49 protein-coding genes (1 of these 49 running past the window's edge) are annotated in these 56,707 nt (G+C 72.9%); 22 read left to right on the top strand and 27 right to left on the bottom strand.

Going from position 1 to position 56,707, the window contains the following annotated elements; genetic code table 11:
- Window positions 1-80 precede the first annotated feature (80 nt).
- A complete protein-coding gene (locus EMA09_RS26830; RefSeq protein WP_168220817.1) occupies window positions 81-1,265 on the top strand; it encodes a serine hydrolase domain-containing protein in 1,185 nt (394 codons plus the stop codon).
- Between the two features lie 38 nt (window positions 1,266-1,303).
- Here EMA09_RS26830 and EMA09_RS26825 read toward each other — a convergent pair whose 3' ends face one another.
- Both EMA09_RS26825 and EMA09_RS26820 read right to left on the bottom strand, forming a co-directional pair.
- Window positions 1,304-1,780: a hypothetical protein gene (locus EMA09_RS26825; RefSeq protein WP_129843538.1), complete on the bottom strand. Its 477-nt coding sequence runs from the start codon at window positions 1,778-1,780 to the stop codon at window positions 1,304-1,306.
- Between the two features lie 48 nt (window positions 1,781-1,828).
- Entirely contained in the window at window positions 1,829-2,539 is a 711-nt protein-coding gene (locus EMA09_RS26820; RefSeq protein ID WP_129843537.1) for a nitroreductase, read from the bottom strand.
- A gap of 94 nt (window positions 2,540-2,633) precedes the next feature.
- On the opposite strand from EMA09_RS26820, the gene EMA09_RS26815 reads away from it, so the two are divergent.
- From EMA09_RS26815 to EMA09_RS26795, 5 genes are all read left to right on the top strand, one after another.
- Entirely contained in the window at window positions 2,634-3,518 is an 885-nt protein-coding gene (locus EMA09_RS26815; protein WP_129843536.1) for a sigma-70 family RNA polymerase sigma factor, read from the top strand.
- Between the two features lie 248 nt (window positions 3,519-3,766).
- Window positions 3,767-5,239 (top strand): Y4yA family PLP-dependent enzyme, encoded by a 1,473-nt coding sequence (locus tag EMA09_RS26810; RefSeq protein ID WP_129843535.1) that lies wholly within the window; start codon window positions 3,767-3,769, stop codon window positions 5,237-5,239.
- Window positions 5,236-6,564: a pyridoxal-phosphate dependent enzyme gene (locus EMA09_RS26805; protein WP_129843534.1), complete on the top strand. Its 1,329-nt coding sequence runs from the start codon at window positions 5,236-5,238 to the stop codon at window positions 6,562-6,564. The genes EMA09_RS26810 and EMA09_RS26805 overlap by 4 nt, the downstream gene beginning before the upstream one ends.
- A 3-nt stretch (window positions 6,565-6,567) precedes the next feature.
- Window positions 6,568-7,761, top strand: coding sequence for an aminotransferase class V-fold PLP-dependent enzyme (locus EMA09_RS26800; RefSeq protein ID WP_129843533.1), 1,194 nt, complete (start codon window positions 6,568-6,570; stop codon window positions 7,759-7,761).
- Between the two features lie 72 nt (window positions 7,762-7,833).
- The gene (locus tag EMA09_RS26795; RefSeq protein WP_129843532.1) at window positions 7,834-8,592 is read left to right on the top strand and encodes a class I SAM-dependent methyltransferase; all 759 of its coding nucleotides are present in this window, start codon (window positions 7,834-7,836) and stop codon (window positions 8,590-8,592) included.
- 9 nt (window positions 8,593-8,601) lie between these two features.
- Here EMA09_RS26795 and EMA09_RS26790 read toward each other — a convergent pair whose 3' ends face one another.
- The gene (locus EMA09_RS26790) at window positions 8,602-9,441 is read right to left on the bottom strand and encodes a phosphotransferase (RefSeq protein ID WP_129843531.1); all 840 of its coding nucleotides are present in this window, start codon (window positions 9,439-9,441) and stop codon (window positions 8,602-8,604) included.
- A gap of 370 nt (window positions 9,442-9,811) precedes the next feature.
- Here EMA09_RS26790 and EMA09_RS26785 point away from each other — a divergent pair, with 370 nt between their 5' ends.
- Window positions 9,812-11,356, top strand: coding sequence for a GDSL-type esterase/lipase family protein (locus EMA09_RS26785; RefSeq protein WP_129843530.1), 1,545 nt, complete (start codon window positions 9,812-9,814; stop codon window positions 11,354-11,356).
- 53 nt (window positions 11,357-11,409) lie between these two features.
- Here the strand turns inward: EMA09_RS26785 and EMA09_RS26780 are convergent, their stop codons facing one another.
- Complete coding sequence (locus tag EMA09_RS26780) at window positions 11,410-12,948, bottom strand: alpha-L-arabinofuranosidase C-terminal domain-containing protein (RefSeq protein ID WP_240796588.1); 1,539 nt, start codon at window positions 12,946-12,948, stop codon at window positions 11,410-11,412.
- Window positions 12,949-13,045: 97 nt separating this feature from the next.
- Window positions 13,046-14,041 (bottom strand): LacI family DNA-binding transcriptional regulator, encoded by a 996-nt coding sequence (locus EMA09_RS26775; RefSeq protein ID WP_129843529.1) that lies wholly within the window; start codon window positions 14,039-14,041, stop codon window positions 13,046-13,048.
- A 195-nt stretch (window positions 14,042-14,236) separates the two neighbouring features.
- On the opposite strand from EMA09_RS26775, the gene EMA09_RS26770 reads away from it, so the two are divergent.
- Entirely contained in the window at window positions 14,237-15,562 is a 1,326-nt protein-coding gene (locus tag EMA09_RS26770; protein ID WP_240796587.1) for a glycoside hydrolase family 27 protein, read from the top strand.
- Between the two features lie 94 nt (window positions 15,563-15,656).
- Window positions 15,657-16,226, top strand: coding sequence for a DUF488 domain-containing protein (locus EMA09_RS26765; protein WP_129843528.1), 570 nt, complete (start codon window positions 15,657-15,659; stop codon window positions 16,224-16,226).
- Window positions 16,227-16,297: 71 nt separating this feature from the next.
- Here EMA09_RS26765 and EMA09_RS26760 read toward each other — a convergent pair whose 3' ends face one another.
- Window positions 16,298-17,320 (bottom strand): zinc-dependent alcohol dehydrogenase family protein, encoded by a 1,023-nt coding sequence (locus EMA09_RS26760; RefSeq protein ID WP_129843527.1) that lies wholly within the window; start codon window positions 17,318-17,320, stop codon window positions 16,298-16,300.
- Between the two features lie 234 nt (window positions 17,321-17,554).
- Between EMA09_RS26760 and EMA09_RS26755 the strand changes: the two genes are divergently transcribed.
- Window positions 17,555-18,481: a helix-turn-helix transcriptional regulator gene (locus tag EMA09_RS26755; protein ID WP_129843526.1), complete on the top strand. Its 927-nt coding sequence runs from the start codon at window positions 17,555-17,557 to the stop codon at window positions 18,479-18,481.
- Here the strand turns inward: EMA09_RS26755 and arsB are convergent.
- Both arsB and EMA09_RS26745 read right to left on the bottom strand, forming a co-directional pair.
- Window positions 18,437-19,489 (bottom strand): ACR3 family arsenite efflux transporter, encoded by a 1,053-nt coding sequence (arsB, locus tag EMA09_RS26750; protein WP_240796732.1) that lies wholly within the window; start codon window positions 19,487-19,489, stop codon window positions 18,437-18,439. The genes EMA09_RS26755 and arsB overlap by 45 nt on opposite strands.
- Before the next feature lie 62 nt (window positions 19,490-19,551).
- The gene (locus tag EMA09_RS26745; RefSeq protein ID WP_129843524.1) at window positions 19,552-19,866 is read right to left on the bottom strand and encodes a metalloregulator ArsR/SmtB family transcription factor; all 315 of its coding nucleotides are present in this window, start codon (window positions 19,864-19,866) and stop codon (window positions 19,552-19,554) included.
- A 68-nt stretch (window positions 19,867-19,934) separates the two neighbouring features.
- Here EMA09_RS26745 and EMA09_RS26740 point away from each other — a divergent pair, with 68 nt between their 5' ends.
- Both EMA09_RS26740 and EMA09_RS26735 read left to right on the top strand, forming a co-directional pair.
- Window positions 19,935-20,354, top strand: coding sequence for an arsenate reductase ArsC (locus EMA09_RS26740; protein ID WP_129843523.1), 420 nt, complete (start codon window positions 19,935-19,937; stop codon window positions 20,352-20,354).
- 286 nt (window positions 20,355-20,640) lie between these two features.
- The gene (locus EMA09_RS26735; protein WP_129843522.1) at window positions 20,641-21,063 is read left to right on the top strand and encodes a hypothetical protein; all 423 of its coding nucleotides are present in this window, start codon (window positions 20,641-20,643) and stop codon (window positions 21,061-21,063) included.
- A 45-nt stretch (window positions 21,064-21,108) separates the two neighbouring features.
- On the opposite strand, the gene EMA09_RS26730 is transcribed toward EMA09_RS26735, so the two are convergent.
- From EMA09_RS26730 to EMA09_RS26720, 3 genes are all read right to left on the bottom strand, one after another.
- Window positions 21,109-21,486: a hypothetical protein gene (locus EMA09_RS26730; RefSeq protein ID WP_129843521.1), complete on the bottom strand. Its 378-nt coding sequence runs from the start codon at window positions 21,484-21,486 to the stop codon at window positions 21,109-21,111.
- Window positions 21,483-25,874, bottom strand: a complete 4,392-nt coding sequence (locus EMA09_RS26725) for an RHS repeat-associated core domain-containing protein (RefSeq protein WP_346655878.1) — start codon at window positions 25,872-25,874, stop codon at window positions 21,483-21,485. Before EMA09_RS26725 ends, EMA09_RS26730 begins: the two co-directional genes overlap by 4 nt.
- Before the next feature lie 144 nt (window positions 25,875-26,018).
- Window positions 26,019-27,263, bottom strand: a complete 1,245-nt coding sequence (locus tag EMA09_RS26720; protein ID WP_129843519.1) for a serine/threonine-protein kinase — start codon at window positions 27,261-27,263, stop codon at window positions 26,019-26,021.
- Window positions 27,264-27,492: 229 nt separating this feature from the next.
- On the opposite strand from EMA09_RS26720, the gene EMA09_RS26715 reads away from it, so the two are divergent.
- Window positions 27,493-32,088 (top strand): DUF6531 domain-containing protein, encoded by a 4,596-nt coding sequence (locus tag EMA09_RS26715; protein WP_129843518.1) that lies wholly within the window; start codon window positions 27,493-27,495, stop codon window positions 32,086-32,088.
- 26 nt (window positions 32,089-32,114) lie between these two features.
- On the opposite strand, the gene EMA09_RS26710 is transcribed toward EMA09_RS26715, so the two are convergent.
- Together EMA09_RS26710 and EMA09_RS26705 are read right to left on the bottom strand one after the other, a co-directional pair.
- Window positions 32,115-32,837, bottom strand: coding sequence for a choice-of-anchor M domain-containing protein (locus EMA09_RS26710; RefSeq protein ID WP_129843517.1), 723 nt, complete (start codon window positions 32,835-32,837; stop codon window positions 32,115-32,117).
- A gap of 67 nt (window positions 32,838-32,904) precedes the next feature.
- Window positions 32,905-34,671, bottom strand: a complete 1,767-nt coding sequence (locus EMA09_RS26705) for a choice-of-anchor M domain-containing protein (RefSeq protein ID WP_129843516.1) — start codon at window positions 34,669-34,671, stop codon at window positions 32,905-32,907.
- A 247-nt stretch (window positions 34,672-34,918) separates the two neighbouring features.
- Between EMA09_RS26705 and EMA09_RS26700 the strand changes: the two genes are divergently transcribed.
- Both EMA09_RS26700 and EMA09_RS26695 read left to right on the top strand, forming a co-directional pair.
- Window positions 34,919-35,575 (top strand): hypothetical protein, encoded by a 657-nt coding sequence (locus EMA09_RS26700; RefSeq protein WP_129843515.1) that lies wholly within the window; start codon window positions 34,919-34,921, stop codon window positions 35,573-35,575.
- A 125-nt stretch (window positions 35,576-35,700) separates the two neighbouring features.
- The gene (locus EMA09_RS26695; protein ID WP_129843514.1) at window positions 35,701-37,233 is read left to right on the top strand and encodes a choice-of-anchor M domain-containing protein; all 1,533 of its coding nucleotides are present in this window, start codon (window positions 35,701-35,703) and stop codon (window positions 37,231-37,233) included.
- Between the two features lie 304 nt (window positions 37,234-37,537).
- On the opposite strand, the gene EMA09_RS29185 is transcribed toward EMA09_RS26695, so the two are convergent.
- The 5 genes from EMA09_RS29185 to EMA09_RS26670 form a co-directional block, all read right to left on the bottom strand.
- Complete coding sequence (locus EMA09_RS29185) at window positions 37,538-39,184, bottom strand: anchored repeat-type ABC transporter permease subunit (protein ID WP_240796586.1); 1,647 nt, start codon at window positions 39,182-39,184, stop codon at window positions 37,538-37,540.
- The gene (locus EMA09_RS26685) at window positions 39,184-39,930 is read right to left on the bottom strand and encodes an anchored repeat-type ABC transporter ATP-binding subunit (protein ID WP_129843513.1); all 747 of its coding nucleotides are present in this window, start codon (window positions 39,928-39,930) and stop codon (window positions 39,184-39,186) included. Before EMA09_RS26685 ends, EMA09_RS29185 begins: the two co-directional genes overlap by 1 nt.
- On the bottom strand, window positions 39,927-40,967 hold the full coding sequence (locus EMA09_RS26680) for a choice-of-anchor M domain-containing protein (RefSeq protein ID WP_129843512.1): 1,041 nt from the start codon (window positions 40,965-40,967) through the stop codon (window positions 39,927-39,929). Before EMA09_RS26680 ends, EMA09_RS26685 begins: the two co-directional genes overlap by 4 nt.
- 56 nt (window positions 40,968-41,023) lie before the next feature.
- Entirely contained in the window at window positions 41,024-42,607 is a 1,584-nt protein-coding gene (locus tag EMA09_RS26675; protein WP_240796585.1) for an anchored repeat ABC transporter, substrate-binding protein, read from the bottom strand.
- A gap of 86 nt (window positions 42,608-42,693) precedes the next feature.
- Entirely contained in the window at window positions 42,694-44,697 is a 2,004-nt protein-coding gene (locus EMA09_RS26670) for a choice-of-anchor M domain-containing protein (RefSeq protein WP_129843510.1), read from the bottom strand.
- Between the two features lie 290 nt (window positions 44,698-44,987).
- On the opposite strand from EMA09_RS26670, the gene EMA09_RS26665 reads away from it, so the two are divergent.
- Complete coding sequence (locus EMA09_RS26665; RefSeq protein ID WP_129843509.1) at window positions 44,988-46,133, top strand: GTP-binding protein; 1,146 nt, start codon at window positions 44,988-44,990, stop codon at window positions 46,131-46,133.
- A gap of 49 nt (window positions 46,134-46,182) precedes the next feature.
- Here EMA09_RS26665 and EMA09_RS28725 read toward each other — a convergent pair whose 3' ends face one another.
- From EMA09_RS28725 to rpmG, 3 genes are read right to left on the bottom strand one after another with little or no spacing between them, the layout of a single operon-like run.
- On the bottom strand, window positions 46,183-46,368 hold the full coding sequence (locus EMA09_RS28725) for a hypothetical protein (RefSeq protein WP_206306012.1): 186 nt from the start codon (window positions 46,366-46,368) through the stop codon (window positions 46,183-46,185).
- Window positions 46,365-46,928, bottom strand: coding sequence for a class I SAM-dependent methyltransferase (locus EMA09_RS26660; RefSeq protein WP_206306011.1), 564 nt, complete (start codon window positions 46,926-46,928; stop codon window positions 46,365-46,367). Before EMA09_RS26660 ends, EMA09_RS28725 begins: the two co-directional genes overlap by 4 nt.
- On the bottom strand, window positions 46,928-47,092 hold the full coding sequence (gene rpmG, locus EMA09_RS26655; protein WP_129843508.1) for a 50S ribosomal protein L33: 165 nt from the start codon (window positions 47,090-47,092) through the stop codon (window positions 46,928-46,930). Before rpmG ends, EMA09_RS26660 begins: the two co-directional genes overlap by 1 nt.
- 94 nt (window positions 47,093-47,186) lie before the next feature.
- Between rpmG and rpsR the strand changes: the two genes are divergently transcribed.
- The gene (gene rpsR / locus EMA09_RS26650) at window positions 47,187-47,423 is read left to right on the top strand and encodes a 30S ribosomal protein S18 (protein ID WP_129843507.1); all 237 of its coding nucleotides are present in this window, start codon (window positions 47,187-47,189) and stop codon (window positions 47,421-47,423) included.
- A gap of 91 nt (window positions 47,424-47,514) precedes the next feature.
- A complete protein-coding gene (locus tag EMA09_RS29370; RefSeq protein ID WP_129843506.1) occupies window positions 47,515-47,763 on the top strand; it encodes an MFS transporter in 249 nt (82 codons plus the stop codon).
- Between the two features lie 2 nt (window positions 47,764-47,765).
- On the opposite strand, the gene EMA09_RS26640 is transcribed toward EMA09_RS29370, so the two are convergent.
- Window positions 47,766-48,830: a ferric reductase-like transmembrane domain-containing protein gene (locus tag EMA09_RS26640; protein ID WP_129844311.1), complete on the bottom strand. Its 1,065-nt coding sequence runs from the start codon at window positions 48,828-48,830 to the stop codon at window positions 47,766-47,768.
- A 179-nt stretch (window positions 48,831-49,009) separates the two neighbouring features.
- A complete protein-coding gene (locus EMA09_RS26635) occupies window positions 49,010-50,572 on the bottom strand; it encodes an MFS transporter (protein WP_129843505.1) in 1,563 nt (520 codons plus the stop codon).
- Window positions 50,573-50,686: 114 nt separating this feature from the next.
- Here EMA09_RS26635 and EMA09_RS26630 point away from each other — a divergent pair, with 114 nt between their 5' ends.
- The 4 genes from EMA09_RS26630 to EMA09_RS26615 all read left to right on the top strand — a co-directional run bounded on the left by EMA09_RS26630 (window position 50,687) and on the right by EMA09_RS26615 (window position 53,484).
- A complete protein-coding gene (locus tag EMA09_RS26630; protein WP_129843504.1) occupies window positions 50,687-51,613 on the top strand; it encodes a TetR/AcrR family transcriptional regulator C-terminal domain-containing protein in 927 nt (308 codons plus the stop codon).
- Between the two features lie 83 nt (window positions 51,614-51,696).
- Window positions 51,697-52,242, top strand: coding sequence for a hypothetical protein (locus EMA09_RS26625; protein WP_129843503.1), 546 nt, complete (start codon window positions 51,697-51,699; stop codon window positions 52,240-52,242).
- Between the two features lie 20 nt (window positions 52,243-52,262).
- Window positions 52,263-52,826, top strand: a complete 564-nt coding sequence (locus EMA09_RS26620) for a SigE family RNA polymerase sigma factor (RefSeq protein ID WP_129843502.1) — start codon at window positions 52,263-52,265, stop codon at window positions 52,824-52,826.
- Entirely contained in the window at window positions 52,795-53,484 is a 690-nt protein-coding gene (locus EMA09_RS26615) for a hypothetical protein (protein WP_129843501.1), read from the top strand. The genes EMA09_RS26620 and EMA09_RS26615 overlap by 32 nt, the downstream gene beginning before the upstream one ends.
- Window positions 53,485-53,576: 92 nt before the next feature.
- On the opposite strand, the gene EMA09_RS26610 is transcribed toward EMA09_RS26615, so the two are convergent.
- From EMA09_RS26610 to EMA09_RS26595, 4 genes are all read right to left on the bottom strand, one after another.
- On the bottom strand, window positions 53,577-53,807 hold the full coding sequence (locus EMA09_RS26610) for a hypothetical protein (protein ID WP_129843500.1): 231 nt from the start codon (window positions 53,805-53,807) through the stop codon (window positions 53,577-53,579).
- Window positions 53,808-53,995: 188 nt separating this feature from the next.
- Entirely contained in the window at window positions 53,996-55,285 is a 1,290-nt protein-coding gene (locus tag EMA09_RS26605) for a TRAP transporter large permease subunit (protein ID WP_129843499.1), read from the bottom strand.
- 7 nt (window positions 55,286-55,292) lie between these two features.
- On the bottom strand, window positions 55,293-55,922 hold the full coding sequence (locus EMA09_RS26600) for a hypothetical protein (RefSeq protein WP_129843498.1): 630 nt from the start codon (window positions 55,920-55,922) through the stop codon (window positions 55,293-55,295).
- Window positions 55,919-56,707, bottom strand: partial view of a hydantoinase/oxoprolinase family protein gene (locus tag EMA09_RS26595; RefSeq protein WP_129843497.1) — the 3' portion only. The gene runs 1,365 nt beyond the window's last position; only the last 789 of its 2,154 coding nucleotides appear in the window; its start codon lies off the right edge, out of view — the gene reads right to left on this strand; it ends in the stop codon at window positions 55,919-55,921. The genes EMA09_RS26600 and EMA09_RS26595 overlap by 4 nt, the downstream gene beginning before the upstream one ends.

Here is a 56,707-nt window from a genome sequence, read left to right as displayed (position 1 = left end):
CCTCCGGCAGACGCGCGGCCCGCCTCCCGCTTCCGAGAATGGTCCGCGTGACGACACGTGAACCCCTGACGCATCGGCAAGTGTCCCGCCGTTCAGCCCTCGGCCTGTTCGGCATCGTGCCCGCCGCGGCGGCCGGCGCCTGGGCACTCGGCTCGGGCCGGCCCGCCGCCGCCACCTCCCGTACCGATACGGCTCCGTCCTCCGACGTCGTCGTCGGCGATGTGCAGAAGGCCATGGAGGACGTGGCCGCGACCGCGGGCGCGGTCAGCGCGATCGGCGAGGTGTACGTCGACGGGAAACGCGTCGGCCACGGGTCGGCGGGCTCACGGCTGCTGGGCGGCAGGGGCGGGACGGTCCCCTCCGATTCCCGTTACCGCCTCGCCTCGCAGACCAAGTTCATGGTGGCCACGGCCGCGCTGCAACTGGTCGACGAGGGCAGGCTCGACGTGGACGCCCCCCTCGCCCGTGTGCTGCCCGAAGCGGGCCGCGACGACCTGGTCGAGCACGCCGACGAGATCACCGTGCGCAAGCTGATCCGGCACACGTCCGGGATCCCGGACTTCGTACCCAGCGGCTGGTTCGACCCCTTCGACTTCGACACGTACCACCCGCCGCTCGAACTGGTCGCGGCCGCACGGACGGTGCCCCGCGAGACGGAGGTGGGCGCGTTCCACTACAGCACCACCAACTACGTCCTTCTCGGTCTGATCATGGAACGGGCCGCCCGGCAGCCGCTGCCCGACGTGCTCGCCGAGCGGATCTTCTCTCCGCTGGGCATGACCCGCACCTATCTGCCCACCCGCCCACCGCACGGCATCAAGGGCTGCCACGCGCACGGCTACTTCCCCGACGAGAACGGCCGGCCGCGGGATGTGGACCGGCTGAACGCCAGTACCTACGGTGTCCAGGGAGCGATCTCCACCGCCCGCGACGTCAGCGCCTTCCAACGCGCGTTCGACCTCGGCACGCTCCTGCCCGCGGAACTTCAGGAAATCCTCATGTCGCTGGGCCGCAGCGACGACACGGGAACCGACACCGGAACCCCGGCCCCACAGAACGGGCAGCCTCCCTTGGGTGTCTGCGGAGGCACGCCCGCACTGCGCCCGGCGGCCGGGGGCTCCCCCGGCCTCGCCGCGACGACGTTCTCCTCGAAGGACGGACGCCTCCAGTTCGCCATCTCCGTCACGCTCAGCGTCGACAACATGCAGTTCCCCGGAACTGCCGTCGACCAGGCGGCGGCGACGGTCTTCTGCCCCGCGGGATGACATCGCCGCGGTGAACACCCGGGAGGTGCGCACCCCGCTCACGCGTCGGGCAGGCGGCGGATCACCTCCAGCACGTACGCCGTCCAGCGTGCGTCGCAGGCGGGGCAGCGCGGGATGTGGCGGTGCCCCGCCAGGCGGCGGGGCATGTCGGGGAAGCCCGGGAAGTCCACCGAGTACAGGACGGCGAACCGGGCGGCGCACGCGCGGCAGCGCCGCGTGACCGTCTGTCCGGTCACGGCGCCGCCGAAGTCCTCGTCGCCCGCCTCCCGGGCCACGACCCGGGCGTCCAGCTCCGGCAGTCCGCCGCCGTCGCTCCAGTGCAGGTACAGCACGACGGGCGGCAGCGCCGGGAAGGGCGTGAAGAGGATGCGGCGGACCCTGGGGTTCCGCTCAAGGAGCCCGTCCTCCACCGGGTCGAGGTACCGGACGTCCTCGGGCGGCTCGAACGCGGCGCCGCCCGGGAAGTACCGGACGGCACGCCCGCCGAGGGTCAGCTCGATGCCGGTGGGGTCCATGGTGTCGCCTCGATTCCGTTGCGGACCAGCACTTCCGATTCCCCGGCGTCACTCCGGGCCGGGCCGGGCCGCCGGGTCCGCGCCCGCTGTCGACCGGCCGTCGATGAACGCGACCGTCTCGGCGAACGGTGCCCGGCCGATGGGGGCGCCATGTGCGGCCGGGTCCTCGAATCCGATGGAGACGCCGCAGAACAGCAGGAGTTCCGGCGGAGGTGCCACGACCGCGGCGACGGTCCGGTGGTACACCGACCACGCCATCTGCGGGCAACTGTGCAGCCCTTCGGCGCGAAGCAGGAGCATGACGGTCTGCAGGTACATACCGACGTCGGCCCATTGGGCCGGTCCCATGGCGCGGTCGATGTAGCAGAACAGGGCGGCGGGCGCACCGAAGCAGTCCCAGTTCGCCGCCACGGCGTCCGCACGCGACCGCCGGTCCTCGCGCGCGATGCCGAGGGCGGCGTAGCGCTGCTCGGCCGCGGCGTCCCGGCGTGCGCGGTACGGGGCCGCCAGCTCCGGCGGGTACATCCGGTACTCCCTCTCGTCCCCCGGGTCACCCGCCGCCACCCGTGCAGCGGTGCGTTCCTTCAGATCCGCCAGCGGCGCTCCGGTCAGCACACGGACGTGCCAGGGCTGGAGATTCGCCCCGGACGGTGAGCGGGTCGCGGCGGACAGCACGCGTCGCAGCGTGCTCCGGGAAACCGGTTCCCCGCTGAACCGGCGCACCGCCCGCCGGCTCGCGACCGCTTCGTAGACGTCCATGACAGCTCCCTCCGTATCGGCTCCGGCCCCGCCGCCCACCTGGGCGTCGGTGCCCTCTACCGTGGTGACGGCCGGCGAAGGGAAAGGGTGACCGGTGGGCACGCATCACGACCTCGTGGAAGGTTTCGAGGCGCACCGGAACCGCCTGCGGGCGATCGCGCAGCGCATGCTCGGTTCGCACAGCGAGGCGGAGGACGCCGTCCAGGAAGCCTGGCTGCGGCTGGCGCGTACCGAGGGCGACGCCGTACGCAATCCGGCCGGTTGGCTCACGACGACGGTCTCCCGCATCTGTCTCGACATGCTGCGTGCGCGGGCGGCGCGGCGGGAGGATCCGGCGGGCCATCCCGTGCCGGACGGGATCGGCGCCCCGGCCGCGGAGAGCGTTCCGGAGGAGCAGGCGGTGCTGGCCGATCAGGTGGGCCGCGCTCTCCTGGTCGTGCTCGACCGGCTGAGTCCCGCCGAGCGTGTCGCGTTCGTGCTGCACGACATGTTCGCCGTGCCGTTCCACGAGATCGCCCCGGTCGTGGAGCGCTCCGTCGCGGCGGCGAAACAGCTCGCGAGCCGTGCCCGGCGCAGGGTGCGGGGGGTGCCCGCCGTCCCCGCCGCGGAACTCGCCCGGCAGCGTGTCGTGGTGGAGGCGTTCCTCTCGGCGGCGCGGGCTGGCGACATCGACGCGATCCTCGCCGTGCTGGCGCCCGATGTCGTGCGGCGGGCGGACCGTTCGGCGATCCCGGCGGACCGGCCGGCCGAGGTGCGCGGCGCGCGGACCGTGGCGGAGGAGATCGCCGTCTTCGGGCGGAACGCGGGTCTCGCGGAGCCGGTGCTCATCGACGGCGTGGTGGGGATCGCGGTCGCACCGTACGGACGGCTCAGGCTCGTCCTCGCCGTCACCGTCGCGCACGGGGCGGTCGCCGTGTACGAACTCATCGCCGATCAGGACCGGCTCCGGCGCCTGGAACTGGCCGTTCTCGGCAGCTGACCGGCGGCCCGGGGGCCGTGCCGGAGTGAGGCGGTGCAGACACCGTCGTGCATCCGGTGTCATCCTCGCCCGGTGGTCCGGTCCGGTTCGGTGGCACGGTGCGTCGCGGTCCTCGGGGGTGGTGGGGCTGGTGGGGCTCGAAAGAGCGTGCGTAAACTCCGCCGGATTGGAAAATGATTATCAGGGCCGCTCAAGGGCGGGTCAGGAGGCCGCGGGACGGAGCGGCCCGCGCCGGGGAGGGAATGATCATGGTGGACGCGCCCCTGTACCTGGAGCCACGGGTGGAGGAACCGCTGCGCGGCTTACTCGCCTCCCCGGCCCTGCTGCACTCGCTCGTGGACGCGCTCGGTTCTCCCCTCAACGTCGTGCTGCCCGACGTGATCGCCGACAACGTCGCCGCGTTCCGCGCGGTCTACCGGCGTCACCACCTCGGCGGCCAGGTCTACTTCGCCCACAAGGCGAACCGTTCCAGCGCCCTCGTACGGCGTCTCGCCGCCACCGACGCCGGGCTCGACGCGGCCTCGCTCGACGAGCTGGGGCACTCGCTCGGCTCGGGGTTCACGCCCGAACGGGTCCTGGCCACCGGTCCGAAGGACCCGGACTTCCTGTGGCTGGCCGCCCGCGCCGGAGTGACGGTCAGCGTCGACTCGCACGCCGAACTGACCGATCTCATACGCCTGGTACGCGCCCACGCGCTCCCCTGCGTCCGGGTGCTGCTGCGCCTGTCCGGCTTCGAGGCCGAAGGCGTCCGGGTGCTGTCGCGCCGCACGAGGTTCGGCACCCCGGTCGGCGCGGTGGGAGCACTGCTCGACCTGGCCGAACGGCACCGGGACGCAGTGGAGCTGTCCGGGGTGGCCTACCACCTCGACACGACCGGCATCGACGAGAAGGCACTCGCCCTGGAGGGCTGCGTCCTCGTCATGGACGAGGCGCGGCGGCGCGGGCTCGATCCGCGCGCCATCGACATCGGCGGCGGCTACGGCGCCCGTTACCTGGCCGACGGCGAGCAGTGGGAGCGCTACACCACCGAACTCACCCGCGCCGTACTGGGCCGCCGCCCCCCGCTGACCTGGCGCGGCCACGGCTACGGCCTCCGGAACGAGGGCGGCACCGTACGGGGGCAGCTCACCCTCTACCCGGCGCACAGGTCCGTCGCCGGGCCCGCCTATCTCGACGAGCTGCTGACCACGCGGGCGCCCACGCTCGATCGCACACTGGCCGATCTGCTGCTCGAACATCTCTACGACCTCCATGTCGAGCCGGGGCGCGCGCTGGTGGACCAGTGCGGCGTCTCCCTCGCCAGGGTGCTGGACGTGCGCCCCCTGGACGACGGCTCGCATCTGGTACGGCTCGGGATGAACGCCGGAGATGTCACCCTGGAGGAACACGGCGTACTGGCGGATCCTGTCATCGTTCCCCGGGACGACCGGCGGGAGGGGGGTGAGGAGGGCCGTGCCCCGGTCGGGGTCTACCTGGTGGGGAATCTGTGCCTCGAAGCGGACCTGGTGACCCGTCGCATGGTCTTCCTCCCCGCCCTGCCGGTCCGTGGAGACGTGCTCGCCTTCCCCAACACCGCCGGTTACTGCATGGACTTCCACGCGCACCGGGCGCAGATGCAGCCCAGGGCGCGCACGGTGGCGGCGGGCCGGCGGGCCGGCTCGTGGTGGTGGTCCCTGGACGAGCGGTACTGGCCGAGCACTTACATGAGCGGAGAGGCATGAGGTACGACGACATCACCGAGGCGATCGGCAACACCCCGCTGGTACGCATCGATCCGGCCGTGCACGGCCTGCGCGGCATCGATCTGTACGCGAAGCTGGAGATGCTGAACCCCTTCGGTTCCGTGAAGGACCGCGCGGCGTGGGGCATGCTGCGGCCGAGGCTCGACGCCGCGACGGCGGCGGGCGAGCAGGTCGTGGAGCTGTCCAGCGGCAACACGGCCAAGGCCCTCGCCGTGCTCGCCGGGATGCACGGGCTGACGTTCAAGAGCGTGACCAACCGGATGCGGGTGCCGGAGATCCGGGAGCTGCTGGTCCTGCTCGGCGCGGAGATCGAGGAACTGCCGGGGCGCAGCGAGTGCCTCGACCCGACGGACACGGACGACCCGCTGACGCAGTTCCACCGCTCCCTGTCGGAGGACGGCACCAGCTACCTCCACACCGATCAGTACTACAACCCGAGGAACATCGAGGCCCATGCGACGGGCACGGGGCCGGAGATCGTGAAGGACCTGGGCGGCCGCTCCCCCGACTGGTTCATCGCGTGCGTGGGGACGGCCGGTTCCTCCACGGGTGTCGCCCGCGTGCTGCGGGAGCACGATCCGGGTGTCGGGGTCGTGGGTCTCGTCGCCGGCAAGTCGGACTTCATCCCGGGCATCAGGACCATCGACGAGGTGAACGAGGTGGGCCTGTTCGACCCGGACACCTACGACACGATCGAGGCGGTGAGCGCGGACGAGGCCATCGACGGCATGGTGGTGCTGAACCGCAGGTGCGGGCTGCTGGCCGGCCCGACGAGCGGCGCGGCGTACCACGGCGCCGTGCGCCACCTGCGGGAGCACGACGCGGAGCCCGGCGAGCACGGGGAGCACAGGACCGCGGTGTTCATCGCCTGCGACCGGGTGGAGAGCTACCTCGGCTATGTGCGGCAGCGGCGTCCCGAACTGCTGGGCAGGGCGCCCCACCGCAACGCGCTCTCCTCCGTGACGGAGGCGGAGCTGGCGGCCGTCCGGAGCGTCGATGTCGCGGGGGCGCGCGAGTGGATCGCGCGGGAACGTCCGCTCGTCATCGATCTGCGGGGGCCGCACGCCTTCGCCGCGCTGCACATCGAGGGGTCGCTCAACATCGTCGACGAGCTGTTCGAGCAGCAGGTGCACGGCGGGCTGCCGTTCGGGCGGGGGCAGTCGGTACTGCTGGTCTGCCCGGTCGGCGAGAAGTCGGCGCGGTTCGCAGCCCTGCTCACGCGCATGGGGCATCCGGACGTGCGCAGCCTCGACGGGGGTGTCGTCGCCTGGCGTGACGCCGGCGCTCCGCTGACCCGGGACTGAGCGATGGAGCCGGACGATCTGACGCTCCTCGGTCCGTGGCAGCGGGCGCTGCGGGCGCAGTTCCCGATCATCGCGGACCATCCGGACCTGGCCTACCTGGACAGCGCGGCGACCTCCCAGAAGCCGCACGCCGTACTGGCGGCCGTCCAGGAGTACCTGGTGACGCGGAACGCCAACGCGGGCCGGGGCACCTACCCCTGGGCGAACGAGACGACCGCCGCGGTGGAGCGCACCCGTGCCCGCGTGAAGGAGTTCCTCGGCGACCCGGCGCCCGACCGGTCGGCGGTGCACTTCGTCAGCGGTACGTCCGAGGGGCTGCGCGCCGTCGCCCTCGACTGGCTGGTCCCGCAGCTCGCCGACGGCGACGAGATCCTCGTCCCCTACGCCGATCACCGGGCCAACCTCGTGCCGTGGCTGGAGGCGCAGCGGTCGGTGGCGCGGGCGGGGATCGACGTCCGCGTCAGAGGGCTGCCGTACCAGGAGTCGTCCGGGGACTACGACCACCGGGCGCTCGCGGACATGGTCGGCCCGCGCACCCGGTTCGTCGCGGCCACGCACGTGCACCACGTCCTCGGTGGCGACATGCGGGTGGACCGGCTGCGGCGGGTGGTGGGGGACGGGGTGCCGATCTGTCTCGACGCGGCGCAGAGCGTGGGCCACCTCCCGCTGTCCGTGGCCGACCTGGACGTGGACTTCGTCGTGTTCTCGGGCCACAAGGCGCTGGCCCTGCCGGGCACCGGAGCGGTGTGGGCGCGCCAGGCGCGCGGCCCCGCGTTCCGGCCCGGCGGGTGGAGCGGAACGCCCAACACGGTCGGTCTCGTCAGCCTCGGCGCGGCGCTCGACTGGCTCACCGCGGCGGACGTGGGCAGGATCGAGCGCTGGACGGTCGCCCTGGCGGCCCGGCTCACCGACGGGCTGCGGCGCCTGCCGCAGTACGAGGTGCTGGGCTGTCAGCTCAGCCTGGCGGCCGACGGGACGGCGGCCCGGCGGCGCGGCATCGTGTCGTTCCGCCACCGCGACATACCACCGCAGGACCTGGGCTTCATCCTCTACACGCACGGCTGCATGGTGCGCGCGGACAGCCTGTGCCGGGCCGGGGCCGACGAGACCGACGGCGCCGTGCGGGTGAGTCTCCACGTCCACAACACTCCCGAGGAGATCGACACGCTGCTGACGGCGCTCCGCGCGCTCGACTGAAAAAGCAACTGAAAATCATGACCATGTAGGATGGCCGCCGGTTCGGCAGACGGCGGAAGGTGACGCGTTCCGATGGGTGTGAGCATGGCGACGGCCGAGTACTGGGTCGATCGCTGGGAACGCCAGCAGCGGCGGTACGCCATCGGCCGCGAAGAGCGTTTCTCGGTGATCGCCGACGTGGTGGAGTACGTGACGCGGGACCGGCCGGCGCCGCTGCTCGTGGACCTCGGCTGCGGCCCCGGCTCGCTGGCCGCCCGCATCGCGCGGCGCGTGCCCCGTGCCGGGATCGTCGCCGTGGACCGGGATCCGCTGCTCCTGGAGCTGGCCCGCACCCACCACGCGGACGCCGCCCGGTACGTCGAGGCGGAGCTCGGCGGCACCGGCTGGATCGACGCGCTCGGCATCGACCGCGCGCCCGACGCCGTGCTCTCGGCGACCGCGCTGCACTGCCTCCCCGTGCACGCGCTCGCCCTGACCTACCGCCAGGCCGCCGCGCTGCTGCGGCCCGGCGGCGTCCTCGTCAACGCCGACCACTTCCCCGACGACGACGCGCGCGGCGCGGACCTGGCCGCGTACGTCGGGAGCCGCCGGATGGCGTCGGCGCTGGCGGGGGACGAACCGGACTGGGAGTCCTGGTGGCGCGAGGCGGCCCGGGACCCGGAGCTGGCCGACGCGTTCGCGGCGCGCGGGCGCTGCACCGGGACGGAGGACGGGCCGGGGAACGACCTGTCCCTCGCCGACCACGTCCGGCTGCTGCGCGAGGCGGGCTTCCGGTCGGTCAGCACGGTGTGGCAGTACGGCGAGAGCCGCGTCCTCGTCGCGTTCGCCTGATCCGGGCGGCTACGCCCCGTCGCCGGCGAGCGCCGCCCGGATCTCGCCGAGCCACTCCTCACCGAGGCGGCGCCCGTCGGGGAACTGGTCGTCCCGGTCCCAGCGCCACACTGTGATGACCGCCAGCACGAGGAGCCTGCACGCACGCAGCAGGTCCGGATCGGTGTCCGGGCAGTACGACCCGACTTCCTCGGGGGCGTGGGCGATGTCGAACTCCACCGGCCCGCGGCAGCAGGTCTCGAAATCGATGAACAGCGGCCCGTGCTCCGTGGGGAGCAGGTTGCCCGGGTGCGGCTCGCCGTGGAGCAGTTGATCATCACCGCCGCGCTCGCGGAAGACCTGCCGCAGGCGGCGCAGCGTGTCGCCCAGCAGCTCCCGGTCCGCGTCGGCGAGCGCGGGTGTGCGGTCCCGATCGGCCACGAGTCGTTGCGCGTACTCGATACGGTCCGTGAAGTGCGGTGCCGGGACATCGAGCCCGCGCATGCCGGCATGCAGCCGCGCCAGCGCGTCGGCGTAGGCGGCCGGTGGGATCCCGTCCGATGTGGCGGGCTCGTAGTAGGTCCACAGCGTGACCGCGAAACCGTCGCGCTCGTGGACGCGCGACTCCACCCGCGGATCGAGGGCCGCCACCGGGCAGCCGGCTGCGGCGAGCCGTTGAGCGAGGTCGATCTCGAACTGCGCGACCTGTTGATCCATGGGGGCCACCCGGGCGAGGATGTCGCAGGGCAGCAGACGCAGCGTCAGCTTGTTCGAGTTGTGGAGGACGACCGCGTCGTCGGCGGCCAGGCCGGACGAGGAGACGATCGCCTTCGCGGCGGCCACCGCACGCCGTACCTCTGACTCCTGCATGGTCGCCCGTACCCCTCTCAGCCGGCTCGCGGACCGCGAGCCCGCGAACCGTACCAATCCGCCGGCGGGGAGTCCCGGCATTTTGTGGGCCGCACCCGCCCGGGGCGTGACGGTGTCCGCGTTCGAGGTCGCGGGCGACCGGATCAGCTCATCCGGTTGATGCGGAACCCCGACAAACCGCGCCGTTGGGCGGCGGCCTGACCGTACGACAGGTGTGTGCACGGATCTTGACGGCACGGCACGGGCGTTGGGAACCTTCCGTCCCGTAACCCCTCGCTGTCTCCGGGCTGCCGCGCCCGCCGTGAATGAATCGTTTCACTCACGGCGGGGGCGGCTCGACCGTCCGGACGCATCACAGAAGGAGCCAGGAATGGGCGCAACCGAACGCCGTACCGGTGGAGGACGCAGACGCGGCCTTCTCGCCGGCACGGTCGCCGTGCTCGCCGGCGCGATCACCGCGGTCTGCGGCATCGCCGCCCCCGGGCAGGCCGCCGCCGCGGACGACGACGGGGTGACGGTGTACCTCGCGGGCGACTCGACGGTGCAGACGTACGACCCCTACTGGGCGCCCCAGGCCGGCTGGGGCCAGATGCTGGACCGCTACTTCTCCGACGAGGTGACCGTCGCCAACCACGCCATCGGCGGCCGCAGTTCGCGCTCCTTCGTGGAGCAGGGCAGGCTCGACGCCATCCTCGATGAGATCCAACCGGGCGACTACCTGTTCGTGCAGTTCGGCCACAACGACGCCTCGGTCGGCATCCCCGAGCGCTACACCTCGCCGGCCGACTACAAGGAGTTCCTCCGCGACGACTACATCGGCGGCGCCCGTGAACGCGGCGCGATCCCCGTGATCGTCACGCCCGTGTCCCGCCGCTCCTTCGACGCCACGACCGGCCTGTTCGACGTCTCCTTCCCCGAGTACGTCCGGGCCGCGACCGAGGTGGCGGCCGAGGAGTACGTCCCGCTCGTCGACCTGTCCGCCGCCAGCCGCGCCTACCTCGACTCGATCGGCCCCGAGGAGGCGGAGTCCGTCTTCCTGCACGTCCCGGCCGGTGTCTACCCGAACCGGCCCACCGGGACCATGGACGACACCCACTTCCAGGAGTACGGCGCCATCCAGATGGCCCGCCTCGTCGCCGGCGAGGTCGCGGGGCTCGACGTCCCGCTGGCCGACCGGGTCGTCGACGTGGAGCCGCCCCGGCACGCCCCGCGCAAGCCCCACGGGCTCGCGGCAGGCGACGTGTCGAACGTCGGCCTGCGGCTGACCTGGCGGCAGGTGCGCGGCGCGGACATCTACCGCGTGCAGAAGCGGCTCGCCGGAGACCCGGCCGCCGAGTGGACCCTCGCCACCACCTCCACCATCCCCCTCGCCGACGTCACGGGACTCACCGAGGGAACGGCGTACGAGCTGCGGGTCGTCGCGGTCAACGCCGCCGGCGACTCCAAGCCGTCGAAGCCGCTCGCCGTCACCACCCGGGTGCCGGACGCCCGGTTCGACTTCGGCCCGGCCGGCGCCCCGGTCGCCGCCGGCTGCACCGAGGTCACACGCGGGACGCTGTACGCGGACGGCGCCGGCTACGGCTTCGTCGACACCACCGGCATGATCGACCGGGACCGCGGCGCGGCGCTCGGCGACCTCGACCGCGACTTCGTCGCCTTCTTCGGCGGCCGGTACGAGTTCCTGGCGGACGTCCCGAACGGCACCTACTCGGTCACCGTCCACGTCGGCGACCTGCTGGGGACGGCCAGGAGCAGCTTCGCCGTCGAGGGTGTGGAGGTCGGCGGCGCCTCGGCAGGCCGGGGCGTGACCACGCAGACGTTCAACGGCATCGAGGTCACGGACGGGCGGCTCGATGTCGCCGTGTACGGCACGACCGCGCACCTCAACGGCCTCGACATCACCCGCGTCGGCTGACGTGCCACCGGCGGCCGGGGCGGGAGTTCCCGCCCCGGCCGCCGGGTCCGGGATCAGGCGATCGGCGCCCGGACGGTCAGGAAGGCGTGCGGCGGGACGGTGAGGGCGATGCCCCGGTCGGTGGCCGTCACACCGTCGAAGGGGCGGGGGGCGATGGTGTCGGGGGCCTCGGCGGTGTTGTGGTCCTGGATGCGGTCGGCGGTCAGAACGCGGGCGGTGGGGGTGCCGATGCTGCCGCCGCGCAGGTCGATGGCGACCTCGGCCGGCCGGTCGGCGTCGAGGTTGGTGAGGGAGACGAGCAGTTGCCCGTCCTTGACGCTGGCGGAGACGGACAGGGTCCGCAGCTCGGTGTCACCGACGGTGCGGTGCAGGTGGTCACCGGTGAGGTGGACCGCGCGGGACGAGGCGTCCTGGTGGTCCTTGTTCATCTCGAAGACGTGGTACGTCGGGGTACGGACCAGGGTGTCGCCGTCGGTGAGGAGCATGGCCTGCAGGACGTTGACGGTCTGGGCGATGTTCGCCATGTGCAGGCGTTCGGCGTGCTTGTGGAAGATGTCGAAGTGCAGGCCGGCGACGAGCGCGTCGCGCAGGGTGTTCTGCTGGAACAGGAAGCCGGGGTTGGTGCCGGGCTCCACGTCCCACCAGGTGCCCCACTCGTCCAGGACCAGCCCGACCGTGCGGTTCGGGTCGTACACGTCCATGACGCGCGAGTGGCCCGCGAGGACACGGTCGATCCGCGCGGCCGACGCCATCGTCCGGTAGTAGTCGTCCGTGTCGAAGACGGTGGCGCTGCCCTTCGCGTCCCAGGGGCCGGAGAGCGTGTAGTAGTGCACGGAGACGCCCTGGAAGAAGTTCTTCGGCGTCGCCTCGCAGCCGAAGCAGCTGATCTGCTTCATCAGCGTCTCGGTCCACGCGTAGTCGTCGTCGGAGGCGCCCGACGCGATGCGGTAGAGCGTGTTGTCGCCGTGGTCGCGGCAGTAGGTGGCGTACTGGCGGGCCAGGTCGGCGGAGTACTCGGCGCGCATGTTGCCGCCGCAGCCCCAGGTCTCGTTGCCGATCCCCCAGTACTTCACGCGCCAGGGCTCCTCGCGCCCGTTCGCCTTGCGCAGCCGCACCATCGGGCTGTCGCCGTCGCGGGTGAGGTACTCGACCCACTCGCTCATCTCGCGCACCGTGCCGCTGCCGACGTTGCCGCTGATGTACGGCTCGGCGCCGAGCAGTTCGCACAGGGCCATGAACTCGTGGGTGCCGAAGTGGTTGTTCTCCTCGACGTTGCCCCAGTGGGTGTTCACCATGCGGGGCCGCTCGGCGCGCGGGCCGACGCCGTCGCGCCAGTGGTACTCGTCGGCGAAACAGCCGCCGGGCCAGCGCAGGTTGGGGATCCGGAGCGCCCGCAGCGCCTCCACCACGTCCAGCCGGATGCCGCCCTCGTTCGGTGTCTCCGAGTCCTCGCCGACCCAGAACCCGCCGTAGACGCAGTGGCCCAGGTGCTCGGCGAAGTGACCGTACAGATGACGGCTGATGACGGGACCCTCGATGTCGAGATTGATGATCGCGGTACCCCGCGCGGGGTTGGACACGGTGACCTCCACAGGCGGATGTGTATCGATACAAAAGCTGACGGGCCTGCTGCGCGTCAAGGGTTCCGCACGTGATCCCGCTCGCGCGGGACGCGCGATCGCCGGCGTCCTACGCGGTGGATTCCCGTTCCACGAGGCGGAAGGGACCGATGATGTCGCGCGGCTGCCCGAGCCCGTCGTCCTTGCGGATGCGCCGGACGAGCAGGCCGACGGCCCGTGCCGCCATCCCGTCGGTGCCGGGATCGATCGTGGACAGCGACGGCAGCGTGTAGGCGCCGACCGTGATGCCGTCGAAGCCGACGACCCTCACGTCCCCCGGCACACGGAGCCCCGCGTCCGCCAGGCCGCGCATGGCGCCGAGCGCCACGGTGTCCGTGACGGCCACGACACCGTCCACACCGGCTTCCGCGCCGGCCAGGCGCCGCGCACCGGCCGCGCCGCACTCCAGCGTGAGTTCGGGCACGGGGACGACAAGGCCCGCGTCGTAGGGCAGGCCCGCCGCGCGCAGCGCCTCCCGGTACCCGGCGTGCCGCAGGGAGGAGACGTTCGTCCCGGTGAGGTCGGGGCCCGTGAGCATGGCGATCCGGCGGCACCCCCGGTCGATCAGGTGCGCCGTCGCGGCACGCGTGCCCTCGGTGTTGGGCATGGCGATGTGGTCGACCGGCCCGTCGAAGATCCGCTCGCCGAGCACGACGACCGGGAAGTCCACCCGCAGCAGTTCGCGGTCGGCGGGGCCGAGCCCGACGGCGCTGAGGATCAGGCCGTCGTACATGCTGTTGCGCGACCAGGCGATGGCCTCCAGCTCGCCCTCGCGGTCGGCGCCGGTCTCCTCGATCACGACCTGGTACCCGGCGGCGCGGGCGTGCCGGATGATGCGGGCGGCGAGCTCGCCGTAGTACGGCCGGTCCACCTCGGGCACGGCCAGCCCGATGACCTGCGTGCGGCCGGCGCGCAGGTTCCGGGCGGCGACGTTCACGCGGTAGCCGAGCCGGTCCATCGCGTCGAGCACCTTGGCCCGCGTGCTCTCGCGCACGTGGGGGCGGTTGTTGATGACGTTGGAGACGGTCATCGGCGAGACGCCGGCCGCCCGGGCGACGTCCTGCATCGTGACGATGGCTCGCCCTCCCGTCCCGTGCGGCCGAGTGCTGTGACGGCCCCATGGTATCGGCGGGCCCGTCGGCGCCGTCCTTGACAGCCGCAGGTGAGCGGCGTCCAATGCCCGGCGTGTGCCCGGTCTCCGGAACGGGCCGCCGCGCGGGCCGACATCCGCGCGAGCGCGCGAGAGTGAGGACGAGCCCCCATGCCCCGACCCGCACGCCCGATACCGGACCGGCACCTGCGTCCGCCGATGGGCTGGAACTCCTGGGACTGCTACGGGACCACCGTGACCGAGGAGGACGTCCTCGCCAACGCCGCCTTCATGCACGACCACCTGCTCGCGCACGGCTGGGACACGGTGGTGGTGGACATCCAGTGGTACGAGCCGACCGCCCGCGCGCACGGTTACAACGCCGACGCGCCGGTCGTCCTGGACGAGTACGGTCGCCAGTCGCCGGCGCCGAACCGTTTCCCCTCGGCGGCCGGCGGGGCGGGCTTCCGGCCGCTCGCCGAGCGCGTGCACGCCCTCGGCCTGCAGTTCGGTCTCCACATCATGCGCGGGATCCCGCGCCGGGCCGTCGCCCTCGGCCTGCCCGTCGCGGGAACGGCGTGGACCGCCGACGAGATCGCCGACACCACGTCCGTCTGCCCCTGGAACTCGGACAACTACGGTCTTGACCACGATCACCCCGGCGCGCAGGCGTACTACGACGCGCAGGTGGCACGGTTCGCCGAGTGGGGCGTGGACTTCGTCAAGGCCGACGACATGCTGTTCCCCTACCACGAACGGGAGATCACCGCCTACGCCCGCGCGATCGAGCGCAGCGGGCGGCCGATCCGGCTCAGCCTGTCACCCGGCACCGACGTGTCTCTCGCCCGTCTGGACCACCTGCGGGAGTGCGCCACCATGTGGCGGGTCTGCGACGACCTGTGGGACCGCTGGGAGGATGTCGAGGCGCAGTTCGCCCGCATGGCCCGGTGGGCACCGTGGCAGGGCCACAACGGGTGGGCGGACGCCGACATGCTGCCCCTCGGGCGTATCGGGATCCGCGCCGAGCGGGGCGACGACCGCCTGTGCCGCCTGACCCCGGCCGAGCAGACGAGCCTGATGACGCTGTGGCTGATCTCCCGCTCCCCGCTGATGATGGGTGGCGACCTGCCCACCAGCCCGCCGGAGACGATCGGGCTGCTCACCAACGACGAGGCGCTCGCCGTGCTGTGGCACAGCAGGGGCAACCGCGAGGTCCTGCGGGAGGGGGACACGGTGCTGTGGACGGCCCGGGAGGAGGACGGGCGGTGCCGCTGGGCTGCCGTGTTCTCGACGGCGGACGTTCCCCGGCGCGTCACCGTCCCCCTCGGCTCGATCGGCGCGCGCCCGGACGACGGCGTACGGGAGCTGTGGTCGCGCACGGAGACCCCGCACGACGGGCGCCACCTGCACATCGACCTCCCGGCCCACGGCGCCGCCCTCTACCGCCTCACGCCCGCGCGGGCCGGGCAGGGCGGAGGAAGCGGATCGGCGGCGTAGCGCGTGCGCGGGGCGTCGGCGGCGCACTCCCCCGGGCGGGCCGCGCGGCGTGCCGCTTCCGGTGTCCTGATGGGGCCGTCGGCAGAATCGGGGCATGGACGACCGTGCCGCGAGGGGTGATGCCGCGTCGGAGCTGGTGACGTTCGGGCACGGCACGGCGGGTCTCGACGAGCTGGCCGCCCTGCTGCGGGACGCCGGTGTCGCCGCCGTCGTGGACGTCCGCACCGCGCCGGGCAGCCGCCGCAACCCGGAGGTCGGCCGCGACCACCTCGCCCGCCGGTTGCCGGAGCACCGCATCGCCTACCGCTGGGAGCCGGCTCTCGGCGGCTTCCGCAGACCGGCCCCCGACTCGCCCGACACCGTCTGGCGCAACGCCTCCTTCCGCGGTTACGCCGCCCACACCCGCTCCCCCGACTTCGTCGCCGCGATGGGGACGCTGCTCGACCGGGCCGCCGGTGTCAGGACCGCCGTCATGTGCAGCGAGTCCGTGTGGTGGCGCTGCCACCGCCGGCTCATCGCCGACTTCGCCGTCGTGGCCCGCGGCGTTCCCGTCCGGCACCTCATGCACGACGGCCGGCTCACCCCGCACCCGCCGACGCCGGGCGTACGGCTGAACGACGACGGGCTCCTCGTCTACGACGGCCGGACCGGGCGGGATGGCTGAGTCCGCCTCACGGCCGCGGGCGCCGAGCGCTCGGGTGTCCCGCCGTCGCCGCCGTGACGTGCGCGGGCCGGTCACCCGCGCAGCAGGGCCTTGATGGCGCGGCGTTCGTCCATGGCCCGGTACGCCTCGGCCGCTCCGTCGAGGGGGAGGTCAAGATCGAAGACCTTGCCCGGGTCGATCGCGCGGCTCCAGATCAGGTCGATCAGATGCGGCAGGTACTGGCGTACCGGTGCGGGGCCGCCGTGCAGGTGGACGAGCGAGGAGAACAGCCGCTCCATCGGCAGGGCGACGCCGTGCGCGACGCCGACGAACCCGACGTGCCCGCCCGGCCTCGTGGCGCTGATGGCCTGTGTCATCGACTGCTCGGTGCCGACGGCCTCGACCGCGCAGTGCGCGCCGAGGCCGCCGGTGAGTTCCCTGATCCGGGCCACGCCCTCGTCGCCGCGTTCGGTGACGATGTCGGTGGCGCCGAACTCCCGGGCGAGTTCCTGCCGGGCGGTGTGGCGGCTCATCGCGATGATCCGCCCGGCGCCGAGCTGCCGCGCGGCGAGCACCGCGCACAGCCCGACGGCGCCGTCCCCGACGACCACGACGGTCCTGCCGGGACCGGCCTGCGCGGCGACCGCGCCGAACCAGCCGGTGCCCAGGACGTCGGAGGCGGCGAGCAGGCTCGGGATCAGGTCGTCCGGCGGCGTGCCGGGGGTGGCGATCAGGGTGCCGTCGGCGAGCGGGACCCGCAGACGCTCGGCCTGCGCGCCCAGCGTGCCCATGAGCACCCGGTGGACGCATCCGCTCTGGTACCCGGCCCGGCAGATCTCGCAGGTGTTGTCCGACGCCCAGAACGAGCCGACGACGAACTGGCCCGGCCGGACGGTCGTCACGTCCGCGCCGACCTCCTCGACCACGCCGACGTACTCATGCCCCATCGGGGTGGGGCCGTCCACCGGCTCGACCCCCCGGTACGGCCACAGGTCCGATCCGCAGACGCAGCTCGCCGACAGACGGATCACCGCGTCCGTCGGCTCGACGATCCGCGGGTCCTCGCGCTCCTCCACCCGCACGTCACCGGGGGCGTGCATCACGACACCGCGCATGGCTGCTCCTCCTCGCTCAGAGTGTCCGGCCGCGGGGCGGGCCGCGCGGCCCCGGCCATTGAAGGCCGGGCGCCGGCGCGGAGGGCTCAGGGCGCAGCCGGGCGGCGGCGCGCCCACCCGTTCCGCCCACCTCGTGTCCGGGGCAACCCGCCGCGCGCCGGGCGGGACCGGCTCTGCTGAGGGGTGCACCGGCAGTACACCCGTCCCGCCGGGCGGAGGACGTACGGTCGGGGCATGGACAACCGCGCCGAAGTCCGCGAGTTCCTGACCTCGCGGCGGGCCAGGGTCACCCCCGAGCGGGCCGGGCTCCCCGCCGGCGGCAGACGCCGCGTCCCCGGGCTGCGCCGCAGCGAGGTCGCCGCCCTGGCCGACGTCAGCGTCGAGTACTACGCCAAGCTGGAGCGCGGCCACCTCACCGGTGTCTCGCCCGCCGTCCTTGAGGCCATCGCGCGCGCCCTGCGTCTCGACGAGGCCGAGCGGGCGCACCTGCTCAACCTCGCCCAGGCCGCCAGCGGCGCCGACACCCTCGCGCGTCCCCGCCGCCGCACCAGGGCGTGGACGCCGCACCGCAGCCTGCAGTGGGCCTTGGACGCGGTCACCGGCGGGCCGGCGTTCGTCCGCAACGGCCGTACGGATCTGCTCGCCGTCAACCGGCTCGCCCGCGCGTTCTACGACGAGGTCTACGCCGCCCGCCCGGAGCAGCCGAACCTCGCCCGTTTCGTCTTCCTCGACCCGGCGGCGCGCCGTTTCCACCCCGACTGGGAGCGCGACGCGGACATCTGCGTCGCCATCCTGCGCACCGAGGCCGGCCGCAACCCCCATGACAGGGACCTGCACGACCTCGTCGGTGAGCTGTCCACGCGCAGCGACGCCTTCCGCGTCCGCTGGGGCGCCCACGACGTCCGCCACCACGGGACCGGCGTGAAGCGGTTCCACCACCACGCCGTCGGCGACCTCTCCCTCGCTTACGAGGGCCTGGAGATGGCCGCGGCGCCCGGGCTCACGCTCACCGTCTACACGGCCGAGCCGGGCTCGCCGTCCGAGGAGGGCCTGCGCCTCCTCGCCTCCTGGGCGGCCACCCGGGACGCCTCCCACCGGGCAGGCCCTCCCCCGGGGTCAGTCCGGAGCCGCCGCGCCGTGCCGCCGGCGCAGGGCGAGTGAGACGTACACCAGCGCCACCAGGACGGGCACCTCGATGAGCGGGCCGACGACCCCGGCCAGGGCCTGGCCCGAGGTGACGCCGAAGGTGCCGATCGCGACGGCGATGGCGAGTTCGAAGTTGTTGCCGGCGGCGGTGAAGGCGAGCGTCGCGGTGCGGTCGTACGGCAGTCCCGCCACTCGCCCCAGGGTGTAGGAGCCGAACCACATGACCGCGAAGTACGCCAGCAGCGGCAGGGCGATCCGGGCGACGTCCCAGGGCCCGGAGGTGATGGCTTCCCCCTGGAGGGCGAAGAGCAGCACGATGGTGAAGAGCAGTCCGTACAGTGCCCACGGACCGATCCGGGGCAGTAGCCGGGACTCGTACCTCGCCCGGCCGAGCCGCTGTTCGCCGATGCGGCGGGTGGCGAAGCCGGCGACCAGCGGGACGCCGAGGAACACGGCGACGTTCAGGACGATCCTCCCCGCCGGGATGTCCAGGTGCTCGCCCTCGCCGAGGTTCAGCCAGCCGGGCAGGAGGTCGAGGTAGAACCAGCCGAGCAGGCCGAAGGCCAGGACTTGGAAGACGGAGTTCAGCGCGACCAGGACGGCGGCGGCCTCCCGGTCGCCGCAGGCGAGGTCGTTCCAGATGATCACCATCGCGATGCAGCGCGCGAGGCCGACGATGATCAGGCCGGTGCGGAACTCCGGGAGATCGGCCAGGAAGACCCAGGCCAGGGCGAACATCACCGCCGGTCCGAGCAGCCAGTTGATCAGCAGCGACGAGACCATGAGCCGGCGGTCGCCCGTCACGGCGCGCAGGCTGGTCGCGTCGTAGCGGACCTTGGCCAGCACCGGATACATCATGACGAGCAGCCCGACCGCGATCGGCAGGGAGACACCGCCGATCTCGAGACCGGCCAGGACCTCGTCCAGCCCGTCCACCGCCCGGCCGAGGACCAGGCCGGCGGCCATGGCGACGATGATCCAGGCGGGCAGGAACCGGTCGAGCGTGGAGAGCTTCCCGACGATCCCGGCCCGGTCGGCATCCGGGGATCCGACCCGCTCGGGGCCGGCCGGGGTCCTGGCGGTCGTCACGGGCAGGCCCGCTTCCGGTCGTTGCCCACGGTGGCGCGGGCGGTGGCGGCGAGATCCGCGAACCGCCCGGCCAGGCTTTCCAGAACGGCGGGCCGCAGCCTGTAGTAGGTGAACCGGCCGCACGGCTCGGTGTCCACGACACCGGCCTCCCGCAGCACCCGCAGGTGGTTGGAGAGGTTCGTCTGCTTCGCGCCGGTCTCCTCCACCAGGTGCGTGGTGCATAGCGTCTCGTGCGCCAGCAGCGTCACGATCCGCAGCCGCAGCGGGTCCGCCAGCGCCCGGATCAGATCAGTATCGACTGAAGTCAGCACGCGCTGATACTTTCACATCAGCAGCGGCTAATGCCACTCCGGTGTGCCGCCCGCACGAAGGAAGAGCCATGCCCTCCACCTCAGCCGCCTCGGTGCTGTTCGTCTGCGTCCACAACGCCGGCCGCTCCCAGATGGCCGCCGGCTTCCTCAGCCACCTCGCCGGCGACCGCGTCGAGGCGCGCTCCGCCGGCTCCCTCCCGGCCGGACAGGTCAACCCCGCCGCCGTCGAGGCCATGCGGGAAGTCGGCATCGACATCTCCGCCGAGCAGCCCAAGGTGCTCACCACCGAGACGGTGGAGGCGTCCGACTACGTCATCACCATGGGCTGCGGCGACACCTGCCCCGTCTTCCCCGGGAGGACGTACCTCGACTGGCCCCTCGACGACCCCGCCGGGCAGGGCGTCGAGGCCGTCCGCCCCATCCGCGACGAGATCCGCGCCCGCGTCGAGACGCTCGTCGCGGAGATCGACGCACGGCACGCACCCTGACCGCACGCCACTCGCGGTCGCAAAACGGCCGGCTGACGAACTCCCCCCGGAGCACTGCCACACCGACGGCACCCACCACCCGTCCGACGCGGCCGTCTTCGCCCCCGGGAAGGTGTCACGCGGCCCCCGCGGCGATTCCCTCCCCGGTCCACCGAAGAGACGGGACGCACCCTCAAATACCGCCCTGACTGCCGCATTCGAGCGCAGGACGCGGCGGCTTCCGCAAGGCTAGGATGCGTGCTCGTCACATCCACCGCGGTTCTCGTTCACGAAATGAGGGCTTTCCATGCGTCTCGTTCCCCGCTCCATACGCCGGCTCGGCATGGTGGCAGGCGTGGCGGCTGCTGCCGTCCTCGCAACGGCCACACAGGCAAACGCGCAGGCCGCTCCGCAGAACGTCGGCTGGCTCTACACGGGGAACGGCAGCGGCGCCGTGTTCTTCGACGCCGACCTGGCCGGATACGCGTCACAGGAGAAGATCACCGTCTGCGACAACACCGCCAACGGCTGGGGCATCGAGGCCGTGGTCCAGGGCACCAGCCCCTCCGGCGTCGAGAAGTTCGTCACCCTCCGGGACCCGTCCTCCGACGGCCACTGCGCGTCCGTTCACGCGAACTACTTCGCCGACGGCTACTTCGTGTGGGTCACCGTCTACGAGTACGCGGGGGACAGCGTCCGCTACACGATGAGCGCCCAGGGCGTCGCGTAGGACTCCCGGGCCGGCCGAGGCGGTCGCGTCCCACGTCCCCGCCGCTCAGCTCCGGCGCCGGTCCTCGGCCGTGAAGCGGGCGACGAGACGGACGGGTTCGACGGTGAGCCAGAGGAAGCAGGCGCGGCCGCCCTCGCTCAGCATGACGAGCGCGAGCGGCTCGCCCTCGTGCCGGGTCAGTTCGCCGACCAGTTCCCCCAGTTCGCCGGCGAGGGCGGATCCGGTGGCCCTGGCCGCCTCGTACCGGCGCCGATAGGTGTCGATCCAGTGACGGGTGTCGGCGACATGCCCGCGCCGGACGACCGACGGGGCATCCCGCAGCACGGCGCTCCACGCGGCGAGACCGGCGTCCCCGTGCCCCGCCGCGTACGAGTCGAGCACGTCCGCCAGTGCGCCCGACGACATCTCGATCTGTGGGTTCATCGCAAGCGCTCCGCGCCGTTCACCGGTCCCTCGATCAGTACTTCGGCCTCGTCGAAGTAGTCCGGCGACGGGACCGTCGGGTAGTCGTCGGCCGACACCCTGAGCACGACGCCGTTCTCCGTGGCCCGCTGCTCGGCCAGTGACCTCCTGGTCGTCCAGGAGGAATAGTCGCTCAGTCCCAGCACACCGCCATTGTGCTCCTCCGGCGTCAGCTTCGGCCCCGGCTTCCCCCATCCGGTGGGGATGACGTCACCGTTCACCGCGTCGGCGAAGTCGGGGTGGTCCGGCCAGACGCCACGGTAAAGATCGTCCTCCGGGTGGGCCGAGAGCCCCAACGGGTCCGTCCACGTCAGCGGGTTGACGACATAGGTGAACGCGTTCGGTGAGGGCACGAGCCCCAGGGGGTCGGGGCTGGTGTAGCGCGCGGTGTCCGGGTCGTAGTGGCGGTAGAGGTTGTAGTGCCAGCCGGTCTCCTCGTCGGCGTACTGGCCGGGGAAGCGGAGCGGCGTGTGCGCGGTGGCGGGCGCCGTCTCGCTGCCCCACAGGTTGGTGCTCACCGCGCGAGTGACGTCCGCCCCCGCGCCGAGCAGGTGTGTCGGCATGCCGACGAGGTCGGTCACCACCGCACGGAAATCCTGCTCGACGCCCGGGCCATGGGTGCTGCGAGCCGTCTGGGTGATCGGTTCCAGCCCCTGGTGGTCCCAGGTGAGGACGTGGGAGCCGCCGTCGCGGGTCGTCTCCTGCTCGACCAGGGTGAAGCGGTGCCAGGTGAAGTCCGTCCGCTCCGCCACGGCGCCGTCGTCGGCGAGGCGTTTCTTCGCCGTACGCCGGCCGAAGGGGTCGTAGGCGTAACGCCACACCGTGCCGTCCGGCGTCGTCGCGCTGACCAACTGGTCCTCGGCGTTCCACACATAGCGCCAGGCGCCCCGCTCCTTCGACATCGCGGCACGCTCACGTGCCACGACCCGCCCCGCACCGTCGTACCGGAACTCCGTCCGCCCGGCCCGGGTCAGCAGGCTGCCGGTGTACTGCCGTGCGCCCTGTGTCTCCGTCCCGCCGGACGGCCAGTGTGCGGCGCTCTGGTTGCCGGCTGCGTCATAGCCGTAGGACTCCTCACCGTCCGGAGTCGCGACGGTGACCACCCGGCCCATCTCGTCGAACGAGAAGGCACGGCTCCCCTCGTGGGCGTCCGAGATGCGCACGGGACTGCCGTCCGCACGGTAGTCGTAGTGACGGGACAGGAGGGACAGGCCGTCGCTCCCGGTCACGGCGTCCGAGGTCCTCCGCCCGCCGGCGTCCCAGGTCCGCGTGAGAGTGGCGAGGCCGTCCAGGTGACGGCTGCGTTCCCGGCCTGCGCGATCATGGGTGAACGTGAGCAGGTGCCCGCCGGTCGACAGGGTGGCTGGCTGCCGCGTCGGCGCGTACGTCCAGACGCTCGTGTGGCCGCTCGGCGTGCGGCGGGAGTGCCACTGGCCCACCGCGTCGTAGGTCATCGCGAGGGTACGGCCGTTGACCGTCTCCGACAGGAGGTTGCCCACGGGATCGTAGGTCCTGTCCACGACCACGCCCGGGCTGGTCGCCCGCAGGACACGTCCGAGGGGGTCATGGGCGAAGGTCGTGACCGTGCCGTCCGACGCCGCCTTCCGGACGCGCCGGCCCAGCACGTCGTACTCGATGGCGACACTCTGCCCGGCCGCGTTGGTCCGCCGGACCACCCGGCCCGCGGGATCGCGGTGGTAGGTGGTGACGCGGCCGTCGAAGTCGGATTCGCCGATGAGGCGTCCGGCCGCGTCGTAGCTGTAGTCCCAGGTCGTCCCGTACGAGGTCACGACGCCGGTGACGAGCAGGCGGGTGTCCCGCTCGAAGGTGTACGTCACCCCGTCCGGCGTGGTGCGCGAGGCGACCATGTCGAAGGCACCGTAGGTGTAGGAAGTGACTCCACCGTTCGGATCGGTGGCGCGCAGGAGGTTGCCCTCGGCGTCCCAGACGAAGGTCTGCACGGCACCGGTCGGAGCCGTACGGCGGCTCGGCCTGCCCTCCGGGGTCCAGGTGTACTCGGTCACCCCGCCTTCCTGGTCCGTGACCTCGACGGCGCGCCCGAAAGCGTCCCGGGTGACGACGGTGGTCCCGCCGCCGGCGTCGGTCACCTCGACGGGGAGCCCCGCCGCGTCGCACCGGATCCGTACGGTGTGTCCGGCGGCGTCGCTGATCGTGGCGGGTCCGCCCGTGTCGTGATGGGTGAAGCGGGTCCGGTTGCCCAGGGGATCGACCAGTTCTACGCGGTTCCCGGCGTCGTCGAACGTCTGCGTCCACACGGCGCCGTCAGGCTGCCGGAGTCTGGTCAGGGACCCGAGCGCATCGTACTCCATGCGGCGGGCGCTGCCGTCCGCACGCACCACCGCCACGATGTCTCCCAGGTCGTCGTACTCGTACCGGCTCGTGTGGCCCACCGGATCGGTGACGCTGAGCAGCCGGTCGTAACGATCGTGCTGGTAGGCCGTGGAGTTGCCGAGCGGGTCGGTGACCGAGGTGAGCCGGTAGCAGTCGTCGAACTGGAAGGTGGTGGTGTTGCCGAGGGAATCGCGGGCGGCGGTGCGGTGGTTCGCGCTGTCGTAGGCGTAGTGGAAGCGCAGTGCGTGTCCGGAGCCGTCGGTGCGCACGCAGCGGCCGGTCTCGTCGTACGCGTAGGAGTACCAGTAGCCGTTTCTGTCCTCCCAGCGGATCAGCCGATACTGGTCGTCGTACCGGAACGTCAGCGGCCGGCCGGACGAGTTGACGACCTCGGTGACGCTTCCCGCGGGGTCGTGCCCGAAGCGGAGCAGGACGGGCCGGTCGGGATGGCTGAGCAGCCGCAGTGCCGTGACGACGCCCCGCTCGGTCGTGATGCCGATGTGGTAGCCGGCGGTGTGGACGATGCCGGTCGGTGCTCCGCGGTCGTCGTGGGCGAAGCTGATGGCGTTGTTGTGGCGATCGGTGATGGCGGTGATTGGCAGGTCCGTACCGTGATGGCCCGGGACCTGCCCGAAGTGCAGGGTCCGGCCCGTCTCCCGCTGCACGACGGTCAGGGTGGAGGAGGGCCGCCCGTCCCAGTGCAGTTCCCACCGCGGCCCTTCGACGGGGAGCACGCCTTCCCCAGCGATGGGCCGCGGATAGACGAGGGTCATGCCGTCGGCGGTGAAAAACCTGACGCCGTGCGCGTCCAGCACGAGGCGCTGGTCGAGGGTGGAGGCCCACGAAGTGCCGAACAGGCGGCCCGCCCGGTAGGAGGAGATGTGGTGGCGTTCCAGGACGAGGGGCAGGACGCCGGGGAGGCTGACGTCGGTGGCGGACAGGAGCAGTTCGCCGGTGGCCATGTCGACGGGGTCGCCGCAGGCGGTGCGGCCGTTCATCGGGATGCCGTCGCCGCGCGTGCGGCGGCCGAGCTGGAGGGCGCCCTGGCGCAGGCCCTTCAGGCCGGTGCGGGCGGCGGCGAGGCCGCCCTTCAGGCCCCGGGCGAGGCCGCCGAGGGTGGTGAGGCCCTTCATCCCGGGAATGCAGTCGAGTACGGCGAACGCGACGTCGAGGAGACCGGCTTCTCCCCGGGCGTATTTGATCAATGTGTCGGCGAGGACGACGAGGGCGGCTGCGAGGACCACCCAGGCCAACGGCCCGCCGATGATCATGACGACGATGCCGAGGACCGCGACGATCGCCTTGCAGACGTCGACGATCGTGTCCCAGTTCTCCGTCACCCAGTGGATGGCGTCTTCCCACCACTTGCGGTTCTGGATACCGGCGTCGGACGCCTCGTCGATGTCACGGGCGGCCTCGCGGGCGGCGTCCTCCCGCATCTCCCGCGCCTGCTCCGCCAACTGGCGGGCGGCGTCGAGGCGGCCCTGTGCGTCGTCCACCCGGCCCTGAGCCGACTCCTGCGCCTGCTGGGCGGCCTGCCGATCACGCGTCGCAGCACGCACCTCCGCATCGTCCGGCGGCTGTGCACCCTCGCCCTCGCGCTCCAGACGGTCCGCCTCATCCCCCGCACGCGACACCCAATCCTGTGCGTCACCCAGGGCGTTCTGCGCGGCCGTCAGGTCGGCCTGCGCGGCGATGGCACGTTCCAGCGCGCGGTCCGCGTCCCCCTGCGCGGTCTCCAGCTTCGGCCAGTACGTCTGCAACGCCTGCGCGCATAAGTCGTAGCTGTTCCGGAGTTTGGTCAGATTTTCGGGGACGCCGTCGAACTCGTCCCGGAAGGCGTCCGCCGATAATCCCGACCAGTCCTGGACGGCACTGTCCCCGGCAAGCCCCCGGATCTTCCCCAGCGCCTCACCCACATCGTCGGCGAACGTCTGCAAATCATCCGCCAACGTGCGGACCTCGTCCGGATTCCCCGGAGTCGGATCCGACTCCATCCCCACCGGCGACCAATCGGACGCACGAGCCATGGCGTTCCCCCTCGAAGCCGCGTCGCCGGAAGCATCCCGCATGCCCCCGCGCGCATACCGGCCGCTCGCCTCAAGTGACGGCGCACACGGGTGCTTCGGTTCCCGGCAGGGCTACGGCCGCGCGGTCGTCCGGCGGGTGCGGACGTCCCGGTGGGCGTACGCACCGATGGCCAGCGCCGTCACCACGTAGAGGAGCCAGAAGCCGTACTCGAGCGAACGTTTCCAGCCGTCGGAGAAGTAGGGAGGATCGGACGTCGCCTGCCATCCGAGACTGATCACGGTGAGAACCGCTCCGGCGTAGCCCGTCAGCCGCGTCGCGGTCCGCGAGCCGGGGGTGAGGAGCATGTGCGCGACCAGGAGCGCCGCTGTCCCGATGCCGAACCCGATGCTGGTCACGGCTCCCCACGCCGGCGCGGACCAGTCGGAGAAGGCGCCGTCCCGGATGATCTGCCGGCCGAAGAACTCGTGGACGGGATTTGTCCAGCCCTCGCCCCCGTAGCCGGGCAGGAGAAGGACCAGCGTGTACAGCAGCGAGGCCAGCGCCGGGGGTCCGATGCGCGCCCACCGCTCCGGCGCGGTCGACGGCTCGCGGCGCGGCGTCGTGGGGCCCGTGGCGGCGCGCAGCAGTGACGCGCACTCGGCGGCCGTGGGCCGCTCCGCGGGGTGGGCCGAGGTCATACGGGTGAGCAGGGAAAGCAGGGGCTCACGGAGCGAAGCACGGACATGGGGCATCAGGTGCGCGACCGGCATGCGGTGGCCGGTGAGCTTCTCGACCAGGACGACGCCCAGCGCGTAGACGTCCGACGCAGGTGTCGCGGCGTGGCCCCTGAGCTGTTCGGGGGCCATGTAAGCGGGGGTGCCGAGGTACTTGCCCGTGGTGGTGGCGGCGCGGGTGAGCGATGCGTCGTCGCGGGATATGCCGAAGTCCATCAGCACGGTACGCCCGTCCGCGCAGATCATGATGTTGGCGGGCTTCACGTCCCGGTGCACGATCCGCGCCGCGTGGACGTGTGCGAGGACGTCCGCGAGCCGTGCCCCGGTCTCCTCGACCGAGTCGACCCGGGCGAACTCCCAGGTGACGCCGTCGAGCAGTTCCATGACGAGGTAGGGCAGGGGCACGCCGTCGTGCTCGGCGGTTCCCGCGTCGTGGACGGTGACGATGCTGCCGTGCCGCAGTGCGGCGAGCGTGCGGGCCTCGCGGGCGAACCGGTCGGCCGCCTCGGGGTACTCCCGCACGCCGGTGACGAACTTGACGGCGACCCGCCGGCCGAGGGTGCGGTCCACCGCCTCCCACACCTCGCCCCACCCGCCCCTGCCGAGGAGCCGTTCCATGCGGTAGCGGTCCCCGACGGTCATGCCCTCGTGCACCCGAACCCCCCGTCGTGTCTCCGAGTCGGTGAAGTGGTCAATCTAGAGCAGGACGCCAAGACGGGTGGTGAACACTCGGTCGTCATGTGGTCGGATTCCGCGACGACTTGGGTCGGTTTCCGGAAGAACCCGCAGGCGGAGGCCGCCTTGTGGCACGGCGGACCGGCCCGCTAACGTCGTGATTCCGCAGTGACCACACCGTGATCGAGGGTTTCGCATGGCGCGTCCGTCCGACTGGAGCCCGGTCGATCTGGCCTCCGACCCGACGCCCGGGGATCCGAGCGACGTCCGTGAACTCGCCGACTCGCTGCAGACCTTCGCCGACGACGTCGGCGAGGCTCTCGGGAAGATCCGGGGCATGGCGTCCGACGGCGCCGTCCAGGAGTGGTCCGGTCTCTCGGCCGACCGGTTCAGGGACGAGTTCGACGGTGTCCCCGACAACCTCGCGAAACTGCAGACGTCCTACGAGCTGTGCGCGCACGCCCTCCAGGGCTACTGGCCCCAGTTGGAGACGGCCCAGGGCATGGCCGACCGCGCCCTGGAGCGCGCCATCGCCGCCCAGGCGGATCTGGGCCTGGCACAGGGCCAGTTGGGGGATTCCGAGGACTGGGTCGGACGTGCGGGCGCCGAGGCCGACCGTCTCCGGGAGGAGGGGGAACGCGAGGGGGCGGAATCGCCCGACGAGAACGCCGTCCGCGCCGCCACCCGTGACCACCAGGCCGCCCAGGAGGCACTGGCCACGGCCCAGTCCCAGGTCGACGAGGCCGAGGGCAGGCTCGACGCCGCCCGCCGGCTCGCCCAGGACGCCCTCGCGCTGCGGGAGGAGGCCGCGCGGACCTGCGCGCAGAGCGTGGACGAGGCGTCCGACGCCGGTATCCGCAACCGGTCCTGGTGGGAGAACCTCATCAAGTGGGTCACCGACGCCTGGGACACCATCGTCGCCATCTGCAAGGTGATCGTCGCCGTCCTCGGCGTGATCGTCATGATCATCGGCGGGCCGCTGACCTGGATCGTGGTGGCCGCGGCCGCCGTGGTCCTGCTCGACTCGGTCATCAAATTCGCCAACGGCGAGGGATCGTTCCTCGATGTCGCCTTCGCCGCCCTCGACTGCATCCCCGGCATGAAGGGCCTCACGACGCTGGGCGGCCTGGCCGCCGGGCTCAAGGGCCTGGCCAAAACGGGGCTGCGCGGCCAGGGCATCGGCGCCCGCGGGCTCGGCAACATCGGGCGCGGCAGCGGCGTCCCGATCGGCAGCCGCAGCGCGTGCGGCGACCCGGTGGACATGGCCACCGGCGAGGTGATCATGTCCGCCACCGACGTCGGACTCCCCGGCGTCCTGCCGCTGGTCGTCGAACGCCATCACCTCTCCTCCTACCGCGGCGGCCGTTCGTTCGGCCGGTCCTGGGCGTCCACGCTCGACCAGCGCCTCGTCCTCGACCAGGGTGGCGTGCGCTTCCACACGGCCGACGGCATGATCCTGGAGTACCCGGTCCCGCTCACCGACCCCGACATCCCGGTACTGCCGGTCGAGGGTCCCCGCTGGGGCCTCGCCTGGGACGGCCGGCCCGGCAGCCCGCTCACCGTCCGGCAGGGCGCCCGCACGCTGCTCTTCCGCACGCTGCCCGGCCGGCCCGGCGGCGAGCTGTCCCTCACCGCCCTCACCGACCGCAACGGCAACCGGATCGACATCGAGCACGACGACGCCGGCCGCCCCACCGCCCTCGTCCACTCCGCCGGCTACCGCGTCGGGGTCACCACGACGGACCGCGGCCGGGTGAGCGAACTGCGGCTCCTCAGCGACCCCGAGCAGCCCGTCCTCCTGCGCTACGGCTATGACGAGGACGGCAACCTCGCCGAGGTCCGCAACTCCTCCGGCCTGCCTCTGCGGTTCTCCTACGAGGACAAGCGGCTGACCCGCTGGGAGGATCGCAACGGCCACTGGCACACCTACGAGTACGACGACGCCGGCCGCTGCGTCCACGCCACCGGCACCGGCGGCTTTCTCGAATACCACTACGCCTACGACCCGGAGAACCACCGCACGACCGCCACCGACTCACGCGGCCACACCACGGTCTACCAGTTCAACGACTGCTATCAGCTCATCGCCGTGACCGACCCGCTCGGTCACACCAGCAGCACGACGTGGGACCGCTACGACCGCATGCTGTCGGCCACGGACCCGCTGGGCCGCACCCAAGCCTTCGAGTACGACGAGCACGGCCACGTGACCGCGGTGATACGCCCCGACGGGCTGCGTACGCTCGCCGAGCACAACGAGTTCGGCCAGCAGACGACGGTCGTCGAGGCGGACGGCACGGTCTGGCGCCAGGAGTTCGACGACCGGGGCAACCCGGTCGCCCTCGTCGACCCGCTCGGCGGGACCACGCGCTACACGTACGACGAGCGGGGCCGGGTCAGCTCGATCACCGACCCCACGGGCGGCACGACCACCGTCGAGACCGACGCGGCGGGCCTGGAGCTGCGGGTCACCGATCCCCTCGGCGGCACCGTCGGCTACGAGCGCGACGCCTTCGGGCGCCCCGTCGCCGTCACCGACCCGCTGGGCGCCGTCCACCGCACCGAGTGGAGCGTGGAGGGCCGGCTGCTGCGCACCACCGATCCCGAGGGCAACACCGAGACCAGCACCTGGGACCCGGAGGGCAACTGTCTGTCCCGCACCGCGGCGGACGGCTCGACCACCCGCTACGAGTACGGTCCCTTCGACCTGCCCACCGCGGAGATCAGGCCGGACGGGGCGGTGTTCGCCCTCGCGTACGACACGGAGCTGGCCGTCTCCCGGGTGACCAACCCGCAGGGACTCACCTGGGAGTACACCCGGGACGCCGCGGGACGCCTCGTCGCGGAGACGGACTTCGACGGCCGCACCCGGACGTACGCCTACGACGCGGCCGGGCAGCTCGTCTCCCGCACCGACAGCCTCGGCCACACGGTCACCTTCGGCCACGACCTCGCCGGGAACGTCGTCGAGAAGGACGCCGACGGGCGGCGCACCACGTTCACCCACGATCCGCAGGGCCGTGTCCTCACGGCCACGAATCCCGACGCGACCGTCACCTACGAGCGCGACATCATCGGCCGGGTCCTCGGCGAGACCGTCAACGGCGCCACCGTCACGCACACGTACGACGCCGTGGGCCGGCACACCTCGCGCGTCACGCCGTCCGGGCACCGCACGGAGCTCACGTACGACGCCGCCGGCGTCCCCGTCCTCATCACCAGTGCGGGGCGCCCGATCCGGTTCGAGCGCGACGGCACGGGCCGGGAGACGCGGCGGACCGTCGGGGAGCGGCCGTTCCTGAGCATCACCCAGAAGTGGGACGCCCTCAGCCGGCTCACCACGCAGACCCTCACCGCCCCGGCCGGCCCCCTGTGGGCACGCTTCTTCACCTACCGGCCCGACCGCCGTCTCGCCGCGCTCGACGACTCCCGGCACGGCAGGACGGCGTTCACCCATGACGCGGACGGCCGCGTCACCGGCGTCACCGCCCCGGAGTGGACCGAGTCCTACGGCTACGACGGCGCGGGGAACCAGACCGAGGCGCGGTGGTCAGGGCCGGCCCACGACACGGCGGCGGCCGGCGACCGCGAGTACACCGGGCTGCGTCTCACGCGCGCCGGCGGCGTCCACTACGAGAGCGACGCCGGGGGCCGCGTCGTCCTGCGACGGCGCAAGCGGCTCTCCAAGAAGGCCGAGTCCTGGCGCTACACCTGGGACGCCGAGGACCACCTCACCGACGTCGTCACCCCCGACGGCAGCCACTGGCACTACCTCTACGATCCGTTCGACCGGCGCATCGCCAAGCAGCGGCTCGACGGGGGCGGCGCCGTGGTGGAGGAGACCGCCTTCGTCTGGTCCGGTTCCGAGCTGGTCGAGCAGAGCGTCACCGCCCCGGGCCGGGCTGAGCGGACCACGCTCACCTGGGACTACGACCAACTGCGCCCGCTGGCCCAGACGGAACGCACCGTCCCGCTCGACGGCGGGGCGCCGCAGGACGAGGTCGACGCCCGTTTCCACGCCATCGTGACCGACCTGGTCGGGGCACCGACCGAGCTGATCGACGAGACGGGCGCCGTCGCCTGGGCCGCCCGCAGGACGCTGTGGGGGGCCGGCGGCGACACGGACGGCACGCCCCTGCGCTTCCCGGGCCAGTACGCCGACCCCGAGACCGGCTGGTACTACAACTACCACCGGCACTACGACCCGGTCACCGCCCGCTACACCTCGCCGGACCCGCTGGGCCTCACTCCGTCGCCGAACCCCGTCGCCTACGTCTCCGATCCCCAGATGTTCGCCGACCCCACCGGTCTGGCCCCGTGCTGCCCGCCCCCGTACAGCCGCCCGCCCCACAACCACACACAGGACGGACGGCCCGACGGCGAGATCGTCCTCACCGGGCACGGCGTCTTCGTGGAAGTACCCCGCAACCCCTCCTTCTGGGACAGGTTCAGGAAGACGGAGTTCAAGGTGCCGAAGGGCACGAGCATCGCCGTCTACACGCACCACGGCGGCTCGATCAACGGGGCGATGAACGGCCGGATCCAGGTGGGCACCGCCGACCCGTTCCGCGTCTACGGGCCGGGCGAGCGCATCCCGAACTACCACCTCCTGCCGAAGGACTCGTGGTGGCAGCCGACCGGGAACCCGGTCACGGTGAACAGTCCGGTGCAGTTGTCCGATCTCGTCAAGAAGAACATGGGGCGTGTGCACTGGGCGGCCTGCCTGACCATCCAGCGGGGCAGTCAGGGGTTCGAGCGGACGGAGCCGAACGGGCCGCTGCTGCCGATCTGAGCCGTGAGCCGGAGGGCGGTGCCTCGTCAGGCGGGTCGGTCGCCGGTTCGGTGTGCGCGGCGGCGCAGCAGTGTCACGGCCGCGAGTGCGAGGACGACCGCCGTGGCCGCCACCGCCGGGGCCATGCCGGTGTTCGCGCCGCCGTCGGCCGGGACGGCGGCCGAGGCCGCGTCGCCGACGAGGAAGCGCAGGTCGGCCGAGGGCCGCGCCGTCTCCCCCGAGCCGGAGACGATCGTGGCGGTGAACGTCACCTCGTAGGTCCCCGGCTCGCTGAAGGCCCAGTTGGCGTGCGCGTGGGTGTTGGGCTCGATCGCGAGGTCCTGGCCCGTGCCGACCCCGTCGAAGACCTGCCGGGGCGGGCGGAAACCCCCGTAGTCGAAGAAGACGTGCAGGTCTCCGGGCCCTTCCAGGTCGTGCAGGGAGAAGGTGATGGAGGCGGGGGGATCGGCCTGAAGCTCCTCGTGCTGGGTGTTCCAGCCGAGCCAGAGCACGTCCGGCAGCCGGGTCTGCGGGATCAGGAAGACCGGATCGCCGGCGCTGCCGAGGAAGGCGTAGTCGCCGTCCTCCGGCACGGTCTGCTCGGCGTTGTCGCCCAGCCGCAGTACGACGTCGGCGGGGTCGCGCCACACGGCGTTCCCGGAGGAGTCGTCCTTGATGCGGATCTCCCATGCGCCGTCGATGAGCGCCGGGCCTATGTCGGCGTGGCCTTCGTCCAGTTCGTCGACACGGGTTCGTGCGGCTCGTGGCACGGTGTTTCCTCTCGGGCGGGAAGGTGCCGGGGTGTCGCCGCGGGCACCGGCGGCGACACCCCGGGCGTCAGTCGGCGGACCGGTTCCTGCGGGAGCGCAGGACGAATACGGCGATGACCGCGAAGATCACGAGGAGCCCCACGGTGATCAGGGCCATCCGGGTGCCGCCGGACGCGTCGTCGGCGGCGTCGCCGTCCGTTTCCGCGTCGGCCGTCCCGGTCTCCTCCGAGACCGCGAGCGCCGCCGCGCTCGACTCGGCGATCGCCTCACCGCCGTCGCCGCGCACGACGGCACGGACCTCCGCGCCGTTCCACCCGGCGTCGACGACCTGGTCCAGCGTGGTCCCGTCCGCACCGTCCAGGACGGTGAACCCGTTCTCGCCGCTCTTGCGCACGGACCACTCGATCTCCGCCCCCGGCTCCGAGGTCTCGGCGGTGAACGACGCGGTGTCGCCCACGGCGTAGTCGTCCCGCTCCGCGCGCACCTCGACCGTCGCGGCCGGGGCGGCGTCACCGCCCGGCACGGAGATCCGGATCGGCGGCGACTCGGCGAGGACGGCGTGGCCGGCGTCGAAGAGCCGCGCGGTGATCATGGCGCCGTCGAGTTCGGGGGTGATCTCCAGGTCCTGGTCGGCGAGGCGCGACTCGGGGATCCACTCGTAGGACTCCTCACCGGCCGGCCTGAGGTACCAGTGGTAGTGCTCGTCGTCGGTCGGGGGGTTCTGCGCCGAGGTGAAGTGCGCCGTGTCGCCCGCCTCGTAGGTGTCCCGGTCGGGCGTCACGGTGAGCGCCGTGGTGGGTGGAAGCGCCCGCACCCGGAGCGTCACCGGGTCCGAGGTCTCGGCCACCGTGCCGTCGGCGGCGATGCGTTCCGCGTACACGGCCGTGCCGTCGAGGTCCCGGACGGGCTTCGTCGTGAACACCGGGGCGTCCTGGGAGTCGTCCGGGGACGCCTCCCCCGTCTCCGGGTCGACCGTGTACCACCGGTAGGTGTCCGTCTCCGCCGCGTCGGGTGACAGGGCGGTCAGGTTCACGGTCTGTCCGACGAAGTACTCGGCGTCCACCTTGTCCGGGACGAGCGTCAGCCCCTCGACGGTGTCGGCGGGCTCCGGGTCGGTCTGCCGGACGGGTGCCGTCGCGGTCTCGGCGGGTTCGCCGACGATGAAGCGGACGGTCGTGTCGTCGGAGAGCGGGGTGCCGTCCGCGAGCGTCACATCGACGGTGAAGTCGATGTCGTACGTGCCCTGTTCGGTGAACGTCCAGGTGGCGTGCGTGTGCGAACCGGCCTCGCCGGTGACGGAGGTGAACGTCGATCCGGGCACGAACAGGCGGCTCACCTTGCTGCCGTCGAAACCGCCGGGCTGGGTGACCGCGAAGCGGGGCTCGTCCGCCTCACCGGCGTAGCTGAAACCCGCGTAGCTGACCTTGACGGTGCCCTGCAGCACTCCCTGCCCGATGCCCTCGAACGACCAGCCGGGCCAGACGACCGACGGGTCCTGCACCTCGGTCGAGGTCCACGCCTCCGTTCCCTCGGGGCCGAGGAAGTCGTAGCCCTCGGGGAGGGTCACGTGCGAGGTCTCGGTGTCCGGTATGTGGAGCGCGACGTCGTCCGGGTCCACCACACCGTCGGGCGTGAGCGTCCGCACGTCGAGCCGGCCGTCCTCGATCTCGGGGTAGACCGCGTCGACATGGACTCCGGCGCCGAGCAGCTCCCGTCCCTCGGCGGGGTCGTGGGCGGCGGCCTGTGTCGTGGGCGTGATGGCCGCGAGCGCGCCGATCAGCCCGGCGGCGAGGGTCGTGCGACCGATGCGCCGTCGTCTCACGGAGTGATGCATGAGGTTCCTTTCCCTGGCGCTCGGGGGCGAGCACCCACCACGATGGTAATGAATGTCGTTTTCGTTTCAACCCCCACCCCCCTCCGGCCGGGGATGCACGGTTCGTGGACGAGGATTGACAGCCGGTCAGTTCTGATGTTGATAATCACTTTCAACAGACGCGGCGGGTGTCACCCGGCCGCCGCGCCGCAGCATGGCCACGCCCGCCTCCACGGCGCGGCGGGCCGGTCCAGACAGGAGATGCGTCATGAAAGCCGCCACAGCCCTCACCATCGCCGGCACCCTGGGCGCGGCAGCCCTCATCGGGGTGGCCACCGCGTCCTCGGCCTACGCGCTCGACCCGCTGAAGAGCGTCTCCAGCGGGCACGTCGACCTGACCGAGGTCGAGTGCGAGCTCGACGGCGGCGACGCGCTGCTCGAGGTGGGCACGCACATCGACGGGAACTCCCCCTCCGAGCACGTCGCGCCGGGGAACACGGACGGCGTGGACGACATCGGCGACTACGCGTTCGTCCACACGATCGGCGAAGCCGGCCTGACCTACTCCGCGGGCGCCTACGTCGTCTCGGACAGCTCGATCGTCGAGGAGGGCCTGCCGTTCGTGGGCTTCTCCTACGACGAGGAGGGCGCCTGCGTCGGCGCCGAGAACGCTCCCTCCGTCGAGATAGACGTCAGGGCCGCCTCCGGCGCCAACCCCGGTGACGTGACCGTCGCGACCTCCGGTTCGGGCGCCACCTCGACGGCGGACTCCGGCCGCATCGCCCTCTCCCCCGGCAGCCACCAGCACGCCGTGTGGACGTTCGAGGGTCCGGCGACGGGCGGCTCCTATGCGCTGTCCTTCGACGTGTACGCGGACGGCGTCCTGCTCGACACCATCACGCCGCGCGCCTTCGTGATCGAGTGACCGACCCGGCCTCCCGGACGGGCAGGGGGCGGGACCGCGTCGGCGCGGTCCCGCCCCTCCCGCCGTTCGCGCCGGACGGCGCGCACCGGCCGACGCCGTCGGCGCACGGACCAGAGAGCTGAGAGATGAGACGAACGCCCCGCACCATCCGTCACGCGCGCTTCCTCGCGCCGCTCCTCGCCGCACTGCTCATCGGCGCGAGCACCGCCGCCGCCGTCCCCGCCGCGGAGACCGGCGGTGACGCCGCCGCGCAGGGCGACTTCGCCCTCCAGGTCTACGCCCCGGCCAGTGGCGCCTTCGCGGTGCAGCCGCTGGCCGACGGAGTCCCCGTGGACGCCCTGCCCACCCTGCGCGTGCCGTCGGCGAACCGGAGCGCCCTGCCCGACCCGGACGACCCGGCCTACGCCTGGCTCGGGACGGCCGGCGCGGCCGGCTGGACGACGGCCAACGCCGCCGCACCGGACGGCGCGGCGGTCGGCCCCTCGTTCCGCGTCTACCCGACGGCCACCGCCGCCGCGCCCGTCACCTTCGGGGTGAGCGGCATCACGGCGCCCGGGTCGTTCGCGCACTACCGGGTCGGCAACGGGAACGAGGCGTCGGCGCCGCCCCGGGAGGACGGCCGGTACCAGTTCGGGACGGGCGTGCGCTCCGACGGCTCCGCGCAGGGGTCCACGACGACGTACTCGGTGTCCTCGCAGTTCAGGGACGGTGTCAGCAGGTTCACCGCCGAGGGCATGTACTGCGTCACCTTCACCGCCGCACGCGGTGCGGAGACCGTGAGCCAGGAGGTGCGCTTCGCCGTCGGCGACACGGTGGCCGACGACGCGCCCTGCGGCACGGCGGCCGATACGCCCGGTGTCCCGGAGGGACCGGAGGAACCGGGTGGCGGAGACGACCCCGGGGAACCGGAGGAGCCCGAAGAGCCGGAGGAGCCGGGCGATGGCCAGGACCCCGGAATCACGGTGATCGAGAACGGCCACGTCGACGCCCTCTACCCCGAACTCGACGTCGCCGACGACGGCACCGGGCACCTCGCCCTGCGTGCCCGTCACCAGACGCTGGGCACCCTGGACTGGGACGACTTCGTCCTGCACAGCGGCCAGGAGACGCAACTGCGCCTGCCCGACACGTACACCGATGACGCGGACTACTCGTTCATCGCGGATCCCGGCCGAACCGTGTGGAACAGCCCGCAGGACGGCCGCTCCGACGGCACGACCCCCTGGGTCGGCGCCTCCACCGAGTCCCCGACCCTCGACGGCATGCCGCAGGCACCGGTGAGCGTACGGCTCGACGCCGTCACCGGCCCCGGAGGTGCCGAGGCGCCCGGCGACGCCGTCCTGTGGTTCCAGGAGGCCGCCCTGCTCGGCAAGGCCGGCATCCTGTACAGCACCCGCACGGGGCTGCCGGGCGGCTACACCTGGTACCTCGACTCGCACGCGCACTTCAACTGGACCTTCACCGCCGCCGGCGTCTACTGCATGGCCTTCACGGTGCAGGCCCGCCTGCCCGACGGCACGCTGTCCCAGGACAGCCGCCAACTCACCTGGGCCGTGGGGACGTACCCGAGGACATCGGCTCGTGCGGCGGGACCCAGGAGTATCCCGTCTCCGGCCCGAAGCCCCTCGTCGCCGGCCCCGACGCGTCCCCGGTCCTGATCGAGGGCGGCATGAACACGCTCGCCGCCCGGCTGGAGGACGGGGCGCTGTCGGTCGGATTCCGCCACGAGGACCCGTACGCCGCGTCGCCCGGGTTCACCAGCGACATCGACGACGTGATCTTCCACCAGCGCGCCGGGGAAGCGCGGCCGTACGAGTTCAGCGCGGGCGGTCCCGACGCCTCCCGGTTCACCAATCCGTACCTGGAGTGGGACGCCACGGGCGTGCCGGCCGGCGGGGTGGACGGCGGCGTGCGGTGGGAGATCACGGACGTCGGCGGGCCGGGCGACCTCTCGCTCTCGGCCTACCGGCAGGGGGTCGTGTTCGACACCGCCGAGGGGATCGGGAGCCACTCCCTGATCCCCGGCGCGGAGACCACGACCCACGAGTGGGCGGCGACCGCCCCGGGCAGGTACTGCGTCGCCATGCGGTGGAGCGCCGTCCTCCCGGACGGCACGGAGGTCTCCGACGACCATCTCCTGACGCTGGTCGTCGACGGACCGCTCGACCCCGCCGACTCCGCCGTCAGGAGCGATGACGCGTACCCGTTCTTCCGCTCGTCCGGCGCGATGTTCGAGCACGACGCCACGACGCTGACCGAGACCTGCGCCGACGCGGCGGGGTCCGGTGAGCCGGGCGGGCCGGACACCCCCGGCGCCCCGGACGACCCGGCGGATTCCGGAACGCCCGGGGACGCCGGGGGGCCGACGGACCCGTCGGAGCCGGGTGCGCCGGACGACACGGCGTCCCCGTCCCCGGCCGGCGGCACGTCCGCCGGGCAGACGGCCTCGGGCGGGGACAGCGGGGGAACCGGTGGTGACCCGGCGGGTGGCGGATCACTCGCGAGCACGGGCTCCGGCCTGCTGGTTCCGGCCGGTGCGGCGGCCCTGCTCACGCTGGCGGGGGCGGCGGCCCTCGCCGCGCGCGGGCGGTGGCGCCGCGCCGGCGGACCGGACTGAGCCCACGGCGCTCCGCCGGGTCCGGCTGAAGGAAGAGGGGGTCCCCGCCCGCAGGCGGGGACCCCCTCGCTTCGGCGTGCCGCGCGCTCAGCCGCCGGCCGTCGCCGGCACCTCGTCGCCGGTGGCGCGCGGAGGACGCAGCCGCACGAGCAGGCGGGCGCAGAGGCCGTGCCGGGGGCCAGCAGCCAGGCCAGGAGGAAGACGCAGGTGGCGACGAGCACGATCGTGCCGCCGGTGGGCAGGTCGACGCTCCAGGAGAGGTAGAGGCCGGTGAAGGCCGAGAACCCGCCGATCAGCGGGGCCAGACACATCATCACGCCGATCCGGTCGGTGAGCAGGCGCGCCGTAGCCGCGGGGGTCACCAGCAGCGCCAGCACGAGGATGTTGCCGATCATCCCCACCGAGACCACGACCGCCATCGACACCATCACGTAGAGCACGAGGTCGAGGACGAAGACGGGGAGGCCGAGCGCCCGGGCCGACTCGCGGTCCAGCGTGACGGCGACGAACTCCTTGTGCAACAGGAAGGTGATCGACAGGAGCACCACGGAGGAGACGGCGACGACGTAGATGTCCTCGTCGGGGATGCCGGTGATGGAGCCGAAGAGGAACTGTTCCAGGGAGCCGGCGTAGCCCGGGGAGCGGCTGATGATGACGATGCCGAGGGCGAACGCCGCCACGAAGAACACGCCGATGACGCTGTCCTCCCGCAGCCGCCGGTTCTGCGCGAAGACGGCCACCGCGACGGCCGTCAGCACGCCGGCGACCGAGCCGCCGAGCACCAGGTTGCCCTGGAGCACGAAGGCGGCGGCGAGCCCGGGGAAGACGGCGTGCGAGACGGCGTCGCCGATGAACGCCATGCCGCGCAGCACGACGTAGCAGCCGATGACGCCGCAGACCGCCGAGGACATCAGGGCGACGAACAGCGCCTTGGGGAGGAACGAGAGGGCCGGGTTGAACAGGTCGGCGAAGAACTGGGGCAGGGAGAGCATCACGCCACCCCCAGCGCGGCGAGCAGGGGGCTGCCCGGCCTGATGCCGAAGGCGGCGCGCCACAGGTCGGCGTCCCGCAGCTCGTCCGGCCGGCCGGCGGCGACGACCGTGCGGTTGACGAGGATCAGCCGGTCGCAGGTGTGCATGGCGCCGACGAGGTCGTGCGTCGTCATCAGCAGTGCCCTGCCCTCCCGGCCGAGGTCGGCGAACAGGTCGGTCAGCAGTTCCTGCGTGGGGATGTCGAGGCCGGTGAACGGCTCGTCGAGGAGCAGGACGCCCGGATCGACGGCGAGCGCGCGGGCGACGAGGACCCGTTGGCGCTGTCCGCCGGAGAGCTGGCCGACCGGGCGCCGGCGCAGTGCGGTCATGCCCACCCGCTCCAGGGCCTGCCTGGCGGCGCGGTAGTCGGCGACGCCCGGCCTGCGCAGCCAGCCGATGCGCCGGACGCGGCCGGCCACGACCGCCTCCTCGACGCTGAGGGGGAAGTCCCACGCGAACTCGTGGCGCTGCGGCACGTAGCCCACCCGGTGGCGCGTGCGCGCGACGGGGCCGCCCTCGACCTCGACGGTCCCGCCGGTGCGGCCGACCAGGCCGAGGACCGAGCGCAGCAGGGTCGTCTTGCCGGCGCCGTTCGGGCCGACGAGGCCCACGAACTCGCCCGGCCGGACGTCGAGGGTGACGTCGTGCAGCACCGGCCGCCCGCCCAGGGCGACGCCGAGGCCGCGTACGGACAGGGCGGCCGTCACGGTGCCCGCTCCGCGTCCGGGGCGGTCTCGCGCTCGGCGAGCCGTCGGGCGCGCCGGCTCCGCAGGACGGCGAGCAGGACCAGAAGGAGCAGCATGACCATGGCGGCGCCGACCAGCAGCAGCGTGGTGCGCATCGACGGGCCGTCGTCCTGGGCCGTGGTGGCGTCCCGGTCACCGGCCGGTCCGGCGGCGGGTGACTCCTCGTCGGTGGTGGTGTCGGGCTCGGTGCCGGCGGCGAAGGCGTCCTCGACGGCGGTGCCGTCGCCCACCGCGAACCGCATGAGCGTACGGTCGGACACGTGCTCGCCGCCGACCAGGTCGGCGGACATCTCGAAGTCGATCGTGTACACGCCCGGTTCGGTGAAGACCCAGTTGGCGTGGGTGTGGGTGTTGACGTCGACCCACAGGTCCTGCGCGCCGTCCTCGTCGCCGTCCCACAGCACGTCGGGCGCGCCGAGGTCGCCGTTCTGGAGGAAGACGGAGACGTGGCCCGGCCCTTCGGCGCCGTGCATCGTCAGCGTCACTCCGCGGTCGACGCGTTCCATGACCTCCGGGTCCTGGGTGTTCCAGCCGAGCCAGACGACGTCCGGGTCCTGCGTCTGCGGGATGACGTACACGTCGCTGCCGGGCTCGGCGTCGAGGAAGCCGAACGCCGGGTCGTCCGGGGCCTGCTGCACCGCCGCGTCGGCGACCTGGGTGACGGTGTCCGCGACGGGCCGCCACACGGGCGGTGTGCGCGAGTCGTCGTGGGCCTCGATGCGCCAAGTGCCGTCGGTGAAGCGGGGTCCGATGTCGACGTGTCCGGTGCTCAGGACCGCTTGTCCGCCGACGCTCTCCTCCTCCGGCGAGAGGGTCTGCTCCAGGCTGTCGTCCGGAGCGGCCGGTGCGGTCGGGTCCTCCGTGGCGGCCAGCGCGGTTCCGGGCGCGAGCGCGAGGAGCACGGCGGCCGGCAGGGCGCGGCGGAGGGACCCGGCGGCCGGTGCCGTGCGTCGCCCCCGCGGGTGACGCGCCCGTGGTCGCGCGGTGCGTATGGGCATGGTCTTCCTGTCGGTGTCGGGGTGGGCGGTGGTGGGTCGTGCCGCTGGGGTGTCCGTCAGGCGAGGCACGCGCGCAGCGAGTCGGCGTTGGCGCGCATCATCTCGACGTAGCTGCCGACGTCCTCGTCGAAGGAGTCGCCGTAGATCGTGCAGACCTGGACGCCCTGTTCGTCGGCGACCTGGGTGAGCGTGCTGGACCGCGACGCCAGGTTGGGTTCGAGGAACACGGCGCGCACCCGCAGGTTGGCGATCGTCTCGCTCAGCCGGCGGCGTTCCGCGAGGCTCGGTTCGGTGGCCGGGTTCGGCGTGACGAAGCCCGCGATGGTCACGCCGTACGCGTCGCCGAGGTAGCCGAACGCGTCGTGGGTGGTGACCAGGTAGCGCTGGGACGGCGGGATCTCGCCGATCGTCCGCGCCACGTAGGCGTCGAGTCCGGTCAGCTCGTCGAGGTAGGTGTCCGCGTTGGCGCGGTAGGCCACCGCGTTGTCCGGGTCGATCTCGATGAGCGTGTCGCGGATGACCTTCACGTAGGCCATGGCGTTGCGGACGTTCTGCCACAGGTGCGGGTCGATCTCGCCGTGGACGTGGCTGCCGAGGACGGCCTGCGGGAGCTGGTGGATGTCGTCGCCGGGGCGGCCGAGCATGCGGAACGCGGGGTCGCCCGGCACCTCGGTGAGGGCCTTGCCCGGCACCTCGATGACCGTGCTGTCGGCCGCGTACGTCTCCTGGCGCAGGTCGCCGCCGCCGGCGGGGTCGGCGTACAGGTAGAGGGGCAGGTCGGGGTCGTCGGGGTCGAGGTCGACGGTCACGTCCGCGTGCCCGCTGCCGAGGACGGTCGCGTCCGCCATGCCGGGCAGGGCGTGCGGGTCGACGCCCACGGCGAAGGTGATCGTGGTGCTCCCCAGAGCGACGGGGCGTTCCCCCGGGCCGGTGACCAGCTCGGCCGCGACGGACAGGCGGTAGGTGCCCGGTTCCGTGAACGCCCAGCTCATGTGCGTGTGGGCGTCCGGCGGGAGCAGCGCTGAGTCGTCCTGGTAGCCGTCCCCCTCGTCGAAGCCGTCGGAGGAGTCGAAGAAGACGTTCGGCTCGCCGAAGGTCTCCGTCACATAGCCGACCACGTCGCCGGGGCCCGACAGGCCGGTCGCCTTGAGGCGTACTTCCGACGAGCGGTCGGCGCCGAGCGTCTCGCCCGTGCCGCGCACGCGGAGGCCGAGCCAGATGGTGTCCAGGTTCGGGTTCTCGACGAGGGGGATGATCTCCGCCGCGTACTGTCCCGCCCGTTCCGCCAGGGAGACGTTCGGCACGCCGTCGGGCAGGTTGGCGTCGACGGCGCGGATCAGGTTTTGCTCCTCCAGCAGCAGGTAGTTGCTGAAGGCGGCGTCGGCGTAGACGATGTCCCGCACGTCGCGCAGCGAGGGTTCGTACGCGTGCGGGTCTCCTCCTTCCGGGACGAGTGAGCGCACGTCCACGAGGTCGCCACCGACGTTGCGGGCGAGGTCGGCCAGGATGCCGGTGGTCGTGACCACGTCGAGACGGCCGTCGTCCTCGGTCGCGGTCACCGCGCCGCAGCCGCTCGCCAGGAGTGCCGTCGTCCCGGCGAGAGCGAGCGCGGTCGTCGCGCGCCGGTGTGCGTGCCGCACGGTGTTCCCTTCCTCCATCGGACCGCGGCCCGGCGGCGGGGAGACGTTCCTTCCCGGCGCCGGGCCGCGGTGTGTCGTCGTGTGCCTCAGCCGCGGGCCGCGCGGCGGCGCCTCGCGAACGTGACCGCCGCGGCGCCCGTCACCAGCAGCGCCCCGCACAGGGCGAGGGCCGAGGGGCCGATGCCCGAACCCGTGCTGGCGAGCGACCCGCCGGGGCCGCTGTCCGCCGCGGGGTCGGTGCCCGGGTCGCACTCCTCGCCGTCGGCCGTCCTGCCGGCCACGGTGTCCTGCGTGTCGTCGGCCACGGGCGTCCCGGTGTCCTCGGGCAGGTCGCCCACGGCGAAGGTGTAGGTCTCCGTGGAGCTGCTGATCGACTCGCCGCTGTCCGGGTCGGTCGCCACGGCCCTGACGGACAGCGTGTACTCGCCCTCCTCGGAGAACGTCCACTGCGCGTGGGTGTGCGCGGGCGTCTCCTCGCGGACCGTGCCGGGGAGTTCGTATCCGCCGCCCTCCAGGAGGGAGGACGCGCCGCCGAACGTGGTGGTGGAGTAGAGGAAGACCTGTCCCGGTCCCTCGACCTCCGTGACGGTGATGCTGACGTCGGTGTGGTCGCCGCCGGCGACCCCGTTCGTGTCCCAGCCGGGCCAGATCAGGTCGGGGTCCTGGGTGAGCGGCAGGAGGTAGCCGGTGGGGCTGCCCGGATAGCCGGCGGGGATGGTGTCGACGAGGGCCTCCGGCTTGACGTGCAGGACGACGTCGCCCGGTTCGTGCACGACGTCGGCGCCGGTCACGTCCTCCTTGAGCGTGAGGACCAGTTCGCCGCCGTCCTCGGCGACGTCGAAGGCGTCGATGTGCCCGTGGTCGAGGACGAGGCGCTCGGCCGCGCCGCCCTCCGTGCCGCTGCCGTCCGCGTCGCCGCTCTCCTCGACGGGGTAGCACTTCGGGTCGGTCGGCTCCTGGGCGGCGGACGGGGTACCGGTGTCGCCGCCGGTGTCGTCGTCCTGCTGCCCGGAGTCGTCCGGGGCGGGCTCGGTGCCGTCGTCGGCGGGCGGGGTCGTGGGAGTCGCCGGTGCGGTGGCCGGCGGGGCGTCGTCCGTCGGCTCATCCGTCGGCGGGTCGCCGGACGGCGGGTCGTCGTCGGCGCTGACGCGCACGGTGACGGCGGGTGAGGTCGCGATCTCGTTCCCCTCCGCGTCGTCGAGCCGCGCGTGGACCTGACGGCCGTCGTCCTCCTCATCGACCCGGAAGCCGTACTCCGGACCCGTCGCCGTGTCGTCGCGGACCCATTCGCCCCCGGGCTCCCGCGTGTACCAGTGGTACGCGCCGGCATCCGTCGCCCCGTCGGGAACGGCCGTCAGTTCGACGGTGTCCCCCGGCCGGTACTGCTCGGCCAGCCCGTCCAGGGTGAGCGAAGCCGTGCCCGGTTCCTCGTAGTCGCCCACGGCGAAGGTGTACGTCTCGGTGCCGCTGGTGATGGAGTCGCCGCTGTCCGGGTCGGTCGCCACGGCCCTGACGGTCAGGGTGTACTCACCCGCGTCGGAGAACGACCACTGGGCGTGCGTGTGCGACGGCTGCTTCTGGCGGACGGCGCCCGGGAGTTCGTAGCCGCCCCCGTCGAGGAGCGACACCGGCTCGCCGAAGACGGACAGGCTGTAGAGGTGGACCGTCCCCGGCCCGGTCACGTCCTCGATGTCGATCGTCACATCGGTGTAGTCACTGCCGGCGACCCCGTTCGTGTCCCAGCCGGGCCAGATCAGGTCCGGGTCCTGGGTGAGCGGCAGGACGTACGCCTCGGGTGCTCCCGGGTAGATGTCGGCTATGCCCGAGGCCCACGCGTGCTCGCCGACCTTCAGGACGACGTCCTCGGGGTCGTGCACCACGCCCGAGCCGGTCACGTCCTCCTTGAGCTGCAGGAGCAGCCGGTCGCCGTCGGCCGCCACGTCGAACGCGTCGATGTGGCCGCGCTCCAGGACCAGCGGAGTCTCCCCCTCGCTGTCGGCGCGCGCGGCACCGACCGTCCCCGCGGCCAGCGCCGCGGCCAGCCCGCAGACGACGGCGGAGCGCCATCCCGGGCGTGTACGGATTCCCATGTCGTGCAACGCCTCCTCATCCCCCTGCGGGTCAGGCCCATGACACGCCTCATTAGACCATATGAAACGACAATCATTTCCAGTCATCCCCGCCCGCACCCCCACGGGGGGTGAACCCCTTACTGAAAATGATTACCATTACTGTAGATTGAGGTCATCAGCCGACGGGACGCCGGCCGGCGCCGTCCCGGCCCACGAAAGGCACGCACCATGAAGCTCGCAACCCATCCCCCGCACCCCGGGCCGACCGACCCGGCCCGGGGTCCCCGGCAGGCCGGCGGAGTCCGCTGATGCTGCCGGTCGTCATCGTCGGCGGACTCCACGCGGACGCGCGCCGCACGGTCGTCGAGACGCTGCTCCGCGCCGTCCCCACGGGCGCGGCCCTCCACCACGACCTGTCCACGGCCACCGGAGGGTCCGTCACCAGGACCGTGCGCGACGCCCACGGCGTACTGGACCGGGGCGAAGCCCCGCTCGTGAACAACTGCCCGTGCTGCGCCCTGCGCGAGGACCTCCTGCCGGAGGTGGAACGGCTCGCCGCGGGGGGCCTGTGCCGGCTCGCCGTCGTCGAACTGTGGGACTCGGTCGAACCGGAGAGCGTGGTCGACGTCATCACCCGGCACGCGGGCGAGGGGATCTCCCTGGTGGGCGTCGTCACCGCCGTCGATCCCGCCCTCGTCCTGCCGTACCTGGCGAACGGGGACGACCTGGCGGACGTCGGCCTCGCGGCGGCGCGCGGGGACCGGCGCACGGTGGGGGACACGTCGGCGAGGCAACTCGAGTACGCCACGGTGCTCGCCCTGGTGGACGGCGGCGAGACGGCCGACGCGTCCGATCACGCCCTGCTGTCCCAACTCCACCCCACCGCGCGGACGGTCGGCGTCACGGTCCCGGAGGCGCTGCTCCGCGCGGCCACGGCCGGGTTCGACGCGACGGCCGCCGCGGCACGGCTGCACCCGGCGACGGCGCTCCTCCCCCAGGAACGCGACGAGCGGGGCGTGACCACGTACGTGTGGCGCTCCCGGCGGCCGTTCCACCCGGGCCGCCTGTACGCCGCGCTGGAGGACCTGGCCTGCGCGGCGGTCCGCAGCCGCGGCCGGTTCTGGCTCGCCGACCGGCCCGGCACCCTGCTCTCGTGGGACGCCGCCGGCGGGGCGCTGTGCGTGAACGACGCCGGGCTCTGGCTCGTGGCCTCGCCCGACGAGGCGTGGCAGCGGGTCCCCGCCGCGCGGCGGGCGGCGGCCGCCCTGGACTGGCACCCGGAGCACGGCGACCGGGAGCAGCACCTGGTCTTCGTCTCCCCCGGTCTCGACACGGACGGCCTGGCGACGGTGCTGGAGTCCTGCCTGCTCACCGAGGCCGAGTACGCGGCGGGACCGGGCAGTTGGGCGCGCATCGGCTCGGGCTTCGACCGCCTGCTCACCCCCGTCCCCTGACGGCGCCGGCCGGGGGCGGGGCTCCGGAGCCCCGCCCCCGGCGGCCGTCTCAGCGCGGAGGTCCGGCCGGCTGCGCGGCGGTGACCGCGTGGAAGGCGCCCGCCGCGCACTCGCGGGCCGTGAGCCCTTCCGCGGCCCACTCCTCGCGCAATTGCTCCCCGGTGACGACCCACCAGTCGTACTCGGTGGTGACCGAGGCGATCCGTTCGCCCTGCCGCAGCTCCTCGTGGGTCATGCGCCACACGACGCGCCGCTCGCCCGAGGGTTCGGCCTCCGACCGGCTCCGGTACTCCGTCTCCCCGACACGGAAGGACGGCCCCTCGGTGAGCCGCACCGCGCGCGGGGTCGTCGGGGGCGGGTTGTTGACGAAGATCGCTCCCCGGGGGCGAGGCGCCGCGCCAGCCGTCTCCAGAACGACCGCCGCTCGTCCGGCGCCAGATGACCGAGCATGTTCATGCACACGGCAGCCCGCATCCGGTCGGGAAGCGGGCAGTCCAGGGCGTCCGAGGCCGTCACGGTCACGCGGTCGCCCAGCAGGGGGTCGTCGGCCAGCCGCGCGAGGAGCGCGGCCCGCATCGGCACGGAGGGCTCCACGGCCAGGACGGGGGCGTCCGGCAGGGCGTCGTGGATCACGCGCACGCCGCGCCCCGAACCGGCGCCGATGTCGACGACCGGCCCGATGTCCGCGCGCAGCGTCCGCAGTTCGTCCACCAGGGCCGGTGCGATGCCGTACCAGAAGCCCGCTATCAGCGGGTCGATGTAGGGCGCGCTCGACGCGTACGGGTCGGCGCCCATCAGCGCTCCTCGCGGAAGAGCACGTGCCGGCGGGCCACCGGGTCGTACTTCCGCAGTTCCAGACGGTCTGGGTTGTTCCTGCGGTTCTTGCGGGTCACATACGTGTAGCCGGTGCCGGCGGTCGAGCGCAGCTTGATGACCGGACGGATGTCGTTTCTCGCCATGCGGGTAGTATACGGAAACGGCAATCATTTTCATCAAGCTGCGCCGGGGCGCCCGCCCGTCCCGGCGGCGGAGACGAAGGAGCGTCCACCCCTCATGCCGAAGCGTCCCTCCCGCACCGGCAGGCCCCCGCGGCCCCGCCCGAACCCGCTGATCGCGGCGGGCATCACCGTCATCGACTACAAGGACACCGACCTGCTGCGGAAGTTCATCTCCGACCGGGGCAAGATCCGCAGCCGGCGCGTCACCCGTCTGACCGTCCAGCAGCAGCGGCAGATGGCCACGGCGATCAAGAACGCCCGGGACATGGCCCTGCTCCCCTACCCGCGGTGAGCACCCGGGCACCACGGACACCGCGCGGGGTGCCGGCTCCGGTGGCGGACCGCTTTGACCTCGGCCCGGGTCGAGGTGGCAAGGTGGCAAGGTGGACGCCACCCCGCAGCCGGCCCGATGTCCACCCACGCTCGCCCAGGGGCACCCCGTCCCGGCCCGTCGCGCACGGATCATCGGCCTGCGGGGCGCGGTGACCGCACTGGCCGTGGTCCTCGGCCCACTGCTCGGCGGCCTCCTGACCGACACCTTCGGCCGGCCCGCCGTCTTTCTCGTCAACCTGCCCCTCGGTGCGGTCGTCCTCCTGCCGACGCCCGACCCGCGACCGATCCCACCGGCCTGACCTCACCCGCCGCCGTTCGCTGCTCGGGCACCGCTGTTCCGGGGCGGTCGTACGGCCGTCGGGCGGCGCCGGTACGCCACGGCGACGAGGGCGAGCGTGAACACGAGCAGGCCGAGCCAGATGACCCACCGGTCGGGCCACAGGCCCGGGGACGGCCCCGTCGCGTCGGGGTCCCGACCGCCGTCGACACCGCTCAGGACGACGGCGAACAGGCCCAGCACGGTGGCCGCGGCGGCGATCCGCCCGGCCACCCGTGCCGTCAGGGACAGCGTGCGGCCCCGCGGGCGCAGCCGCTCGCCCGGACGCGCTGGCAGCAGCAGGCGGAGCAGGAAGAGCGCGGCGACGGGCATCTGCAGCGCCCAGACCAGCGTGCGGAACGCCCCGTCGTACCAGACGTTGGTTCCGTACAGGAGGGTGTGCCACACGCTCAGCACGTAGACAACGATCACCGAGCGGTGCAGTGCCCGCCACATCCGGGGGCCGGTGGTGTGCCGCATGTAGAACGCCAGGCCGAGCGGGACGGAGAGGTAGAGGGCGAGCAGGCCGATGAGGATCGCGATCCGGCCCGTCCCCGTGGCGTATCCGCCGGGCACGAAGACGTCCACGAAGGCGGTCCACAGGCTCCTGCCGAAGGCCCACTGCTGCTGGTTGGTACGCAACTGGTCCGCGAAGAAGAACAGCGCGTGCATGAACATCAGGCCCATGGTGGTGAGGCTGGTCGTCCGGTGCCACCTCTCCACCCGCGCGGCCGGCAACCACGACCGGCGGGGCCGCGGTCCGGAGCGCAGCAGCCCCAGGACCACGGTGATGTACGACCACAGCAGCGCGGACCAGCCGAACGCCTGGCACATCCAGTACATCCAGAACGCGTCGGCGTCCGCCAGCATCGGCATCACCTGCACCGTCGCCGACGTGCCGTTCTCCACCCGGGTGCGGAGCAGCCAGTAGATCAGCGCCGTGGCCAGGAGCGCCATCGACGCGTCAGGTACGGCCGCCCGCAGGTCGGCGCGGAGCCCGCGCGCGTCGAAGCGGACGCGTCTCCTCCGCCTGCCGTCCTGGGAGGCCATCGGACTCTCGGTCGTCACGGGACACCACACTTCCGACGTCGATCGGTCGGCCGCGGGCGGTGCCCGCGGCCCCTCGGTGAAAGATGTCGTTCCGGTGCGCTCCCGGGACAGGAGGGTAATGGCGGCCCGACCGCCGGGGAAGGGTCCGGTCGCCATCGTCGCGCGCGGCCGGCGCCGTGTCAGACCCCGGCGGTGGCGTGGTCGGGTTCCGCCGTCCCGGCCGGGTGCTCCGGCGCGGTGCCCGCGCCCCGCAGGAGGAGGAACGAGAAGAGGGCCGAGCCGGCCATGACCGCGGTCGCGCCGATCGCGGCGACACCCATGCCGTGGCTGAAGGCGTCGCGGGCGGCGCTCAGCACGGTGTCCGCCGTGGCCTCCGGCAGGCGGGCCGTGACCGCCATCGCCCCGCCCAGGGTCTCCCGGACCGCGTCGGCGTCCGGTACGCCGGCCGGCACCGCGTCGGCCATGTCCCGGCCGTAGACGGCGGCGCCGATGGACCCGAGCAGCGCCATGCCCAGTGCCCCGCCGAGTTCGTGGCCCGATTCGAGCACGGCGGCGGCCGACCCCGCGCGCTCCGGCGGGGCGGCGCCGAGCGCGAGTTCGTTGGCGAGCGTCATGGCCGCGACCAGGCCGCCCGCGTACAGGGCGGCGCAGACGAGGACGTACCAGAGCGCCGAATCGGCGTGGACGAAGGTCAGCGCGAAGAACCCGGTGGCGGAGACGAGGAAGCCGCCGCCCATGACGTACGCGCGGTCGACGCGCTGCGCCAGCGCCGCGGCCACCGGAGCCGTCACGGACACACCGGCGGCCGGGACCAGACTCCACAGCGCGGCCTCGAACGGGTCCATGCCGAGGACGGATTGGAGGTACTGCGTCAGGTAGACCGCCATGCCGACCGTGGCGAACATGGCCAGCAGGTTCGCCAGCAGCGGCCCGCCGAAGGTGCGCCGCCCCAGCAGGGACAGGTCGATCATCGGGTGGTCGAGACGCCGCTGCCGGCGGACGAAGAGGGCGCCGACCGCCAGGCCGGCGACGACGGTCAGGGCGGGGGCGGCTTCGAACCCGTCCTGGGCCATCGTCTTGACGCCGTGGATGACCGGGAGGAGGGCCGCGAGCGACAGCACCGCGCTCAGCAGGTCGAACCGGCCGGGTCCCGACGGCTTGAACTCCGGCACCAGGAACGGCACCAGCACGAGCAGCAGGACCATCGCGGGGAGGTTGATCACGAAGACCGAGCCCCACCAGAAGTGTTCGAGCAGCAGTCCGCTGATCACGGGGCCGAGCGAGATGCCCGACGTCATGACGGCCGTCCACAGGGTGACCGCCTTCCCGCGCTGCCGCTCGTCGCGGAAGAGGTTGCGTATCAGGGCGAGTGTCGACGGCATGAGGGCCGCGCCGCCCACGCCGAGCAGCGCGCGGGCGGCGATGAGCGCCCCCGGCGAGTGCGCGTACGCGGCGGCCAGCGATGCCGCGCCGAAGACCGCGGCGCCCCCGAGGAGCAGGGCACGCCGGCCGATCCGGTCGCCGAGCGTTCCCATGGTGATGAGCAGCCCGGCGAGGACGAAGCCGTAGACGTCGAGGATCCACAACTGCTGTGTGGCGGTGGGGCCGAGGTCGCTGCTGATGGCGGGGATCGTGAAGTAGAGGACCGAGACGTCCATCGAGACCAGGAGCAGGGGGAGCATCAGGACGACGAGGGCCGTCCACTCCTTGCGGCCCGCACGGGGGCCTGATGTGTGCTGCATGGGCGTCATGGAAACGGCCCGCCGCGTACGCCACAAACAGTTCCCTAGTGCACCGCCCGAAGGGACGCTCCGACCCGGGAGTACGCGTGACCGGTGCACTAGTACGGTGGGGGGATGGCCGACGAACCGCCCTACCTCCGTATCGCCGGACGCATCCGCCGCCGCATCGAGTCCGGCGACCTCGCCCCCGGCGACCGGGTGCCGTCGACCCGGGACATCACCGCGCAGTGGGGCGTCGCGATGGCGACCGCCACGAAGGTCCTCACCACCCTGCGCCAGGAGGGGCTGGTCCACGCCGTCCGGGGCGTCGGCACGGTCGTCACCGAGCCCCGGCGCGAACGCCATGTGCCGGCCGGCCGGGGCCTCACCCGGGAGCGGATCGTCCGGACCTCGATCGCGCTGGCCGACACCGAGGGGTTCGCCGCCCTCTCCATGCGCCGCGTGGCCGCCGAGTTCGGCGTCTCCACCATGGCCCTGTACCGGCACGTGCCGAACCGGGGCGAACTGATCCGCCTGATGTCGGAGACGGTCTTCAGCGACGGGCCGCCGGGGCCCGAGCCGGCCGGCTGGCGCGAGCGCCTGGCGGCGGAGTGCCGCTGGCTGTGGACACGGTACGAGCGCCACCCCTGGCTGGCCGGCGTGATGGCCACGTTCACCCGGCCGATGGCGTCCCCCCACGCGATGCGGTACACCGAGCGGGTCCTGAACGCCCTGAGCGGCCTCGGGCTCACCGCTCCCCAGATGCTGCACGTCCACCTGTCCCTCTTCGGCTTCGTCCAGGGCGTCGCGATGGCCGCGGAGTCGGAGTCGCGGGCGTGGCAGGACACCGGCATGACCGCCGACGAGTGGCTGGCGGCGAACGAGGCGCGGGCGGCCGCGGTCCAGTCCACGGGGGACTACCCCACGCTGGGGGCGCTCTTCGAACTGGACGAGTACACGCTCGACCTCACGTCGCTCTTCGAGTTCGGGCTCGACCGGATGCTGGACGGCGTCGCGGCACTCGTCGAGCGGTCCGGCGGCGGCGCGTCACGGCGGACATGACGCGCCGGCACCGGGCGGATAGATCCGCCGTGCCGTCCGCGTCTTACCTCATGACCGGCCAATGACGGACCGTTGGAGGATTCATGACCGGACACTCGTCCCTGAAGCGTTCCCTGATCACCGGCGCCGCTGCCGCCGCCGCGGTGGTCCTCCTCCTCCCGCAGGGGGCACAGGCGGGCGGCATGGACCTCATCGAGGCGCAGCCCTACGAGCGGGTGGAGATCAACGACCACTTCGTGATGGGGCTGCTGCCCGAGGGCGAGCAGAACTACGTGGTCTCCTCCCCCGGGAGCTTCGACGAGGACATCGAGGCCGCGAAGGGCTATCCGGGCAGCAGCATCCGGCCCGACAGCGTCAGCGCCGGTGTCCACGGCGAGGACGGCGGGATCGTCCTCATCGAGGGCGTCTGGCGGCTCGACGAGGGGGTGCCGTTCATCACCGTCACCCCGGAGGGCCAGTCCTGGGGGTACGGGGCGCAGCCGGTGGTGCTGGAGAACGAGGACGGCTGGGGCACGTTCTACTTCGATCCCGCCCAGTGGGGGGTCGAGGGCGTCGACACGTACACCATCGAGGCGACCGACGGGTACGGCGAGGTGATCACGGAGTTCGAGGTCTCCGTCGGCTTCTGACCCGGCGTCCGGCATCCGTGATGACCCGTGCACGCGGGACGGACGACGCCGGTTTCGAGGTCTACGCGGTCAGCCGGTGGCCCCGGCTGCTCCGGACCGCGTACCTGTTGACCGGCCACCACCACGACGCCGAGGATCTGGTCCAGGCGGCGCTGGTCAAGGCGTACGCGCGGTGGGAGCGTGTGGTGCGGGCGGACGATCCGGACGCGTACGTGTGGCGGATCATGATCAACGCCGACCACGACCGCGTCCGCCGCTCACGGATCCGCGAGTCGCTGACGACCCGGTTCCCGGAGCGGACCGTCGGGGATCGGGCCGATCAGGTCGTCGCCCGCGACGTGCTGACGGCGGCGCTGCAGCGGCTCCCGGCGCGGCAGCGCGCCGCCGTCGTCCTGCGGTACGTCGAGGACCGCACCGAGACGGAGGTCGCCGCGCTGCTCGGCGTCCGGGTGGGGACGGTGCGGAGCCGGTCGGCGCGCGGCCTGGAGAAGCTGCGCGCCGACCGGGCCGTCAGAGACCTGCGCGCGGCGGGAGGACAGGAGGTGATGTTCCGTGCCGGAGCGGGAGAGCGAGCTCATCGATGAGCTGCGCCGCGCGGCCGGGGCGGTGGCGGCCGGGCCGGCTCCGGTGCGGGAGATGATCGCACGGGGCCGCGCGCTCCGCACCCGCCGCCGGGTGACGGCGGGTGCGGGGGTGGCCGGTGTGCTCGCGGCCGTGCTGGCGGCCGGTCTGGTGTGGTCACCGGCCGGCCCGGACCCCGCCGACCCCGTACCGCCCGCGACGCCGTCCGCCCCCGACCGCGGCCCCGGGGGCGGCGCGCCGGTGGAGGTGCGGCCCTACGAACCCGTGGCGATCAGCGACCGGCTGGTGATGGGGCTGCTGCCCGAGGGCGACCACAACTACGTGATCTCGGCCCCCGAGGACTTCGCCGAGGACATCGAGGCGGCCAGGCTCCTGCCCGGCAACAACCTCAGGCCCGGCAGCGTCAGCACCGGTGTCTCCGGCGACCGGGGTGCCGCCTCCCTGATCGAGGGCGCCTGGCACCTGGACCGGAGGCCGGCGCGGATCATGATCATCCCGGTGGGGCGGGACACCGCCTATCCGGCCACGGTGGTCGCACTCGCCGGGGAACCGGACTGGGGCGCCTACTTCTTCGACGCGAGCCGCTACCCGGACTTCCCCCTCGACTTCCGCGTCGTCGCCTACGACGAGAACGGCACGGTCCTCGCCGAGGGGGCCTGACCCCCGCCCCGCGGCGCGCCGTGGTGTCGGAAATGGCGGCGGGCGGGCCGCTCGTGTGCGGTCCCGCCCGTCGCGTGGAGTGGTGTGTCGGGTCAGCGCTGGACCGACTTGAAGCCGCCGAACGCACAGCCCTCGCCGTAGACGGGGTTGTCGTCGACGATGCCGGCGAAAATGCCGCAGCCGCCGAAGACGGCGCCGGTCTTGCTGACGGAGCCGTCGTGGCCGCCGTCGGTGGACATGCCGTGGGCGATGGCGCCGCCGGCGCCGCCGAGGACGATGGCGACGGCCAGGGCACCGGTCGAGAGCGCGGTACGGATACGCATCTGTGTTCCTCCTGCGAAGGGGTCTCTGTGTCCGTCAGTCGCCCGCCGGACACGGACGATCCTGGACGCGCCGGCCCCGGAGGGCGGGCAACCCTGCGCGGCGGTGCACCGGAAGGAGTGGTCCCGTTCGTGCAGATGGCCCCGTGCCGCCGGTCGGCCGGCGGCACGGGGCCGGTGCGCGGAGTGCGTCAGACGTACAGGGACGCCGTCACGATCAGACCGCCGAGCGCCACGCCCCACACGTACGGCAGGGTGCGCACCATGACCTGCTGCGGTTTCACGCCCGAGTACTGGGCGCTCCACACCGTCTGGGTGCTCGTAGGGTCGGCGACGCCGAACACCTGGTTGTAGGACGCCATGAGACCGAGGACGGCGACGGCCGGGTAGATGCCGGTCGCGATCAGCACGCCCGCGATGCCGGCGCCGAGGCCGTACACGTTGAGCGGTCCCCGGTACAGGCACAGCGGCACCAGGGCGGCGAAGACGATCACGAACAGCACCGGGTTCTGCGGGCTGACGTTCTTCACCAGCGGCTCCAGCGTCTCTATCGAGCCGGGCAGCGAGACGGCGGCGAGCAGGACGCCGATGGCGACGAACAGGGTGATCGGCGCGGCGGCCACGTCGAACGCCGAGTAGAGCGTGCGCAGGAGCCGCTTGTTCATGTCCCGGGGCCGCGTGGTCGTGACCAGCGCGAACAGCACGCCCGCCAGCAGCGAGGGGATGATGGGCACGTCGAGGACGAGCGCCAGGACCAGCGGCACGAGCGGGGTGAACAGCGCGTACCACGGGGCGTCGCCCAGGCGCTCGCGGCGCGACGGGCGCCGGTCCGCCGCGGCGTCGGCCGAGCGCAGCGACCAGGCGTGCTCCACGCCCCGGCGGCGCGTCTCCACCAGCACGAACAGCACGGCGAACGCGGCGGCGAACGGGAAGAGCTTCAGCATGAACGACCGCACGGTGTCCACCGGCAGGTCGAGCGCCGTGGAGAAGAACTGCCACACCGGCAGCTCGAACGGCATGCCCGCCGCGATGCCCATCAGGATGGTGCCGGCGGCGGTCACCTTCGGCACGCCGACCGCGATCATCGCGGGGATGCCGATGATGCCGGCGAGCATGGCCGCCGGCGCCGAGCCGGTGACCGTGCCGATGAGCGCGGAGACCACCAGGACGCCGAGGGCGACCAGCGTCGGCCGGTCACCGCCGAACTCGACGATCTTGCGCACCAGTGTGCCGGCGATGCCGGTCTCGTCCAGCAGCCGGCCGAGCCACGACCCCAGCAGGATCGCGATCATGGTGGCGGCGAGTTTCCCGGCGCCCTCCTGGAGCACCGTGTCCAGCACGCTGTTCTCGCCCGACAGCGGCGCACCGGCGACCAGGGCGATGACGACGCCCAGGATCACCAGGGCGAAGGCCGTGGGCAGCTTGCCGGTGAGCATCAGCACGACGCCCGCCAGCATGATCAGCAGAATGACGATTCCCATGGCGCCCTCAGCTCTCCCGTCCGGGACGTGCCGCGCGGGCCAGCGCGGCGGTCAGCAACAGCGGACTGCGGCCGAGCCCGCACACGGCGCGGGCGTAGCCGTGGGCGGCGAGCTCGTCGGCCCCCGCCACGTGTCCGTACCAGCGGTGGCGGCCGAGCCGCAGCACCGTGTGTCCGAGGCGGCGGCGCAGCTCCCGCTTGGCCGTCCCCTCGTGCAGCAGCCGGTGGGCGTCCTCGTGGGCGAGCGCCACCCGCCGCACCGAGCCGGCCGGGAACCACTCCCGCCAGCCCAGCAGCCCCGTCAGCTCCTCGGCCCGTTCCACGGCGTCGGTGTACAGCTCGATCACCGGCGCGGGGCGGGAGCGGTACCGGGCCAGCAGGAGGACGTCCGGGTCGAGGCCGCCCGTCAGCTCCGTGACGGTGCTCCCGGCGCCCGGCTCCCGCCGGGGTCCGGACCGGGCCGCCGCGAGCTGCGCGCCGAACGCCTCGGCCTCCGTGGCCCAGCGGCGCAGCAGGTCCGCGTCGCGGTGCTCGTTGGTCGGTGTCCCGGCCAGCAGCCTGCGGCCGAACTCGGCGTCGTCCAGGGCGGCGAGGTCAGCCGCCGCCCGCAGGGCCTCCCGTGTCGCCGTGGCGTTCATGACCGGGTCTCCACGACGGCGATGACCGGCTCGTCGCCCGACCTGGACCGGAGTTCGCCGCGGGCCAGCGCGAGCAGCGGCTGGGCGTCGAGGACTCCGGAGAAGTCGGCGATCCGCGAGCCGAGCAGCAGGCGTACGGCCGGGGCGCGCACGCCGCCGTCACCGTAGCTGGTGCCCTCGGTCACGAGGCGGGCCAGCAGCTCCGGCGCCTCGGCGACGGTGCCGGTCACGACCCGGGCGTCGCGCGAGTGCAGCCGCACCACGCCGTCGGCGTCCACCACGCGCACGGGGTGCAGCGTCCTGCGGAAGCGGCGGCGGGAGGTGGCGCCGTACACGGTGTGGGCCGGGGTGCGGCCCAGGACGGCCACCTCGCCGGGGTCGGTGCGCAGGCTGGCCGCCGCCGTCGCGAGCCGCTCGGCGTCGTCGGCGCGGTGGGCGCGGTCCTGGGTGCGCAGTTCGGTGGCGCCGGTGGCCACCGCCCGGACGGTGTTGGTCTGCGGATCGACGGTCACCTCGACCTCGACGCCGCCGGCCGCCGCACCCTGGGCGACCACGGCGCGCTCCGCCTCGTTGCGCACTCCGAGGATCTGCTCCTGGGTGGCGCCGGGGATGATGCGCTCGATCTGCTCGCGGACCAGCGCGAGGGCCACGCCGATGGGGCTGATCACCTCGGCGTGCTCGGCGATGGCGCCCGGCAGGCCGGTCGTCGCGGCCAGGTGCGGGGTCACGGACGCCGCTCCCCCGCCGCCGCCCACCAGCCGGACCGCGTCCCGGTCGAGGCGGTA

The sequence above is a fragment of the Streptomyces sp. RFCAC02 genome, from assembly GCF_004193175.1.
Lineage (GTDB): Bacteria > Actinomycetota > Actinomycetes > Streptomycetales > Streptomycetaceae > Streptomyces.
The sequence above is the reverse complement of the archived record's forward strand: the minus strand, read 5'-3'. Positions and strand labels throughout refer to the sequence as shown.

Excerpts from the sequence above, each read along its gene's own strand:
- EMA09_RS26620 (WP_129843502.1), top strand. The coding sequence starts at position 52,263 with ATGACCCGTGCACGCGGGACGGACGACGCCGGTTTCGAGGTCTACGCG.
- EMA09_RS26730 (WP_129843521.1), bottom strand. The coding sequence starts at position 21,486 with ATGAACCCACAGATCGAGATGTCGTCGGGCGCACTGGCGGACGTGCTC.
- EMA09_RS26785 (WP_129843530.1), top strand. The coding sequence starts at position 9,812 with ATGGGCGCAACCGAACGCCGTACCGGTGGAGGACGCAGACGCGGCCTT.
- rpsR (WP_129843507.1), top strand. The coding sequence starts at position 47,187 with ATGCCGAAGCGTCCCTCCCGCACCGGCAGGCCCCCGCGGCCCCGCCCG.
- EMA09_RS26605 (WP_129843499.1), bottom strand. The coding sequence starts at position 55,285 with ATGGGAATCGTCATTCTGCTGATCATGCTGGCGGGCGTCGTGCTGATG.
- EMA09_RS26755 (WP_129843526.1), top strand. The coding sequence starts at position 17,555 with ATGGACAACCGCGCCGAAGTCCGCGAGTTCCTGACCTCGCGGCGGGCC.
- EMA09_RS26725 (WP_346655878.1), bottom strand. The coding sequence starts at position 25,874 with ATGGAGTCGGATCCGACTCCGGGGAATCCGGACGAGGTCCGCACGTTG.
- EMA09_RS26795 (WP_129843532.1), top strand. The coding sequence starts at position 7,834 with ATGGGTGTGAGCATGGCGACGGCCGAGTACTGGGTCGATCGCTGGGAA.
- EMA09_RS26790 (WP_129843531.1), bottom strand. The coding sequence starts at position 9,441 with ATGCAGGAGTCAGAGGTACGGCGTGCGGTGGCCGCCGCGAAGGCGATC.
- EMA09_RS26665 (WP_129843509.1), top strand. The coding sequence starts at position 44,988 with ATGCTGCCGGTCGTCATCGTCGGCGGACTCCACGCGGACGCGCGCCGC.
- EMA09_RS26810 (WP_129843535.1), top strand. The coding sequence starts at position 3,767 with ATGGTGGACGCGCCCCTGTACCTGGAGCCACGGGTGGAGGAACCGCTG.
- EMA09_RS26825 (WP_129843538.1), bottom strand. The coding sequence starts at position 1,780 with ATGGACCCCACCGGCATCGAGCTGACCCTCGGCGGGCGTGCCGTCCGG.
- EMA09_RS26670 (WP_129843510.1), bottom strand. The coding sequence starts at position 44,697 with ATGGGAATCCGTACACGCCCGGGATGGCGCTCCGCCGTCGTCTGCGGG.
- EMA09_RS26700 (WP_129843515.1), top strand. The coding sequence starts at position 34,919 with ATGAAAGCCGCCACAGCCCTCACCATCGCCGGCACCCTGGGCGCGGCA.
- EMA09_RS26610 (WP_129843500.1), bottom strand. The coding sequence starts at position 53,807 with ATGCGTATCCGTACCGCGCTCTCGACCGGTGCCCTGGCCGTCGCCATC.
- EMA09_RS26770 (WP_240796587.1), top strand. The coding sequence starts at position 14,237 with ATGCCCCGACCCGCACGCCCGATACCGGACCGGCACCTGCGTCCGCCG.
- EMA09_RS26820 (WP_129843537.1), bottom strand. The coding sequence starts at position 2,539 with ATGGACGTCTACGAAGCGGTCGCGAGCCGGCGGGCGGTGCGCCGGTTC.
- EMA09_RS26625 (WP_129843503.1), top strand. The coding sequence starts at position 51,697 with ATGACCGGACACTCGTCCCTGAAGCGTTCCCTGATCACCGGCGCCGCT.
- EMA09_RS26765 (WP_129843528.1), top strand. The coding sequence starts at position 15,657 with ATGGACGACCGTGCCGCGAGGGGTGATGCCGCGTCGGAGCTGGTGACG.
- rpmG (WP_129843508.1), bottom strand. The coding sequence starts at position 47,092 with ATGGCGAGAAACGACATCCGTCCGGTCATCAAGCTGCGCTCGACCGCC.
- EMA09_RS26630 (WP_129843504.1), top strand. The coding sequence starts at position 50,687 with ATGGCCGACGAACCGCCCTACCTCCGTATCGCCGGACGCATCCGCCGC.
- EMA09_RS26715 (WP_129843518.1), top strand. The coding sequence starts at position 27,493 with ATGGCGCGTCCGTCCGACTGGAGCCCGGTCGATCTGGCCTCCGACCCG.
- EMA09_RS26705 (WP_129843516.1), bottom strand. The coding sequence starts at position 34,671 with ATGCATCACTCCGTGAGACGACGGCGCATCGGTCGCACGACCCTCGCC.
- EMA09_RS26680 (WP_129843512.1), bottom strand. The coding sequence starts at position 40,967 with ATGCCCATACGCACCGCGCGACCACGGGCGCGTCACCCGCGGGGGCGA.
- EMA09_RS26640 (WP_129844311.1), bottom strand. The coding sequence starts at position 48,830 with ATGGCCTCCCAGGACGGCAGGCGGAGGAGACGCGTCCGCTTCGACGCG.
- EMA09_RS28725 (WP_206306012.1), bottom strand. The coding sequence starts at position 46,368 with ATGACCCACGAGGAGCTGCGGCAGGGCGAACGGATCGCCTCGGTCACC.
- EMA09_RS26805 (WP_129843534.1), top strand. The coding sequence starts at position 5,236 with ATGAGGTACGACGACATCACCGAGGCGATCGGCAACACCCCGCTGGTA.
- EMA09_RS26740 (WP_129843523.1), top strand. The coding sequence starts at position 19,935 with ATGCCCTCCACCTCAGCCGCCTCGGTGCTGTTCGTCTGCGTCCACAAC.
- EMA09_RS26660 (WP_206306011.1), bottom strand. The coding sequence starts at position 46,928 with ATGGGCGCCGACCCGTACGCGTCGAGCGCGCCCTACATCGACCCGCTG.
- EMA09_RS26800 (WP_129843533.1), top strand. The coding sequence starts at position 6,568 with ATGGAGCCGGACGATCTGACGCTCCTCGGTCCGTGGCAGCGGGCGCTG.
- EMA09_RS26720 (WP_129843519.1), bottom strand. The coding sequence starts at position 27,263 with ATGACCGTCGGGGACCGCTACCGCATGGAACGGCTCCTCGGCAGGGGC.
- EMA09_RS26775 (WP_129843529.1), bottom strand. The coding sequence starts at position 14,041 with ATGCAGGACGTCGCCCGGGCGGCCGGCGTCTCGCCGATGACCGTCTCC.
- EMA09_RS26695 (WP_129843514.1), top strand. The coding sequence starts at position 35,701 with ATGAGACGAACGCCCCGCACCATCCGTCACGCGCGCTTCCTCGCGCCG.
- EMA09_RS29185 (WP_240796586.1), bottom strand. The coding sequence starts at position 39,184 with ATGCTCTCCCTGCCCCAGTTCTTCGCCGACCTGTTCAACCCGGCCCTC.
- EMA09_RS26635 (WP_129843505.1), bottom strand. The coding sequence starts at position 50,572 with ATGCAGCACACATCAGGCCCCCGTGCGGGCCGCAAGGAGTGGACGGCC.
- EMA09_RS26760 (WP_129843527.1), bottom strand. The coding sequence starts at position 17,320 with ATGCGCGGTGTCGTGATGCACGCCCCCGGTGACGTGCGGGTGGAGGAG.
- EMA09_RS26735 (WP_129843522.1), top strand. The coding sequence starts at position 20,641 with ATGCGTCTCGTTCCCCGCTCCATACGCCGGCTCGGCATGGTGGCAGGC.
- EMA09_RS26600 (WP_129843498.1), bottom strand. The coding sequence starts at position 55,922 with ATGAACGCCACGGCGACACGGGAGGCCCTGCGGGCGGCGGCTGACCTC.